Raw genomic sequence first — 57,500 nt, forward strand, 5'->3', positions numbered from 1 at the left:
ATATTAATTTGGTTAAAATGAACAACTTAGAATGTTTTTCAAACACGCTCTAGCTCTCGTAAAAAAATAAACCGTGTAGAACATAAGCGTTCAATTACACGGTTTATTTTTTACTATTCTTCTTAATGACAGCTGTGACTTCCACATCCATGCTCTCCGCATGTATGTCCTTCCCCGTGGCTATGTTCGTGGTGAGAACACTTCACATCCGGATTATACTCAAGTGTTTCATTGAGAAAAGCTTCCACCGCCTTATCCGCATCTCCGGAAACTCCTCCGAAAAGCTTAATGCCTGCTGCCGCTAATGCCGTCTGTGCGCCGCCTCCGATTCCGCCACAGATCAAAACATCTGCATGCAATGCATTAAGAAATCCTGCCAATGCACCGTGTCCGCTTCCATTCGTATCTACTACCTCTGAATGTACTACTTTTCCTTCCTCTACATCATAAATCTTAAATGTCTCCGTGTGTCCAAAGTGCTGAAAAATCTGTCCGTTCTCATAGGTTACTGCTATTCTCATTATACCTTCTCCTTTTTCTACTGCATATTTTTGATAAATCTCCTGCTTGTAACATTCTTCAAAGCTGCAGCTGTTACTTTGACCATCACAGATTCTGAAATCCCCGCCTTTTATTCTAAGTGGATGTCCGTCAATGAGTGCATCTGCTATTTTCTTCCTGGCAATCTCGTAAATTCGTTGAACCGTTGTTCTTGCGATCTGCATAGATACTGCACACTGCTCCTGGCTATAGCCTTTCTTGTCCAGAAGGCGGATTGTCTCATATTCATCTACAGTCAGAACAATAGGTGCTTTTTTCTCAGTATCGTCTGCCGGAAGGAATTCTAAAACATTGGGAAAATGGCATACTTTTCTGCATTTTACTGGTCTTGGCATAAACTGCTCCCTTCTCGCTTTTCTTACATATTAACTCTATTATGGGCATATGTCAATTATATAATTGACGTTTCTCCCTAAAACAAGTATACTATACAAAAGGAGATAACTATTATGAGCTTTGAAAATTATTTTCCGGTATGGAATGAATTAAATGCAGCACAAAAGAAACTAATTTCGAACAGTTTAAGCGCACGACAGGTAAAAAGAGGAACAATTATCCATAACGGCAGCCTGGATTGCACTGGATTATTACTGGTTAAATCCGGACAGCTTCGAACTTATATACTTTCAGATGAAGGACGGGAGATTACACTTTACCGCTTGTTCGATATGGATATGTGTCTCTTATCTGCCTCATGTATCATGCGTTCTATTCAATTTGAAGTGACTATTGAGGCAGAAAAAGATACTGATCTTTGGATAATCCCTGCTGAAATCTATAAAAGTATCATGCAAGAATCTGCTCCAGTTGCAAACTATACCAATGAGTTAATGGCTACCCGTTTTTCTGATGTCATGTGGCTGATTGAACAGATCATGTGGAAAAGCCTGGATAAACGCGTTGCTTCTTTTCTATTAGAAGAAACATCCATCGAGGGAACCAATGAACTAAAAATCACCCATGAAACCATTGCCAACCACCTTGGTTCCCACAGGGAGGTTATCACTCGAATGCTCCGATATTTTCAGGAGGAAGGACTTGTCAAACTATCCCGTGGTAAAATCACAATTCTTGATATAAAAAGACTGGAGGTGCTTCAAAAATCATAAAATAATAAATACTTTCAATTTTTTAATAATCCATTCCACATGCATGGGCTCTTTCAATTAATGCACGATCATTAACCACTGCATCATAGAAGCGAAATCCGCCAGAGAAGTTGTATGTTTCATAGCCGTTCCCTTCCAGAATACGACTGGCAATATAGCTGCGCAGCCCACTCTGGCATATCAGATAAACGGGTTTTCCCTTCTCAATTTCATTGATACGTTCCCTTAGTTCATCTACAGGAATATTTTTGAATCCATCAATATGACCTCTGCTGAATTCAGCTACAGTTCTTACATCCAGTAACACAACACTTTTATCTTCAGGAATGGTGTCTACATCTTCCAAATGCCACTGTTTCAGGGTTCCTGCTGCTATGTTGTCTATCATGAAGCCAGCCATATTTACAGGATCCTTAGCAGATGAGTACGGCGGTGCATATGCAAGATCCAGATCTTTCAGCTGGGTTGCCTTCAGTCCTGCATGGATTGCTGTTGCCAGCACATCAATACGTTTATCGACGCCTTCATATCCAATAATTTGTGCACCAAGCAAACGATAGGTTTCCTTTTCAAAAATCACCTTCATAGTCATCACTTTGCCGCCCGGATAATAACCGGCATGACTCATAGGAGAAAGAATCACTGTATCTACATGTAATCCTGCCCTTTTGGCATTGGTTTCATTAATACCTGTAGTGGCTGCTGTCATATCAAATACTTTGATAACAGAGCTTCCCTGACTGCCTAAGTAACGACTATCGCCTCCGCAAATATTATCAGCAATGATCCTTCCCTGTTTATTGGCAGGTCCTGCCAAAGAGATCAATGCATCATCACCAGTAACATAATGTTTTACCTGAACTGCATCACCTGCAGCATAAATGTCCGGTACAGAAGTTTCCATCCTGTCATTCACTATAATACTTCCCCTGATACCAAGCTCCAGGCCAGCCTCTTTTGCTAATGCTGTGTCCGGTGTAACTCCAATTGCCAGCACTACCATATCCGCATGAAGAGATGGATTATCTTTCAACAGAATCTCTACTCCATTGTCCTTTTCTTTAAATCCTTCTACTGTATAGCCCAGAACCAGTTTTATTCCATGCTTTCTCATTTCACTATGAATCATGGATGCCATATCCGAATCAAAAGGATTCATCAGCTGCTTAGGACGTTGAACAATCGTAACCTCCATGCCAAGCTCCCTCAAGTTTTCTGCCAGTTCTAAGCCAATAAAACCACCGCCAGCCAGTACGGCAGATTTTGGATGATTCTTATTAATATATTCCTTGATTCGGAAAGTATCTTCCACTGTACGAAGTGTAAAAAGTTTATCAATACCTACTCCTTGAAGCTTCGGCTGCGTAGGCTTTGCACCTGGAGAAAGAATAAGCTTATCATAATTTTCTTCAAATATTTCATCATTCTCCAAATTCTTTACTGTAACAGTCTTACGATCCGGATGTATAGAGATAACTTCATGATGAATCTTCATATTGATACGAAATCTTTTAAAGAAATTCTCTGGTGTCTGCAGTGTAAGTTTTTCCGGGTCTGTGATTACATCTCCAATGTAGTATGGAAGTCCACAATTTGCATAAGATACGTATCCGGATCTTTCAAATACAGTAATTTCAGCATGTTCATCCAGTCTTCGTATTCTTGCTGCGGCTGTAGCTCCACCGGCTACGCCTCCTATAATTACAATTTTCATCTTGTTTTTTCACCTTTCCTGAGTAAACAGAAATACCTATTAGAGCATTTCTAAAATTGTATTCTTTGATCTCACGCCTGAAACCCTTTGGACAATTTTTCCGTTCTTCATGACTACTAAAGTCGGGATACTCATAATACCGAACTTATTTGCCAGTTCAGGTTGTTCATCTACATTAATTTTGCCAACTTTGATGTCAACACGTTCACTTGCAATCTCCTCGACGGTAGGAGCTACCATACGACAGGGAGCGCACCAAGGAGCCCAAAAATCAAGCAGTACAGGCTTATCGGAATTCATTACTTCGTTCTGAAAATTATTTTTATTGATATTAATTGCAGACATTTTACAGTCCTCCTTATCTTTTTCTTTTATGGCTTTATTATAATCTGAAGTTCATTTGTTTTCTGTGATAACATCACCATACCATTCCAGCTCGTTTCATCGTAAGCTGGAAATACAAAAACAAAGAGACCGGAAATGCCCTGTTTTCAAGGCTTTCCAGTCTCTAAATGTGCGTATTTTATTATTCAAACTCGGCAAGTCCAAAGATATTCTTAAATACATTTGTTTAGGTTTTGTATCTTTTTTGCCGTTATTTTATCTCTGTTGCATATATTATTTTGGCTTGCTGATTTTCTGTTGCCAATTTGTTGCCAGCTTCATTATAACTGATGCGAAAATGTTGTACAACCTTTATTTTGAGAACACTGCATCATTTCTGGAAAGTAGATACACACAATATTGATTCATGCTGATTCCTTCCCGCTGAGAATGTTCTGCCAGTGATCTGTGCAGACTTCGTGGAATTCTCAATTTAAACTGCCCAGAATAATCTTCCAAACTATCTGGTTCATGAATCTCTACGCCTTCTTCTAATGCAGCTTCAATCCATGCTTTTTTTGCATCCAGTGCATTTGCTACCGCACTCTCCACTGTCTCACCACAAGTAATGCAACCAGGCAAATCCGGATAAGAAACTACAAATCCGCCTTCATCTTTGTCTTCCACAATTTCCATACGATAGGACATTGCCATATAATCATTCAGCGTCTTCATCATTCTTCGCCTCACTTTCTACAATCTGCCTTACCATTTCCACATATACTTTCTTGATTGGTTCGTGCTTTGGTATTGTAATTGGCATACACCCTTGTTTTCTGAAAGTGTAATGACTGCTTCCACTTCTTGGTGCATTCATTTCGTATCCGTAGCTTTCCAATACCTTCCGTAACTCATCAAATCGGAGGTCTTTCGATAAATTGCATATACGTGTTATCAGTTTATCCCACTTTGACATTTGTTATACCTCCTACGTATATTATATGTGGTGTCGTATATGGTGTCAATCTTTTTATGTATTATACATTATTTTTATAAAAATCACTATGAGAATTTTGTCTTTAAATACCTTACAAATTCAAGTGCATCCTCATGCATTTGTTCTATATCAGAAAAAGATTTCCCTCTGATTCTATTACTTGTAAATTCAACAAAGGTCTGGTGAGCAATAAGATTACGAATTGCAAAAATTTCCTGAAATGCCTTTAGTTGTCTTTCTTTCTCTTCGTTACCATTTATTTCATTATATACTTTATCCTGAAATTTCTCTCCAAAAAATTTCAATGGTTCTAACATCCGTTTTACTTCCGGTAACTGTCTGCAATCTCCCGAATCTTCAATTCTTCCAAAAGAAAATTTCTGATATACACTTTTATCTCTTTTGTCATTATCAAACCCATATGGTCTGTCTCCATATCTATCAGACTCTCGCTGTGCATAATTTGTATATGCCTCTTCGGCAACCTCGCGGCCTACATCGGTCAGATGGAGAAAATGATCTTCGTCCATAGTGAGAAAGCCGCCGTCCCGCAAGGTAGCCACTGCATTGCACACGCTGGGTTTTGACACCTCCATGTGCCGGGCTACATCTACGGAGCGCACCATACCGAGTTTCTTTTGGAGAACAAGGATAGTTTCCAGGTAGTCCTCCCCGGACGCATGAAGTTTCATCTGAACCTCCTTTACTGAGCCAGCTTCCAGCCGATGGCCTCCTGTCTGGCCGATACAAAATCGGCATACAGGCCCTTTTGCTGGATCAGCTCCGCATGAGTGCCGCGCTGGACGATATGAGCGTTGTCCAGTACAAGGATCTGATCGGCGTTGCGGACGGTTTTCAGACGGTGGGCAATCATGATGATGGTCTTGTCATGGGTCAATGCCTCGATAGCCCGCTGCAATTCATCCTCATTCTCCGGGTCAACGCTGCTTGTTGCCTCGTCCAAAATGATGATAGGTGCGTCCTTCAGCATGGCGCGGGCGATGGAAATCCGCTGTTTCTCGCCACCGGACAAAGTACCGCCTCCCTCGCTAATCACGGTGTCATAGCCATCCGGCAGGGCAGAAATAAAGTTATGGCAGCAAGCCTTTTTCGCCGCTTCAACCACTTGTTCATGGGTAGCATCCGGGCAGCCAAACTTGATATTGTTCTCAATCGTATCTGCAAATAGGTACACGCTCTGGAACACCATCGAGATATTCTTCATCAGGCTGTCCAGCTTGAAATCTCGTACATCCGTACCGCCTATGGTAATTTTTCCGGCATTCACATCCCAAAAACGGGCAATCAGGTTGCACATCGTTGTCTTTCCTGCCCCGGAAGGGCCGACAATGGCCGTAGTCGTTTTTTCGGTAATGGCAAAGCTGACCTGACTATGCCCAAACGCTGTATGAAAAGAAGCTGCTGACCTATCCGGGAACGGACAGCCAAAGCCCACGTTACGGCTTTGCATGACAGCCGGATTGAAACCGAGGCCCGGCGCATCGTGGATAAGCTGAAAGATCTGTCCGCGCCCAACAGCCCCAACAAGACACATTTTATGGTGGAGATCTCACCGCACTTTGACGCACTGGCTTCCACCAAGAACAATGACCGGCTCTTTGCCATGCTGCCCTATAAGTCCCTGTACTTTACCAGCATAAAAGACCGACACGGGGTATATGCCATGATTAACAAAGATGAGCGCCGTGATGTGAGTATTCGCAAGCCCCGGCCATCTATCCGCAAGCAGCTTGCCGACAGCAAACAGGCCACCAGCCCGAAAAAGGCGGCAGCCAGAACCAAGAAAAATGAATTGGAGGTATGAGGAATGATGCACTTTACCGTGGAAGAAGAAAATTTGATCTGTATGTACCACAACGCAGACCGACGCAGGACGATAGGCAAGATCACCGCAGCCATGCCGGGTATGGACGGGGATAGGATAAAGTATTCGCCAACCTCTGCAAACGTGCGGGAGAAGCCTTGAAACTGGCGGTTATCAGCCCCGAAAGGCGTAGGTTACAGTCATTATTAGCCCCCGAAACAGGTACAGACGCGCAGCGGGTGTATCTGTTTCGGGGGTGTGCAGGTGATAGCCGCAAAGCGGCGTAAGAGGGTGCAGCCCTCTTGATCGTTATTCTTGTTCCAGCGGGAAGCTCGGCAACGCTTCCAGCAGCTTTTCTTGTCCGTCCATCCTGATACCCCCGTCAGATTGATTTTTTCCATGATACCATATCTGGGAGTATGGAGCCAGAGAAACCGACGATTTTCTGCTGGTAAATTCTACGCATTTAGAGCGGCACTATGGCGGGGATAGGATAAAACACTCACATACCCCGCCGACTATGCGGGAAAAACCTTGAAATATAGGGCTTTTTAAGGCCCTAAATGCGTAGGTTGGTGCTTTGTTGCGATATGCTCCACGGTTACGGTGTATTGTTCATATTCTGTTTTCGGGAATCTTTATGAAATCTTCAAAATTGCCCGGTATGCTATCCGTAAAATCAAAGAAAGGACTTGATTATATGGATATGATTTTGAAAACGACTGACCTCTGCAAAAATTTCAAGGGGCAAATGGCAGTAAACAATGTGTCACTGAACATCCGGCGCAACTCGGTTTATGGTCTGCTGGGGCCGAATGGGGCTGGCAAATCCACGATCTTAAAAATGCTCACCGGCATTTTGCGCCCCACATCGGGAAGCATCGAGTTTGACGGCCACCCGTGGAAGCGGAATGATCTGGAGCATATCGGTGCTTTGATTGAGATGCCCCCGCTTTACGAAAATCTGACTGCATACGAAAATCTCAAAGTCAGAACTACATTGCTCGGCCTGGACGATGCACGAATTAACGAGGTATTGCAAATTGTCCAGCTCACGAATACCGGCAAGAAACGGGCCGGGCAGTTTTCTCTTGGTATGAAGCAGCGGCTTGGTATTGCTATTGCATTGCTGAACAGTCCCCAGCTTTTGATTCTGGATGAACCGACTAACGGCCTTGACCCTTTAGGGATTGAGGAACTTCGAGAGTTAATTCGCTCTTTTCCCTGCAAAGGGATTACAGTTATTTTGTCCAGCCATATTCTGTCAGAAGTCCAGCAGATTGTAGATCATGTGGGTATCATTGCTGGCGGCGTCCTTGGATATGAGGGAGAGCTTCGCGCCGGTGAAGATTTGGAACAACTCTTTATGGATGTTATTCGCAGAAATGGTAAGGAGGGATATTAAATGGAGATGGCATATATTCAGGCAGAGAACCTAAAGCATAAGAGAACTTTCACAAAAACGCTGATCGTTCTGGCCCCGTTTGTAACTGCGCTTATGAACTTTTTTGCCCCTCTTTGGTTCCAGCTCAATTCTTATAATTGGTGGTATAACCTGCTTTATCCTGGATTCCTTACGCTCACCTGTGCCTTGATTGAACAGCGGGATAATGGCAAACTAAAATATCGTGCCGTTGCTTCATTGCCTGTTTCGCAGAACAAAGTCTGGAAAGCAAAAATTGGAGTGGCCGGTATTTACTCCTGTGTGGGGAATTTCATTTTCCTGGCGCTAAATCTGTTGGGCGGTTTTGCAATATTAGTTATCAACGAAATTCCCCTGACAATCGGAATTTGGCAGGCAGCGGCCGGAACAGCTTGTATTGTCATTGCAAGCCTATGGGAAGTTCCGCTGTGCTTATGGTTATCAAAAAAAGTTGGTATCTTTGTCACGGTTATTCTTAATGCCGGACTTGGAAGCGTTTTAGGGATTTTCACGGCTACAACCTCTTTGTGGATGATCTGCCCGTATAGCTGGGTGCCGCATCTTATGATTTCCGTGTTAGGTATTTTGCCTAATGGTGAGCCGGTTGCAGATCAGAGTACGGCAATGGCATTTTGGATGATTATACTTGTATTGGTCATTTCACTGGCCTGGTTTGCGGCGCTGTCATTTTTAACTGCAAGATGGTTTGAGAAAAAGGAGGTGGGGTAACTATGGTATCTGTGGTTCGCTGCTGGAAAGCAGAATATCAGAAGTGTAAACATAGCATTTTGCTCTATATGCACAGCATGATTCCGATTATATGTGCGGCGATTTTTGCGGGTTACTATCATATATCCAGATGGGAACTGGCAACCAAAATCAGTGCCTATCTGGAAGTGCTGGCCGTTGCGTTCCCGTTTCTGATCGGCATTATTGTGGGCCTGGTTGTTCAGATTGAAAATCAGGCCGGGCATTATCAGCTTTTGTTGGGAACAATCCCATCTCGCATGGCAACGTATATTGGTAAACTTGGTTTTCTGATGATCTGTGCTTTTGGCGCAACATTTTTAGCGTTAGGAACATTCGCTGCACTATATAGGGATGCTCCGGCAAGCCTTTACCTGAAAGCAGGGATTCTATTGTTGATTACCATGCTTCCCATTTACCTGATTCATTTGTTTGTGGGAATGAGCTTCGGAAAAGGTGCATCTATGGGATTGGGAATTGCAGGGAGTTTAATAGCTGCCCTTATGATAACAGGGCTTGGTGACGCTACATGGAAATATATTCCCTGGGCCTGGGGCGTTCGTGCTATGGATTACACTGTGCTTGCATGGGATAGCCCCCAACTGTATGCACAGGTAAAAACCGATTTTTTCAGCGGTATGATTATTTCTGTATGCTGCACTGTTTGTCTGCTGATTGCCAGTTTGGTTTGGTTTCATGGTTGGGAGGGAGGTAAAAACAGTGAATAAAAAGTGCCTGTTTGCCGTGGTAATTGTGCTTGTAAGTCTTATATGCTTATCGGCCTGCGGTGCGCTCCGCGATACCGCCGATAAAAATAAGGCGTTAAATGAATCTCTGCCGTATTATGAGCTGAACGCCGCAAACTATGATGAAATTTCATATAACGGCCTGACATATACCATAACGGATGAATGTCTTGAAATGTCAGAACTGCAAGAAGAAATCGGGCAGGTATCGAAACGCTTCAAAAATGTGGCGGGGGAAGATTTCAGTTTCGGCTACGTTTACAGTATTGTGGATGTGGATATAAGCAATGCCGTAGCTGTAAATATCAACAATGAATATCGGAAAGCTGACATTAAAAATAATGATGAGTAACCTCGACAATGTGGTATAATGGGGCGGGAGGTGATTTTTTGACCCACTTACTTGTAGTTGACGATGAAGTTTCTATCTTGGAATTGATTAAGAACAGTTTGGGGAAAGATGGATATTTGATAACAGTCTGTCAAAATGCGGATGATGTAGACATCAAAAAGCTGCATTTCTATGACCTCATTCTTTTGGATGTGATGATGCCTGGCACAGACGGGTTTGAGTTTTGCAAACAGATCAGGAATATGGTAGACTGCCCGATTCTCTTTCTGACCGCAAAGACATTAGAGGAAGATATATTGTTTGGATTGGGCATCGGTGCGGATGATTATATTACGAAACCTTTTCGTATTCAGGAGCTTCGCGCCCGTGTCGCGGCACATTTACGCAGAGAAAAAAGGGAGCATCACAGCACACTTTCATTTGAGCCTGATATAAGATTTGACCTTTCCGCAAAGGTACTGTATGTTTCAGAACAGCCGGTTCCCCTTACCAAAAGCGAGTATTCAATCTGTGAATACCTTGCGAAAAACCGGGGACAGGTTTTTACAAAAGAACAAATCTATGAAGCCGTTTTCGGGTTTGATGGAATAGGCGATAACTCTACGATCTCAACGCATATAAAAAATATTCGTGCGAAATTGGAGCATTTCAAAATAAGTCCGATCAGCACCCTATGGGGGATAGGATATAAATGGGAGTGAAAAAGAAACCTACATTGAAAATATTGTTTCGCCAGTTTGCTATCTCCCTCATTGTCATGCTGGTAGCGGCAATTATTGTCCCTTCTGGTTTGGAGGGACTTGCTGTAAATGCTGGATTAGCTACAAGAGCAAATCTAAGTGAATTGCAGGTAAAAGAGATCATTCCAACGCTGACGATTGCCCCGGATATTACAAAGGTTGTGATTCCACAGGGATGCGGCTACTTAATTCTGGACAAGAACTTTAATGAGCTTTACAGCAATATGGACGATGATGAGAAAGAAATTGCCCTGCTGTACGCAAAGGGAGAATATATTGAATATGCTACGGGGAGGCAGTTTGCACTTGTTGTCCGGGAAAACGAATTTTGCGTTTTAAGGTATTATATTGGTTCTCAATTTACAGTATCATGGCTACCGGAATATTTTCCATCTCCTGACACGCTTGCGTTTATCCTGATGGCTGTAAATTCGCTGCTGGTCATTATCATACTGACCACCAGATTTGCTAAGAACCTGCGTACACAACTGACCCCGCTTTTTGAAGCAACTGCGGAGGTTTCAAAGCAAAACCTTGATTTTGAAGTAGGACACGCCAAAATCAAAGAGTTTGAAGATGTCCTTGCATCTTTTTCAGATATGAAAGATAATCTGAAAATTTCGTTAGAACGGCAATGGAAAACCGAACAGACACAGAAAGAGCAAATCGCCGCGCTTGCCCATGATTTGAAAACGCCTCTGACGGTTATTCAAGGAAATGCTGATTTACTCACAGAAACAAATCTTGATGATGAGCAACGATTATACGCTGGTTACGTCGTGGAAAGCTCCGGCCAGATGCAGTCATATATTCAAACCCTGATTGATATATCACGGGCGGCGGTTGGTTATCAGCTCCATATTGAAAGTATAGACTTGCCAGCGTTCATGCAGCACTTGTTCGGTTATATGGAATCACTATGCCGGGCAAAAGAAATCCGGCTGCAAATGAATACTGTTTCACTCCCTCAAATGCTGAAATTTGATAGGGTGCTGATAGAACGTGCTCTTATGAATGTTATCAGTAATGGGCTGGACTACTCCCCGCAAGGCGGAACGCTTTATGTGGATGTTCAGAGTAACAACGGTTTCGTGGAAATTTCAGTCACAGACGAGGGAACGGGGTTTTCTAAAGAGGCATTATGCCACGCACAGGAACGATTCTATATGGGCGATCAAAGCCGCAATTCAAAGTTACACTTTGGTATGGGTCTATATATTACAAATTCGATTATGGAACAACATAATGGTCAGCTTATTTTAGAAAATTCAAAAGAAACCGGCGGCGCAAATGTTACTATGAAACTTCCTTGCTGATTTTCCGATAGTGTAATGGACGTCTTTTATGTCCGTCCATTTTTCAAATCTTTATGGAATCTTCAAAACTTCCTCTTATCATGTATCTAAAGAAAAAACATCTGCCCAGCGGCAGAAAAGAAAAAAACCGCTGCTGGGCAGACCCATTTTCACGCTTAATTTATATTCACTGGTGGCGGTTTTGAGAAATCAAGGCCGCTGCTTTCTTTCTGTCATTCCCAGCAGTTAAAGGCATGGCGGCCCACGGGAGGACGCCGCCATGCTGTTTTACTATCATTATAATCTAATCCACTTCTACCGCTTAAAAAAAGCCTTGCCCCGCCACAGGAATATTCCGGCTATGAGTATGAACTATACCATGTAAGAAAACAACAAAACGCTTCAAATCGTCGCCCGGTAGGTTTACGACCTGCCGGGCGATTTTTGTCGATTTTCGCGGATTGTCATTTCCGGCAAAAAATCAGATGGAAAAGAAGGCGGTCAGCAGACCAGGGCCAGCATAGGCCCCTGACAACGGACAGGATCATCCTGCTCACTCCCCACGGAAAGGGGGTGAGAAGATGAAAGTTACCCCTGATGATTACGGGAGGCGCTGCCAGTTTGACCATTTTTGCAAGCTGGTACTGTACCATGAAGCCGTTGACTACTTCCGGGAAAGGAAGCGTCAGCGTGGCTGGGAAACATCCTTTGAAACGCTGCCGCTTTCGGAACTGGACACGCTATGCACGATAGATCAGTACCCCAGCGACAGTTTTATATTTCCGGCCTATGGCTGTGAGCTTCAGATCAGCGACGGGCTGGTGGCCGCTGCCTTTGCCAGCTTGCCCCAGCCGGGACAAAGCATCTTGATACTGCATTGTGTCCTGGAACTGACGGACAGCGAGATCGGCGCGGTGGTGGGAATGTCCCGCAGCGCCGTCCAGCGGCACAGGACTAAGACGCTGGAAACCATGAGAACAAGACTGACGGGAGGTATTGCAGAATGAAGCAGGCCAGATATAAGGAGCCTTTGCCCCTTGCAGTGATCGAGGCGGCCCGCGCCGGTGACGCCGGGGCCTTGTCCTTAAAGTGCTTGCGGGTCTTGAAATTGATGGTATGCCCTAAATACTCTCGTTTTTTTAAAATGTTCACGATGGTAGATGATCCCCATCCATAGGGGTCTTTGACCGGCTTTGAACGGTTCACACCCTCGTTGAAGCGGGCAAGGTGTACAACAGGAATTTCAATCCGGTCTGTGGATAATTTGCAGGCGATCTGGTAAGGCCCATATCACTCCAGCGTGAGGGAGAATATACGGCGTACCACTTCGGCAGCTTCCTCATCTACCAGCCAATGCTCCCGTTTTTCGTCCCATAAGTAGCCGTAAATCACAGTGCCGGTCAGGTGCTTGCCACTCATGCCTTTTGACTTAAACACAAAGCGGATTTTCCGGCTGGTATCACGGGCGTAAAATTCATTCATAATGTTGCGGAACGGGGTAAAATCGTCATCGCCTTTCAGACTGTCCACACCGTCGTTGATGGCAATCAGACGAACGCCTCGCTGCCGCAAAACCTCCATAACTTGACCGACCTTCAGATAGTCGCGTCCTAATCGGCTCATGTCCTTGATGACGATTGCCTCTACACGCCCTGCCTCCACTTCCTCCATTATCGCCAAAAATCCGGGGCGGGCAAAATCCTCTAACATCTGTTTTTGGTTGGATATGGAGTTGCTCTCGCCCTGTAACTCATCGTCCCGGCTCAGGTGCTCGTACAGTGGGGTAATTTTTTCATTTCTCATGGCTGTACCTCCTGAAACAAAAATGCTCTAAGTGATTGCTTCACTAACCATGACAAAATCATGATTAAGAAGTCACTTAGAGCATATATCACCCGATTTCATGATATCATTTCTAATACAGATTTTACCGTATTTTTCAGATTCAGTCCGTCTTTTAATCCCAACCGATAGAAAAACTCTTCTGTATCTGCTCCACTGCTGAAAATTGCATTACAGTATTCCGTAATCACTTCTTCCTGTTCTGGGGATAACGTTTCCAGTAATTTCTGGTATTTCTTATCAATCTCACTTACTGGCTCTTTATCCTGCTTTAACTTCCATTCTGAATATGCTTTCCCCATATGCTCTGTAATTGTCAGATTCACAAATTCCTGCACTTCCTCTGGTATGGTACTCGTAGATTCCTGTTTATCTTTCTTTTTATCATTTGATTTTTCAAGTGTCGTGTCATCAATATAACGAATGATTTCTCGAATATTTGACTTCATCGACTGCAGATATCCTTTCATCAGCACAGCTACTTTTCTAGCATCCGATTTTTCGGTTTCTTTTTCCAGCATATAAAACTCTTCCAGTTCTTTCAGGATATCGCTGAACCATGGAGTTAATATCATTGAAAAAAGGGTATAAAAAAACAGTCTGCCCTGACGGAAAATATTTCCATCAAAACAAACTGTTCTTCATATTCACACTAATTATATTTTCTGAGCATAGCTACTTTTTGCGAAAATCTCAGATAACTCCGGAAAGAAAACAAAGAAAAAAAATATTTTTTAACTCCATTTGCACTCCACTGGAACATCCAGACAGCCCGCAAAGCCTTTATTTATGGGCTTTTTCGCAATTTAGTTGTCATAGGGCAATCTCTTTCATTCTGTTTCGGGGCAAAGTTTTTATCCTTCAGAGTACATAAAGCATAGAACTTTTCTTCCTTAAATAACAGAAATTGCACCTACCCCTTCTTTTATATTCTTATTGCTTCCGTTTTTAGATGTCCTCATAAAATTAAAATTTTATGTCACTTTCCAGACCTCTAAAATCCCTTAAAATAAGGCTTTTCTCCACTTTTCAAATCCTAGAAAACTGCTGCCAGATAATAAAAAAGACCCTGACAGTCTGGAAACTCCAGACCATCAAGGTCATTCTTTATTCTAAATTGCATTTCATGTTTTCACATGATTTTTGTTATTTCACAGGCTGAATCTTTTGCCCTGAAACTGGATAAAAGCCTTTGCCCTGTGACAAGTCCGCTACTCAAACTCGTCTCACAGGAGTTTTATTCCGATAATTTTAATAGCGCTTTCGCTATTTTGGGTCGCTATATTCGCCATATTCGCAGGCATATTTTTTACTGTCATAAAAATTGTACTCAAAACGTACTCATGCATCAAGCCAATAATTTATTCTGATATACAAAAGTTATCTCTCGTTATTGCATTCGTTCCTGAATTCTTCTATCAACTTCTCAAATCCTTCCACGGACATTTTACTATACATTTTGTACCAATATTTCTTTTGAAACAGCAGCACTTTATGTACTGAAAGTTTACATACTTTTATAACAAGCCAACGATGTCTTCTTTGAATTTTTTTATCTTTTTCTTCCTTAAATGACATCCTGACAAACAACAATTCATATTTCGAATAAAGCTCAAGTATATATTCCAACGGTATAATTAGTATTAAATACACAATGGGAATCATAAAACTAATAAAAGTATTTAATGCATCCAGTTCTTTATATTCATGTATTCCAATCTTTATAGTCTCGTATAGTATCCAAAATCCTGCTACTGCAAGAACGATATCTAACAATTTATGTACTTTCTCATATTCCTCTTTTCGCTTTGCAATTACATTCATCATTACGATCATTGTAGTAATTGGAATAATTGCCAATTCGACCCATATGTTGAAAGTAAATGTGCTAATAATGAATTCCAAAATAGCCGTTAATTTCAAATTGTCTTTTAAAACTTTTCTAATATATTCCTCATCTGCCTCTTGTGAAACAGCATTCATGCAATATATCAAACCAGAAAAGAGAAACCAAACTATAATATCTTTAATATAAACGTTATCCCAAAACGGTAAATGATAAAATATTAGAGTTATACCCAAAACATAAAGCAAAATAATACCCCAAAGTATTCTTAACTTCTTACCAAAGAATATTTTTACAACTTTCCAAAACGCCTCTCTAATCTGTCTATGCACCATTGCATACACAAAGAAAATAAAGGCCCAGATTACAGTTGCCCACTCCCTAGTTGATAAAATTCCCATATAGATTTTATTCCCCAATCTGAAGTCTATTCTATTGTTGTTTAACATCAATATTAGTAAGCATCATACATAGTTTAACTGCCATAATACTTACACTCACTTTAATTTGCTGTTGCAGTCAATCTTGCCGACTGCTATAATCAGAACATGGGTGCTACCATACAACGGTAGGCGGTTAGTCCTTCAACAGAGGGACTGTGACCCTCTGATTACATAGAAACCCTTACGGGAATCCACTGGAAAGGAGGGCTAAGCCAATGAGTATTGTAGATTTTATCGCAGTAGTGGGCTTCGGCTTAACCTGCTTTAGTATCGGATACACATTCGGTAAGGATAATCATAAACCACAAAAATAGCCGCCCCAGTCTGGTAAACTAAGCGGCAATTTTTGTCTAACTTTATATCGGACTAACCGTCTATCGGTAGCACTCTTTTTCTATAATCATATTATCACGCTTCAATAGAAATGTCAAAATTTTTCTGATCCCTGAGAATCATCTGCAGCTTCGATAATCTGCAATGCCCTTTTCACTTCATCAGTTTCCACCAATACATCCATACCGTACATACCAAATCCTGATGCGCCATGCATAGAGACACTTGCACCTGCTTCCTGTGAAAAAGCAGCAATTCCATGTTCTTTTAATAGTTCTACAATTCTTCCCGCTTCTACTATGTCTTTGGCATTGTAGATTTTTGTACAACCCAGCTTTGACGTTGGAATATCTCTTTGCTCCCCATTAACCGAAATCCGTCGCCTCTTCCTGTTAAAATATGATAATACCCTGAGAACAATAAATGCCACGATTGTGATTCCACCCAGAAAAAGTAAGGACAAATATATCGTTTGCTTCTCAGTTGCCCCCATTCTTCCCAAGCATATACCATAAAGCACTGAGAAAATTCCTGCACAGATCACACTGGTGAGAAAATCTCTCCATAGTGCCTCTCTCTGAGACAGACCTTTATCCCAGATACCATTATGTACCATAAGAAACGCATATACAATTCCTCCCACCAGAGCAATTAACGTTTCTCCCAGCACCAGACGAAGTTTTACTGCCAATAGGAGCTGTATGATAATAGCTCCTACACTGATCAGGAACATCGATGCAAAAGCAAGATTTCCGGCTTTTAAGGCTTTTTGCTTTACCCACTCTTCATAATCAGCTACTTTGTTTAATGTTTCTTTCATCTCTTTGTTCATGGTCGAACTCCTTTCTCCATCTAGGAGCTCTTTTATTTCAATGTCATAATAATCAGCAAGCTCGATCAGTATACTAATATCTGGCATATTTGATCCGTTCTCCCTTAATTAAAGATATTGTTGGGTAAAAAAGAAAGGTCAGTCGATTTTGCCGATGAAGCGGTAGTAGATTTCTACTTCCTGTTCACGGCTTCCGTCCTCGCCCTTGACAGCTTCGTGGACGGTTATTTTTTCAATTAGAGTGTTCAGAAGTTCGGCGGTCAGCTCCACAGGGTTGACATACTGTTTCATTAGGGCAATCCACTTTTCAGCATCCGCTGCGGTCTGTACGGCGGCTTCCATCGTTTCGTGAAGCTGTCTTATTTTTGCTTCAAGCTCCTTTTGCTCGTTCTGGTACTTCTCGGACAGCATATTGAAGTTATACTCGGTTATGCGTCCGGCAGACCAGTCCTCATACATTTTAGCAAACAGCCCGTCAACCTCGGCTTTACGCTTCTCTGCCTTTTTCAGCTCCGCAGCCTGCTTTTTCTTTGCAGAGTTTCTTTCCCTGTCGCTGGCATTGAGCAGGCGTTTCAGTAGCTTGTCCTCGTCTTTCTGTGCCAGCATAGACCAGTATTGCAGTCTTGCAAGTACATAGGCATACAGTACATCATAGCGGATATAGTGCATGGAACACTGGCGTAATCCCTGTCCGTTTTTGCTGCAATGGTAGTACCCGTATGGGTTTTTGTTCTGCTTGTTTTCCCCATAGGCTAAAGACCATCCGCAGTCTGCACATTTTATCAATCCTGCGAAAATCTGTGTCGTACCGTTTCTGCGTTTCCTGCGTCTGCTTGCAATCAGCTCCTGAACTTTTTGGAACACTTCTTCGGAAATGATGGCTTCGTGGGTATTTTCCACACGATACCATTCTTCCTGCGGCTTCCGCACCTTTTTCTTGTTCTTGAATGAAATGTTGCTCTGCTTGTTGTGAACGCTGTGACCGATGTAGGTTTCCTCTTTCAAAATGCTCTTGACCTGTGCAATCGTCCACGCATAGGCTTTTTCTGCGGGCGCACCGGCGTAGATATTAGCGAAAGTCCCGTATCTTTCATAGTTCAGCCAGCCGGGGGTAGGTACTTTTTCTTCCACCAGAATCCGTGTAATGCTGGCGGCACCCCTCCCGTGTACTGCAAGGTCAAAAATCTTCTCTACAATCCAGCGTGTTTCCGGGTCGATCAGAAGATGACCTTTTTTGTCTGGGTCTTTTACATACCCCAGCGGTGCATAGGCTCCATAGTGTGCGCCATTGGCAAATCTTGTGCGCATGGCAGCCTTGACCTTTTTGCTGGTCTGTCGGGCATGCATTTCATTCAGGATGTTTAAGAAGGGGGCAAGCTCGCTTTCTCCGTTGATGGTGTCCACATTGTCATTGATGGCAATGTAGCGTACTCCCTTGCTGGGGAAATAGATTTCCGTGTACTGACCGGTCAGGATATAGTTTCTTCCCAGACGGGATAAGTCCTTTGTGACAACGCAGTTGATTTTCCCGTCCTCGATGTCATCAATCATCCTTTGGAAACTTGGACGCTCGAAATTTGTCCCGCTCCATCCGTCGTCAATGTACTCGTCTACAACAGTCAGCCCATGCTCTGCGGCATACTGCCTAAGCATCATGCGCTGGGTCTGGATACTGCCGCTTTCCCCCTGTAATTCATCGTCACGGCTCAATCTCAAATATAGTGCAGTGTTATAAATCGTTGTATTGTATGGTTGTTTCACGGTTAAAAATCCTCCTTCTAAAAGAAACAACCCACGCTTATACAATACTCGCTGGTACAAGTATATCATAAGCGTGGGCTGATTGACAGTCGTTATTCCGTATTTTTTCAGGAAGCGGCGGCAGCGTGCTGGATCACATCTTCCAGTAGGCTGTCAAGCGGCTTCCCATCCTGTGCGAAATGCTCCGATACCTTGATACGGACTTTCCCCATGACAAAATACTGGGTGCCGTCTTTTTCGGTAAGCAGGGTGCCGCTGTTTTCGTTGTTGCTCTCGTTTTTGTTTTTTGCCATAGGCAGTTACCTCCATAAATGAAATATGCCCGACAAGGGAATGTCAGGCAGGTGTACAGCCGCAGACTGTCTCCGTGTCAACCAAACCGTGTCAACCGGCAGAAAAGACTTTGAAAACAATCCATAGGCACTCTATTATTACTTTTTACTTTTTCTTTGATTTCTTGGTTGACATGGTTGACAAAGGAGAGAAATGCCCCAAATATCAGGCTTTTCTCCGTCAACTGGCTGTCAACCAAAGCGTCAACCAAACTGTCAACCGGTGGCTTTTCAGAATGGCAGTTCCATTTGCCAGGCTTCTTCTTCCGTGATTTCCTGAAAACCGTCCCCCTCCGGCGGGTCTTGGTTGACACGCTCCCAGCCTTTTTGAGAACCGTATTTCTTATACCGCTTCGGGCTTTTGTAGGCTGCCCAGCCCTGTATGATGCCGCCCGCAATGCCGGTATTCATAATCTCGCAGATTGCCCGTGTCTCCCAGTCTGCCGGGGAATTTAAGTTCCCCAGCGCTTCCTCATAAAGCTGCTTGGAGCATACCCTGTCACCGGTGTAGTCCTCCAAATAGGCGTAGATCATGCCAGCCTGTGTGTCCTCCTGCATGAAGTCCTGCTGATGGGCGTTCAGGTATCGGTTCATTTCTATGCTGAATGACAGCTTATACTTCCCACTGCGGTAAACCGTCATGGCTTCCGCCCACATCTGTTCGATATACGCCCTCGCCGCCGCTTCATCGTCCAGTATGTGAACCTCCGCCCGTTCCGGGTACACCGTCACGGGGAGAAAGCGCCGGTTGCCGGTGCGGTCACGGGGCAAAAAGTCCTGCCGGTTGGTCGTCCCTCCAAATACACATTGCCGCAGCCGGTCTGCCGGATGTGTCTCATACGGCACTTTGTAGGTTTCTTTCTGGCGGCTTAAGAATGACTTGATTTCCTCAATACTCTTGGCGTTGGCTGTGGCGATCATCTCCGACATCTCGATAATCCAATGCCCTTGAAGCTTGCGGTACACATTTTCATCGTCCAGCTTCTTCAAATCGTCTGAAAACCATTCGTCCCTGCCTGCCAGCAGCCGGAAAAAGGTAGATTTCCCGGCTCCCTGACCACCAACCAGACAGAGCATGACCTCAAACTTGCTCCCCGGTCTGAATACCCGCCGGATGGCTCCCATCAGGAACAGTTTCAAGGCTTCATAAGTGTATTCGTCCGTATCGGCTCCCAGAAAGTGATGCAGGGCGTAACGGATGCGCTCTGTGCCGTCCCATTGCAGGTTGTTCAGGTAATCCCTGACCGGATGGTAGCGGTTTTCATTGGCAACAATCTTGATGGCGCTCTGCACCTTTTTCTCGCTGATAAGCCCGTAATTTTCTTCCAGATACAAAAGCAGGTAGTTCATGTCCATGTCGGTCAGCGTGGTACTGGTGCGCTCCCAGCCCAGCGGCTTCACAATGTCAATCTGCTCCGTCAAAAGGTTCAGACGCAGCGCCCCACGAAACAGCGGGTCACGCTGGAACACCGTCAGGCAGTTTCGGATGCTGTTCTTCACGCCGCCTTTCTGCGTCCCCTCTAACGTCTCCCGGATTTCTTCCGGTGTCTGCGCCGGTTCCATTGTGTCCATCGTCCTTTTGACCGCTTCCTGCGTTTCCGGCGGCAAGCTCTGAAATTCGCTGTTCAAGCCGCAGCACCTCCTTTCCCTGTGCGGCGATCAATGCCGCTTTTTCTTCTATTTCTCCGTATAACAAAATATCCAAAAGGTATTCTGTGTAGCTTATCCTCTGCAACGCTTCCACAAAAAGAGGATGCCAGATGGCATCCTGCGGCTGTGGGGCGTATGCTGTTTTCCAATGCTCCAGCAGGCGCTGATAATCGCATAGCACCCGGAAACAATACCGTTCCGTTTCCTGAAATCTCTGCTCCGCTGATTTTTGCCGGGGCTGTGACCTGTTGTGACGCTTCCTATCTGGCGGCGCATTGCCGGATTTCTCATAGGAAACGCCGAAGTCCTCCGCAAGCCTGACCGCAGCTTCCCGTTTCCCCAATCCATGCAGCAAAGCGGCAAAGTCGATCACATCCCCGGAAGCCCCGCAGCCGAAGCAGTAAAAGCGGCTGTCCACTTTCATGCTGGGCGTGCGGTCATTGTGGAATGGACAGCAGACCATGCCGTTTCTCCCCACCCGGATTCCATAGAATGAAGCAGCCTGCCGTGTGGTAACAGACTGTTTCACCGCTTCAAATACATTCAAATGCTCCCTCCGTAAAAATACCGATAGCGGTAAAGCTGCCGGTTATATCATAGCTCCATCTCATGTTTCTTTCTCTGTACTTCCTGTGGCTGCTCCCTCCGGCGCAGTGCGGTATCTACGGCGTTCTGCACCTGCCGCAGCCGTATGACTTCCTCCCGGAGTGGCTTGTGCTGCGGAGACAGTTCGGCATACTCTGTTTTTAACTGTGCGTATTCCTGTTTCCATGCTTTCAGGGCAATGGGTTTTCCGTCCAGTTTTTCTTTCAGAATACGGCGGGCGGCATAAAACAGCCGTAACTCCGCATCGTGGGATGTTTCAAATTTCTCCCTCTGTTTCTTAAACTTGATATTGTTCAATTCCGTATGGACAGGTTTTAGCCGCTGGTAATTCTCGCCCTCCCGTATCAATTCCTGCAATTCCTTTATCCTGGCAGATTTCTTTTTCATGGAGCCGCTTAATGCTTCAAATTCTTCACTGACAGAGGAAAGACGCTCCTGCAAATCCTCTAATGTGAGCAGCTTGTTTTCCGTCAGATAATTGACGGCTTCGGCAAACTGCTTTAAGTTTCCGGTTCTGGCTTTATTGCTCCATGCCCCTGCGTTGCGCTGGTTGTAATAAGCGATCAGCAGGTCGGCAAGGTTCGGTGTCTGTGGTTTGGAAAGTTCTTCTTTTACCTCTGCCATCCAGACAAACAGGGCTTTGATCTTCTTCCTCACATCCTGCATGAGCCGGTTGGTGGCTTTAATCCAGCGGTTCAGTTCCCCTTTCTCGGTGCGGATGCCCTTTGCTTCCATCTGCCGGACATTAGCTCCCTCGTGGACAGTAGGTATCAGGTCAAGCCCCTGCCGCACATAGGAACGGTGGTCGATACGCACACCCAGTCCTTTTTCCTCAAATTTTGTATTAACGGCAGCCGCCCACTGCTCCCGCCAGTGTTCCAGTGTTTCCGGCTCGTGCCAGTCTGTTGTGTGGACAGCATTAAACATATAATCGCCATTTTTATCCCGGATTCGGTTTCCATCTTCATCAAGAAGATATTCCCGCCGCTGTTTTTGTCCCCATGTGCCATCCGGGTTCAAAGGGCGCATTGTTGTCATCACATGGAAATGCGGGTTTGGGATACCGCCGTCCTCTTTCTCCGGACTGTGAAAAGCAAGATCGGCAATCATGCCTTTTGCCACAAACTGCTCCTGCACGAACTTCCTCGCCAGCTCCATGTTTTCTTCCAGCGTCAATTCATTCTGCATGGCAATATCAAAGGAATAGGCAAGCTGTGCTTTTGGATGTTTCTCGCAGTTCTCCACAGCATTCCAGAGGGTCGCCCGGTCAAGATATATTTCCGGCGCATGGGGTGGCAGCATGATTTCCGAAGCGATCACGCCGCCCTTTTTGGTGTAATCGCTGACTTCTCCATAGTAGCTACTGTAAAGACGCTCCCCGGCTCGGTAGGCTGCGCTGGCAATGGCGCTCTGACCGGCGCTGCGCTTTATCTGTGCGATTGAAAAATGATAAAGTGTTATCCTTAGTCACCGCCTTTCTCCTGCCCGGAAATACAGGCGTGGTTCTCTGCGGCAGACCGGATGAAATGCTCCGCCTGCGGCAGATTCAAAATGCTTTCCATGAGGGAATAAAATTCCGTTTCGGTCAGCTCCTTTGTCTGTGGCGCAATGCTCTCAACGGCTGCCCCACGGGTAATCAACCGGTGCGTCCTCTGTTTTCGGGAACCACTTTCCAGATACGCCTGCCGGTTTTTCAAACGCTGCATTTTCCGTTTTTCCCGTTCCAGCAGGACAGTGGTTTTTTCATATTCCTGTTTCAACTGTTCCAAAGATTTTTCCATGTTCTCACATCCTTTACTTATAAGATAAAGAAAGACCATCCGCAGACAGTCCGTGTGTCAGTGCTTCTATAAAACCCGATGAAAAGGGAAAACCGCAGAGCGGATTTCTCTTTTCGGAGGGTACACAGGGGATAGCCGCCTTAGCGGCGCAAGGGGGTGTAGCCACCTTGTCGGAGCGAAGCGAACGCAGACCTCGGATTGCTGATTTTATCAGCGACAGAGGTAAGCTCCACAGGACGCACGATACATGGTCTTTAGACTATGTATAGAAGTGCGCCCTTAGTTCCTAAGGGATTTTGCCGTTTCCGGCAGTTTTGTCCTTTTTCTTGGAACGCTTGGAAAGATACTTCGGGCAGTCAACCACAACCGCCCGGAAGCTCTGTTTGCATTCGTGCTGGCATTTCCGGCACAGTTCGTTGTAAGTGATACGGCTGCGGTCATTTAAGAAGAAAGACCATTCCAGCCGTCGCTTGTTGCTCATTCTTGCCATAACCGGCTCCTTTCTCCGTTTCTATCTGATGTACGCAGATAGGCTGTTTTAGTGTAGCGTTTCGGTATCATTTTTAAGGTTTTTTCCCTCTGTATGCCCCTTTGGAAAGTGCGGCAGTATTGCAGTCAGGGGATAATACCTCACGCTTTTTTGTCGCTTCTCGGTACGGTTTCGGAGCCTTTTGCCATCCATTCAAAGAAAGCAGTTTTGCTGACCTTGATAAGCCTGCCACTGCGGAACGCCGGAAAGCCGGGGGTGTGTACCAGCTCATAGGCGCTCGCTCTTGAAATTCCCATAATCTGCTGGATGTCCGCCACATCCAGAACCAGCGGTAAATCCTCGTAGCTGTTCAATCTCTTTTTATTGCTCATTCTGTTCCTCCCATAAATCAAATAGGTTAAAATGCTTCCTGCTGCCGTTCTCCCCAAAAGCCGTTTTCCTGCCCCATTCCTACGGTGTTTCCCTGCATTGGTGCGCTGGATGCGTCACTTCTCCTGCCGGTCATATCCCTTTTGGACGGTCATTCACTTGTCAAGGTACTGTATGGTACGAAATTACCAACTGCAATCATCATAGCGGACTATCCTTGACAAAACAATACTTCTGCGATACCATGAGTGTAACGGATATAACTGAATTATATAATTACCATAAGAAAAGGCAAGGGATAGGGATGGAGAATCAGTTTATACGGCATGAGCCATGTTTTGAGAGGATTTTGTTTGTCCTGACGCTGGACAGGAAGAAAATGAAAGAGCGGATTTTGATTGGGGAAGAACAGCAGATCCGCTTCCGTCTGAACGGGAGCCAAAACACAGAGGTGCTTTGTGATATGACACGCCCACTGGGAACTTTTTTGATAAACTTTGAGCGTGACACGGACAGAGATTGGAACTTATACGGGCTTTCTCCACTGCGGCAAGCCCTCCACTCCAACCGATGGAAACAGCCGGAGCTGGAGCAGGCGGCAAGCGAATTTCTCTGGGGAAAATATCTTAGCAATGACCCTCTGAAAATGTATGTGGCGTTCCGTATTTGGAACAGCTATCTGCTTGCCAGAGAACCCCGTGACCGTAACGCTGCCTGTGACCGCTTCATGGATAAAATGAGCAGCCTGACCGGGGTATTCCATAACGAAGCCATGAGCTTTGACAGGGAGACAGGAAAACCGAAACATTTTCAAGCTGGCAGCCTTTATTTCAAAGGCGCACCGTCAGAAGATACCCGGCTTGACCTCTGGTTCCCGGACAACCGGCGCACAGAAGAATGTGTGTCTGCCTATGCGTCCCTCTACCCGTTGATTACCTATTATCTGAACAGGCTGAATGACTGGGGGCTTTGCTTCCGACAGTGCAAGGTCTGTGGGAAATATTTTCTGGCAAAGAGCCAGCGGTATGAGCTGTGCAGCGATAAGTGCCGCAAAGCACAGGCGCTTCAAAACAAGCGGGAATTTGACGAGAGGGCAAGAGAAAATAACTATGACCTGCTTTATAAAAATGAATGCCAGAACTGGCGCAACAAAATAAACCGGGTAAAAAATACCGCAGGCTTTCCGGCTGACCGTCTGGAAAAAATACAGGCTGCCTTTGCCGACTTTAAGAAAGAAGCATTACAGAGAAAAAAGGCTGTAAAAACAGGAACAGCCAGCCCGAAAGAATTTACGGACTGGCTGTATCAACAGAGTGATATTATTTTGAAATTAACTACCTTTTAAGTGATGTCTATACAAAAGATCATTCCTCCCTTATGGCAGACAAGATGCTTGTTTTCTTCAACTCGGATTTTGCGTATGCAGTGAAAATCAAATATATAACTGCTAAAACAACGACTAACGCCAGTAGAAACAGCCACGGCAATACCAACGTAATGCAATGGTTTACCGCATCCAATCGTCTACAAACAATTACACTTAAAATGCTTCCAAATACAAGAGCTATTACCAACGAACCTCCGAGGTAAATTCCCATCTCCCTATCCAGCATTGCTTTCAACTGTTGCCGTGTTGTTCCAACAGCTTCAAGCAAACCGAATTCACGCTTTCTATTCTGAAAATCAACCATAAGCATATTCGTAAGGCTGATACTTCCAAAGACGAACAGAATAGCAGAAGTCATATATAGAGCATTTATAGATGCACTGTATCGATACTGAATATTTTTAATCGTTTGTTCAATCGTATTTACTTCTATTTTTCCATTTTTATCCGCAATCTTCTGAACTGCGGTCAAAACTTCATCAAAACATCCCTCTGAATTTTTAATCGCCAGAATCCCCGTCTGTTCCGTTATCCCTGTCAGTTTCTTTGCTGTGTCATAAGTCATAATGAAGTAGGGGCTTCCAGGAACAACCGGGCTATCCTCCATTAAATCAGATCTATTGTATGTGCCTACAACAACGGCTTCCACATCAAAGGTTCTACCATCAAAAGCTCTGCCCTCAATCTTCAAAGTATCGCCAACTTGTGCTATATCTTCTGCAACCAATATTCCATTTTTCTCAACCATATCATCGTAATCTGCTGTTCCAGAGGATAACGCCGCCTGCTTTTCTTCTGTCTGTTCCCGATTTAAGGTTGGAAAGAAGTCTGAAATGCTCGTGATAGAACCACTTTCGCCCGAAAAAGTAGCTGTCATATAAACGCTGTCAAATGCGGTAATCTTTTCTATCCCATCTACCTTTTCTAATTCCTGCATCAATGCCTGATCTTCAAGTGGATTTTCTTCCAGTTGCAATTTTGCACTTCCGTATGGCTCCGCTTCGTTATCGAAAGAGCTGCCAACTGTATTTCTTATTTGTATAAGAATGTTACCGGCAGGATAATATTTGAAACTTGCCTGTTTTGCCGGATCAATAGAACCAGCAACCGTAGAAGTAACCAGTAAAAGAGCTCCGCTTACTCCAAGCATTAAAAGCGTCAGAACTGCTTTTTGTTTGTTTCTTTGTATATTTATTTTCGCCAGATTAAACGGCGTAAGTTTCCGATGCAGTTTTGAGCTGCTTTTTGCCTTTCCAGCATACGCAAGGTATTTAGCACCCTCTACCGGGGAAGTATTCATTGCTACTCGGACAGGCTTAAAAATGGCAATATTCACTGTTACAAAGGCTACTGCGGCAATCAGTACAGCATAAATAACTGTTGTTTTTAGCCGGAATCCATCAGGACAGCCAATAAATCCAATCAGTACACCAATGACAAGCCCCAAAGGAATACCAGCTAAGGCATATAAACGTCCCTCTTTACTTGCCATCCGTTTAATCTGTCTTTTTGTCATGCCAACTGTCCGCAGTTGCCCAAACATCTGAACATTTTTTACAATCTTTGTGTAAAAAACACCATAGACAATCGTTGCCGCCAAAATAGCCGTCAACGCCGCCAGTAGTGGTACTGGAATCGGAATACCCGATGTTATCACACCCGACATAACAGCAGAATACTCTGTAAGCATTACCTGTTCCTCGACAATGCCTGTATTTTGTATTGCTTTGCCGGCAAAATTAAGAATAGCCGTGGAACTTATGGCGTCTGTATTCAACCGCGTATATGCTGTAACCTGAAAAGAATCTTTTGCCAAATCTTGGGCAAGCTCTTTACTAACATAAATAAAATATCCGTTGCTTTCTTTCGTATTATTCAAAACACCTGAAAGTGTATATTCTGCTTTCTGTCCTGTTCCAGTCAGGTCAATAGAAATTGTATCGCCAGTCTGATAGGATTTTCCTAAAAAATCAAGGTAGTTCTGGGGGAGCATAATCTCATCCGCTTTCTGCGGCACACTTCCCTGAAAAGTTTTTTCTTCCTGATGTAAAAAATAATCTTCATTTCCATAAGCAACAGTGATTGTTTTATTTTCAACATAAAACACACCTATAGCGGAATATTCGCCAACCCATGTAATATTTTCGTTTTGATGCAGCTGAGCCGTTTGTTCGTCTGTAACTCCCAAAATGCCAATCTGCGCTTTATTCCTCTGTGTGTTCTTGAATTTCTCTTGTGTACCTGTTGATATTAGGAGAATCGAAAAAACCATACAGACAGAGATGGCGATTGTCAAAAGCAGAAATGCCTTGTTTCTCTTATCCGCTTGCATACTCCTACCTGCCAATTTTTTTACAATGGCACTTGTATCATTTTCAAAAGGCCATGTCATAGTCTGCCACCTCCTTACTCCACAATCTTGCCATCCTCAATGCAGACAATCCGATCTGCAAGACGGGCTATGTCGTCATTGTGGGTAATCATCACAACAGTTTGCCGGAACTCCGCGCTGGTGCGCTTGATAAGTCCCAGCACCTCGGCGCTGGTCTTGCTGTCAAGGTTGCCGGTCGGCTCGTCGGCCAGCACAATAGCCGGTTTGGTAATCAGGGCGCGGGCAATCGCCACACGCTGCTGCTGGCCGCCGGAAAGATTGTTCGGCATATTTTTCAGTTTATCTTCCAGCCCCAGCAGGTGAACGATTTCGTCCAAAAACTTCTGATCCACCGTGTCCCCGTCCAGTTCCACCGGCAGGACGATGTTCTCATACACATTCAGGATAGGAACAAGGTTATAGTTCTGGAAGATAAAGCCGATGTTGCGGCGGCGGAAGATGGTGAGCTGTTCGTCGTTCATTTTCGACAGCTCTTTGTCCCGGACAATCACGGTTCCGCTGGTGGGAGTGTCCAGCCCGCCCATCATGTGAAGCAGGGTGGACTTGCCGCTGCCGGAGGTTCCCACAACGGCCACAAACTCACCGTCATTTACGGAGAAGTTCACGCCGTCAAGGGCGCGGGTGATATTCGGCTTTGTGCCGTAATACTTTTTCAGGTCGATAGTCTGTAAAATGCTCATACTCAAAACTCCTTTCAAGGCTTTCTGCCTGCTGATAAGGGTATTGTAAAACCCAAATGTCCGCGAAATGTTACAGCGGCCCAAAAATTTCATTGAAAATCGGAGTGAAATGTTACAGCGCTCGGACATTTCAAAAATTTTTTGAGAAATGGCGAAAAAAGCGGGGCAGCACACGCCGCCCCGCCGATCCCATACGGTTATTCCATCGCCCGCATTTGTTCAATCAGGGATTGCTTTTTCTGTCTGCGGATTGTCCATACAGACAAGATCAGTTCCATTCCGAACAATACCAGAATGAACAGTCCCATTTCCAAAACCGGGAATTTGTAAGGCACTACATTTCCGGCAAAAGCTCCTATACTCATTTTTCTGCAAGCAAAGATGGAAGCCGGAAGCCCAACGATCAGCGTCGCCAATGTTGCAAAGAGCGCATAGCACAGCCCCTCACAGATGTTCATTTTACATAGCTGTTTTTGTGTTAGGCCGATAGAACGCAGAATACTGTTTTCCTGCTTTCGGGCTATCTGGTTAGAGAGTGTCGTATTGATAAGGTTGATAACGCCAAAGAGAAATACCAACCATGAAAGTATCTCCATACTGCCAAACGCAAAAGAATTTGTCATTTCTTCATATTCAATCACTGTATTGATTTCATCTAAGGCAATATTACTATGGCTGGCAACAATATTTTTCAATTCAGCTCCCACATAGTCCGTTTTTTTAGCGTCATTTACAATGCTCCATGAATAGTCAAAAGAGGTGATTTCCGGGTGCAGTTCGTGGAACAACGCTTCTGGTGCAAAAAGAGTTGCCCCATCTAAGTGCATCCTGCCATGTCCTGAATATACCTTTGCAGGAGCGTATAACCCCGATATGGTAACAGAAACGGATGGCTGTTCTTCTCCCAAAGAAATCTCAACCGTTGAACCAACACCCATATCCTCATTCTGCTTTAGCACATTATAGTCAATTACAATACTACGGGAATCTGTTGGCATGGTTCCCTCTGTCAGAGCCGCTTCAACTGCCGCATAATTCTGGTCGGTCAGCATATCGCACATACCACCAGCTTGATGAATCTCTGTTTTATAAGTTGCATGGAGAGATTGCCTGCTTGGAATTATATCTGTAACGCCATCAATAGATAAGATTTCCTGCTTTAATTCCTCATTCAATGGATTTCCCGCTGCCATAACCTTTTCTTCTGTCATTTCAGAATCCAAATAAATTTTATAGTCGCCGTCTGGGAAAAACTGTCTTGCAAGTGCCTCTGGTGAGCGCAGCAAAACAATGGAGGATACCACAAGCAGGATAATTCCGCCCAAACTCAATGAAGCTACAATAGCAACGGTCTTTTTTCGGTCACGCTTAAAATTCGCAATTCCCATTGAAACAGGATTGAGCTTGATGTTCTTTTTCCGGCTGCGGATGTCCTTTTGCGCCGGGGTAAAACGGATGGCTTCAATCGGGGAAATCCCTGCCGCAATTTTTACTGGCTTACGGATGGAAACAGATACCATGATCCAACTACTTATGAGTGTCAAAATAACCGTTTCCACATAGGAAACAGCGTTAAATCCCTTGGGAAATAGAAGAAAACCGCCGCATACACCCAGCACTGTACCAATCAAAATTCCGATACTGCCGAGTTTGCGTCCCTCCCGCTTTACAATCCGCTTGATTTGCTTTGGCGTTGCACCAATCGTCCGAAGCTGCCCGTAGCTCTTGATTTTGTCATTGATGGAGATACGGAAGATACTCTGGATCACAATATAGCCGCCGATCAGAACAATGGCAATCACGCCAGCCATCAGTGCAAAATCAAAGGATTTAGAAGCATAGGCAAAATACTTGCTGTTCATTTTGGGCATAGGAAGCTGATATTCCTCCGCAATCTCCCTGCAATAAGAGGTCATCAGTTCTTCGCCCAACTGGTCGCTGTTTTTGAAATGGGCATAGGCACGATACCCAGCCGGGTCAAATCCATCCCATTCTGTCAGGGCAGCTTTGGAAAGAATGATAGCGCAGGTATTCGCTTCTTTTTCATTTACGCTGTCCATAATTCCGGTAACGACATAATCACCATGAAAACTCTCGGTATCTAAGGTCACAGTGTCCCCAATCTTGGCATTGTTTCCATAGGTGGAAAGAAAGTATTCGCTTACGACAACTTCATTTGCTTTTTCAGGAACCCGGCCCTCTAACAACTTCATCTGCGCCTTGGTAATCTCCATCATTTGCGCGTCGCAATACACATAGGACGCATGATAGCCCTGTTCCGAAAGTTCCTCACCCAGTATATAGTAGCTGCCTACGCGCTCAAACTCCGGCACTCCTTTCAGGGTTTCAATGTCGTTTTCCTCCACGCCCAGCCAGACCGCCTCATAAGTATCGACAACCTGATTGCGCTGCATTTGTGTCAGGGAGGTAGACACAATTCCCGTAAAGCAGATCAGAAACGCCGCCAGCGCAACGGCGATCACTACCATCAGATTCCGGCGCTTCTCGCTTTGCAAACTTTTCTTTGCCAGCTTCTTTGTAATGGCGCTGGTATCATTCTCAAAAGGCCATGTCATAGCCTGCCACCTCCTTACTCTACAATCTTTCCGTCCTCAATGCGGACGATCCGATCTGCAAGGCGGGCAATGTCGTTGTTGTGGGTAATCATCACGACAGTTTGCCGAAACTCCGCACTGGTACGCTTGATAAGCCCCAGCACCTCGGCGCTGGTCTTGCTGTCAAGGTTGCCGGTTGGTTCGTCGGCCAGCACGATTGCCGGTTTGGTAATCAGGGCGCGGGCAATCGCCACACGCTGCTGCTGGCCGCCTGAAAGATTGTTCGGCATATTTTTCAGTTTATCTTCCAGCCCCAGTAGGTGAACGATTTCGTCCAAAAACTTCTGATCCACCGTGTCCCCGTCCAGTTCCACCGGCAGGACGATGTTCTCATACACATTCAGGATAGGAACAAGGTTATAGTTCTGGAAGATAAAGCCGATGTTGCGGCGGCGGAAGATGGTGAGCTGTTCGTCGTTCATTTTCGACAGCTCTTTGTCCCGGACAATCACGGTTCCGCTGGTGGGAGTGTCCAGCCCGCCCATCATGTGAAGCAGGGTAGACTTGCCGCTGCCGGAGGTTCCCACAACGGCCACAAACTCGCCGTCCTCCACGGAGAAGTTCACACCGTCAAGGGCGCGGGTAATGTTCGGCTTTGTGCCATAATACTTTTTCAGGTCAATAGTCTGTAAAACGCTCATATTCAAAACTCCTTTCAAGGCTTCTTGCCTGTTGATAAAGGTATTATAAAACCCAAATGTCCGCGAAATGTTACAGCGGCCAAAAAATTTCATTGAAAATCGGGGTGAAATGTTACAACGCTCGGACATTTCAAAAAAATTTACGGCGGGCAGCCGGGAATGGCCGTCCGCCGCGTTCTATTTTGTAGGCAGCATAATGGAAAATTCCGATCCCTTGCCCGGCTCCGAAACCACTTTGATATAGCCGCCCTGTCGCGTTACGATCTCGCGGGCCAGATACAGGCCAATGCCCACGCCCTGCTGTTCGTGTACTTCTTCCTCACGATAGAAGCGCCGGAAGATGGCAGCCTGATTGCTTTCGGAAATGCCCTTGCCGGTGTCGGTCACTTTGATCTCCACATACATTTCCCACAGCACCACCGACACAGCGATTTTCCCTCCCGCCGGGGTGTACTTCACCGCATTGTCCAGCAGGTTAAAGAGGGCTTCGGATGTCCACTTGCTGTCATGGGAAACGGTCAAATCCTCCGGGCAGTCCACAGACACGGCGATTTCCTTTTTCTCCGCTGCATACACGATCCCACTCATGGCCTGCGCCACGGTATCAAAGAGGCGACCCGGTTTCTTGTCCAACTGGATCACGCCTGTTTCCAGACGGGAGGTTTTCACAAGGGCCTGAAAGAGAAAGTCCAGCTTATCCGTCTGGCTGCGGATTCCCCGGATAAAGTCGGTGCGCTCCGCCTCGGTCATAGGCTTTTCCAGCAGGGTGTCCGTCGCCATTTTCAGATTGCTTACCGGCGTTTTCACTTGATGGGAAATATCCGATACAAGGGTCTGCAACTCCTGCCGTTCCTCGTCCACCCGGCGGCGGTTCTCCTGCATGATCTGGTAAAGCCTTGCCAACCGGTGTCCGATTCTGGCAAGCTGGGTTTCGCTGTCCTCTGGCCGCTGGGGTGCTTCATTTCCGGCGATCATGTGGTCTAAAGTCTGGCACAGGTTAGCGGTAAACTGCGACAGCCGCTTTCCAAACGCCTGCGTCAGTACAAAAATCCCCACAAGGGCGCACAGTAGCAGCGCCCCGCCAGTCAGCAGCACCGCCGTCTGTTTTGTCACAAGAAACAGGGCTATGGTGATCCCGGACATGGAAAGGACAAGTCCTATTGCCACCCGGCTAAACAGCCGCTTTACCGATAGGTTTTGAAACTTCATTTTGCCTCGCCTCCCGTCCATTGATAACCCATGCCGTAAACGGTCTTGATGTAGGGCGCGCCGCCGTCGGATTCGATCTTGCTGCGAATTCGGCTAATGGAGGTTGTCAGGGTGTGTTCGTCTACAAACCTTTCGTCTATATCCCACAGCTTTTCCAAAAGCTGCCCACGGGTCAGCACTTGCCGGGGATTTTTACGGAACAGATTCAGCATTTTATATTCCATCAGGGATAGGGTCAGGGGCTTGCCGTTTAAGGAAGCCGTCTGCTCCGAGAAGTCCAGAAACAGCCGCCCGTCGTCGTAAATGTCCTTGGCCGGTTTGTGATGTTCCAGCATGGCGAACATGGCTTTGATTTTCCGCTGCAAGGCCCCGATCACAAAGGGCTTTGTGATGTAGTCCACCGCGCCCACCTCATAGCCCCGTATCTGGTCACTCTCCTGATCGTTGGCGGTCAGGAAAATTACGATGGTGTCCGGGTACTGGGGCTTTATCAGCTTGCACAGCTCAAACCCATTCCCGTCCGGCAGGTTGATGTCCAGCAGCACCAGATCAAATTCCCGCTGGCGGATGGCGTCGGCTGCGGTTCTGGCATTTAGGGCAGAAGTCACGCCGTAGCCGTCTGCGGTCAGGTTATAGGCCAACATCTTATTCAAAAAACTGTCGTCCTCGACAATTAAAATCTGCTTCATATCCTCACTTCCTTTTCTTTTTGCAAATAGTATAACAGGCAAATGTCCGAGAATTGTTACAAGGACAAATATATTTATCATTTTACAGCTTTTTTCTGTGTACTGCAATTTTATAAAAGAAAGGACAGCAGTATCAAATTGCTGTCCTTGCGGTTTATTATAGCTGGTAGTGTATAAGCGTGGGTTCATCATATTTGGTGTGGTATCTTTAACTATGGGAAACTCCTGTCTCCCATCTGGAAACGGTTCTTGCCGATACACCAAACTTTTCTGCAAGCTGTTCTTGTGTAAGATTATTTTCCTTACGGCATTGTTTCAAAAAAGCTCCTATCTTTTTTGTGTCCACGTTTCTACCTCTCTTTCACTTACAGCTTACCAATTATTTCAGAAAACCCCACGACATAAACCGAGAATCACCTGATTTTCGACCGGACATTGCGTGTCTGGCACAGATTAATCCATTTCAAACAGAAAATCTTCGTAATCTTTAACGTAATACCTGATACTTTTTCGCCCTTTTTGAATGATAATATGACCCTCTGCTTCCAGTTTTTCTTTTTGTTTCCGGGTACCGCCTGGATACTTTTCATTCAATTCACCATTTGCTTTCAGTGTTCTCCAGTAAGGCGTTTTATCTTCCAATCTCTGATGGCTTGCCCATGCAGCAATAGATACAAAAATTCCGGCAGTTATAGGTTCCGTAAAATCTGCACCATTCTCTTTCGCAAAAAATTCTCTTATCTTTCCAACTGTAATCACTTTGCCATATGGAATTTTTTTCATCACTTCATCATAAGCAATGGGTGGTGCAAAATACATCCTGTTTCCACCATATTTCTCAATGCTCTTTTCATCCGTAATTATCTGGAACTTTGGCATATCTTTATTATCATGCAACATTGCATTAAAATCCTTCTTATCTTCATTAGCCATATCCGCCACCTCCTGATCTAAGGATATACATTTTTCCTATTCTATGCAATGAGACACTTTTATAAATTTCTTATCATAACCAGCATTTATAACTCTTTTTTATGATTTAAGTGAATGCCGATATGCCCTACCCCCAGTATTATTGCAGCCACAAATAAAATTGGATTCCGTCCATATATAGCAATCAAACCGCACGCAACAAACGGAAGAGTAGCACCTGCAACAGGAATACCCATTAAACTGCTGTAAAAATCTTTCATCGTCTTTTCACTTTTAAAATACCGTACCCAGTATAATTCATACATAATCATCAACACAAATGCCGTAATCAGCCAAATCATCCATGCAGAAATGCCTTGAATGTTAAAATCTTTGAAAATCAGCAACAAACAAGTCACTAAAACTTCGCCAACTCTCTCAAATAACAGCAAGATTTTGCTTTCATTATGTACATATTTTTCATAGTCTTTGGGCTGATTCTTCGTCCAAAACAGATTCGGAACTATTAACATGATAAGAAACATCAAGCCAATATAGGAAAATCCAAAATGCATAAATTCACCTCATAATTCCCAATTTTCTATCTGAGCAATTCGGGTTAAAATTCTCTTGTGATGAATCACAATAGATGGCAATCATATGATCACCGTTAATCCGAAATCGATATTTATCATCTAAAAACTCCATCTTCATTGTTTCCGGATAATGGAACATATTAACCATTCTATAAAACCCATCAGTGATAGATTCCCTATCACCATATGGCATTGCAGTACATATCACATTGTCATTTTTCACTTTCCATAAAGCACCATGATCCAGAAGGGGTTGATAAAAATCCTGCATTTGAATCGATAATTCATCATTCTCTTTGTTTTTACCTCTTCCATATCCACGTGCCTTTGCTGATGAACCCTCCTGAAGTACTCTCAAAAAATTAGATGCACTGATGGTTGTAGGTTGTAACCATCTAACACCTACAATGTTAAATTCATCTATAAATCTGTAAAACTTATCTGGAAAATCGATATATCCAAACGATTCTTGCGCACGAATCTTAGGTATGTATTCAAATTTCATAGAACTCCATCCCCAAAAAAATCTTTCTATCACTATTCCATAAAGTTACAATAATTACCAATTGATTTCTTTCTTATTTTATCACACTCCCATTCCAAACACCATTCTTATATTCACCACCAAAATAACCCGAAAATAACTTTCCACAGAATTCTATACTCATTGTGTACAATTTTTTGATAAGAACCAAACCACTCAAATAATAATTTCTATGCAACATGTAACTTAATCCGTCATTCCCATAATACAAATATTTCTTCATATTCTCACAACTCCATTCCTCTGCGTTTAGTTTTATTTTTCTTCTGCTGCATATTGTACTTCCGGCTTCTTTCTCTGTCCCATTGCAGCCTGTCACTCAGTTTTCTCGGTATCTGCTCTTTCCGTTTTTGTTCTTCCAATGCTTTTTCCCTCTGAATATCATGCCAGATTGCCGACTCTATAGTATCCCTCCCAAATATCCGCAGTGCTCTATTATATTTATCTGATATTACTTCCAGCTTATCTACATCATCACACAACTGATTGCACAGATCCGCCACCTTATCAGCATCCTTTTCCAGATCATCATAATCTTTCTTCAACTGCTGATATTTATCTCTCCATTTTTCTGCTTCTCTGGAAAGTTCTATCACCTTTGCAGCTAATCCTGCAATATAATGCTTCATCTTAGCGAACAGAGGTTTAATCTTTTTATTGCGGTATGTAGACGCCAGTTCCAGTGCCCCGACTTCTGGCAACACTAATTTAATTTGCCCGGAATTCTTTAATTCCTTATCAATACTATTTATGATGGGCTGCAACTGATTCCGTTGCTTCTCCATATGCTTCAGCTCTTTTTCCACCTGTTCTTTGCTTTCCCTGACTTGATCTCTGGCTTTTTTTGCATCAGCTTTTTCCTGTTTAAGCGCCTTTATATCTGATTCTGCCGCTTCTACATCTGCTGTCAAATTTTCTATTTTCTGTTCCAGTTCCTTTACTTCTTTTGCACGTTCCTTCTTCTTAAAATTATACACATCCAGATGTTCTTCATGAGTTCCTTTCTGCTCCCATTCGATTTCATGCCGCTCCATAATCTCTGCCAAAACTTCTTTTTCATGATTAATCCATTGATTCAATTCTGTATCATGCTTGGCACCACCTTGAAATCCAAGGCTTTTTAATGCCTGTTTCAGCGAAACTCTTGTATCCATTCCTTTTCCCTTCCACCCGGTCACATAAGGCACAAAATCAATATGTAGATGTGGGGTAGCTTCGTCCTGATGCAGATAACAGCAAAATACCCGGAGTGTTGGATTTCGTCTCTGAAAATCCTGCATATATTCATCTAATACTTTCACCGCACGATCTCCGTCTGGTGTCCCTGCAGCCATATCTTTATTATTTCCAATCTGGAAAATCACCTCATGGAACAACTTCTCCTGCTTTCCATGCTGGATCTTATCATAATAATTCGTAATCTTCCGGTCATTTCTTTTCCCGACATTATATCGTTCTACCGATTCATCAAACAGTTCTTTGTAAACATCCTTTAGGTTTTCATCCCGGTAACAGATGTTCAGATATACTCTATTCGGATTAACATTTTCTGCAATAAAATCCCGTCTGTTATGAGCAAGAGAACCTGTTCCAGTCATACCGCTGATTGTTCTTTTCATCATCCTATTTTTCACCTCACATTCTCTAAACAGTGCCGGATACGGCACATAAAATGTATTCGTGCCCGTCAGGGTGGTTTTGTTACTTTTGTCAAAAGTAACGCAAAAGCACTTTCGACAGCCGTACCGTCCATCAAAAGTACCCTTGCGCCCTGCGGTGCTATTCCTCCCTGCGGTCGGTGTACTTCCGTCCTCATATCTGCAACTTTTCCTTGTCTGCCATTTATACAGGAGCGTGCCACGCCCCTGTCATATGGCATTCAAAGAAGAATTACCATCGAAAGTCAGCCTGTATTCCCCGCCTGTCCAGATACTCCTGTCGGGCTTTTTCCCGTTCTTCCTCTGTTGGAGCGGTTTTTGATTTCGTATATAATTCACGTTCCACCATAGTTTTCATTTTCTGCTCCAATCCTTTTTTCACATCTTCAGTACAACTATCATCATCAAGCAGATGATATCGGAGCAGTTTCATAAATAATTCCTGTGGTATTTGTACATTTTTCATCCATAGCTCCTTTCAAGATAGCAAGATTCCCTGTTCTTAAAGAGATGGTAATCTTGCCATCTTCCCAATATTATTCAGGCAACATCCAGAACCACTGGTTACCAATTTTTACAGAATCAATTTCCAGTTCCTTCTTCGCATTCCATAGTGTTTTCTTTTTAATTCCCCTGCTTTCCGCCTCTTCTGCCACCTTTGTCTGTGCTACAGAACCAGATGCCAGGACTTCCTTCAGAAATTCCTTTGCTGCATGAATTTTCTGTCCCCGGTTGTCTCCGCTCAACAAATCATCTGCACTGATGTCATATTCCCCAATCCATTCAAATCCAGTATCTTTGTCTAAACGAAATGCAATGGATTTTCCTTCCGGTGCAAGGGAGCTTTTCACATGACACACAACACGTATTTCCGGTTCATTCTTGATCCTTCCGACAATCAGCACGCTTCTGGCTGCTGCTTGAAAATCAATAGAGCCAAGTCCACGGTATGACGATTTCCCATTACTGTTTTTGTTCATGTGACCGATTAAAATAATCGCACAATGATATTTTTCAGCAAGCACAGCCACACGCTTCATCAAGGGGCGGATTTCATTTGCCCTGTGCATATCTACATCAGTCCCCAGAAACCCCTGTATCGGGTCTAAAACTACAAGGCGTGCTTTTGTCTGTATGATGGCTTCTTCTAATCTGGCATCCATCATAGTCAGCGCCTGATCGTTATCATCAATCACCATCACTCTGGAACAGTCTGCACCTGCGGAAAGAAGTCGAGGCTTAATGGTATCTCCCAATCCATCCTCTGCAGTCTGATAAATTACATTTACCGGCTCCAGATCCATTGTTTTTTCCTCCAAGGCTGGTTCATCACTGCCCGATGGTAATACTGCCTCACCTTTTGTCAGCTTTGCAATAATCTGCAACACCATTGTGGTCTTGCCCTCACCGGGATCTCCCTGCACGATCGTAACTTTCCCAAAGGGAATAAAGGGATAAAGCAGCCAGCCTATTTTTTCTATCTCTATTTGTTCCATATTTATTAGTTTTAAATTCGGTTCGTTTCTTCTGTTATCCAAAATTACCTCCATTTTCTGTTGAAAGATGGTGGAGACTTTGGTAGAATAACCTCAGTGATTGATTTGGATTTTCTACCAAGTCTCCGCCTTTAGGTGTTTGCCGATACTTAAAGGCTTTTATTTTTCATCTTCCAATATCTCTGTTTTAAAATCACTTGCTGTCCAAGCTGCTAAACAACCATTACCAGTGATTTCAATTACCTGTTTCATTAGTGCCCGGCAGTCTGCCAGTACCTCATATAAATCCTCTGTTTCCAGATAATCCAAACGCTCCCACAGCCGCCGTATTTCAAGGCTTAACCGATCACTTTGATATTTACCGACCGCAATCTTTACTTCCTGATGGAGTACAGACTGAATGAAATAGTTTCCTTTCGGCAGTCCACTCACTATAATGCGCGCTTCTAATTCTCTGCGTTCCTCAGGTGTCATCCGGAAACAAACTGTCTGATTGCGTTTTCTATCTTTATCTAATCCACTCATTACAAATCCTCCCTGTATTCACTGTCCAGCCGTTCAGCCAGTTTTGTCTGTTTGTTTGGATAAAGATGCGCGCAGGTATTCAGCGTAGTTTCCACTTTTTCATGTCCAAGCCGATTCGCAATCTCCAACGGTGAAAATCCCAGTTCAATCAACATACTTGCATGGGAATGCCTCAAATCGTGTACCCTTATCCGCTTTACTCCACTTTCTTTAATTCCTCTCTGCATTTCATGCTCCAGATAATATTTTGTAATGGGAAACAACCTGTCGTTCTCCTGCAACTCATATAAGCTGTCCATATAATCTTTGATATCTGCAGCCAGAAACTCTGGAATGGTAATCACTCTCTTGCTTTTCGGTGTCTTTGGTGGAGTGATCACATCTTTCTTGCCAAGACGTTGATATGATTTTGTGATAGAAATTGTTCTCTTTTCAAGATCTACATCTTTCGGATTCAGAGCCAGAAGCTCTCCCATACGCATCCCCGTCCAGTACAAGGTCATAAATGCCATATAAGAAAGTCTTTTGTTCATGACACTGTCGATAAACTTCCTAAATTCCTCTCCTGTCCAGAAATCCATTTCTTCTGCCTTGCTCTTACCCATACTTCCGGCTTTTGCACAGGGATTACTTTTCAAATCGTAATATCGAACCGCATAATTAAAGATTGCGCTCAACTGATTATTGATTGTTTTCAGATAAGTGGGTGAATAGCCCATTTTAATCAATTCATTCTGCCATTGACGGATGTCAGCTGCAGTAATGTCATTTACCCGCTTATTCCCGAAATACGGGAGAATTTTCAGCTCCACGATATACTTTTTCGTTCTCATGGTATGCTCCCGCAGGCGAGTCTCCATATCTGCACAGTACATCTTCCAAAAATCCTCAAACTTCATATCAAAGTCCGCTTTTTGCGTAATAAGGAAATTTCGAAGCCATTCCTCCGCCTCTCTTTTGGTCGCAAAACCTCTTTTAGTGGATTTCCGGCGTTTTCCCTGCCAATCCGTATAACGATACTGAATCAACCATTTCCCGGTTTTCTTATCTTTTTCCGCTTTCATTCGACCACCTCCTATGCACTGAACCCATACCAGCGTTTTTCAAAATAGCGTCTGGGAACTTTGCCCGCAATCACCAAAAATCCTTCTTTTTCCAGTTCCTGATTCAGCTTACGGATCAGCTTGTAAGCATGACCTACAGAAACACCCAGCATTTCTGCGAGTTCATTTGCAGTAATATAAATCTTGTTGTTTTCTGCCATATATGCATCCTCCTTTTCTTTTTATAGCGTTGTCGCTACATTTTATATCCCCATTATATGTAGCGACTTCGCTATTGTCAAGTATTTTGAAATGCTAGTAGAAAAATTTTTTAAAACATGGTATAATGTAGCCATCTCGATACATGGAGGGCGATAAGAATGACCATAGGAGAAAAAATCAAATACTGCAGAAAGCAAATCGGAATCACGCAAGATAAACTGGCTGAGCTGACCGGTATCCATCCGGTTTCTATCCGAAAATACGAAACCAATAAAATGCAGCCACAACCTCCTCAGTTAGAGAAAATTGCAGCTGCACTCGGTGTCAGTTATAATGCTTTGAATGGCAGTGATACTGCCGGGCTTCGTCTGGAAACAGTCGGTGATCTGATGGGTGTACTTATGGTTCTTTGCAATTCCGGCATCCTCCAGATCAGCGGAGATCGTGGAGAAGACAAGATGTTAAAAGATGATACCGTATCCATCCAACTGAATCCGGTGCTTTCTTCTTATCTTGAAATCGAATATACGGCCAGAGGGAAAGCACATACCTTGTCCTTGCAGGACGCATTGCTGAAAATCAGAAGTTATAAGGTATTTAATGACTTATTGAAATGGGAAAAAATGAATTACATCTACCAGAGTGCATTGAAATCCGCTGGTGATAATCCAAATGAAGCTACACAGGCAACTATAGATGAAATAGCAGAGACGAAAGAAAAAGTGGAATTAGAGTTGCAACGAGCATTATTGCCACTTTAAATAATTAAAAAAAAGGAGACGTTATGGCATCATTAATGATAAAAGATATGTATTTGGGAAAAATTGATGGATACAATGAATTCCTTGAATACGGTCAAGATACTTGCAAAGGACTATTTTTTGAATTTCCAAATGTACCTATTGATAAAATACTTGATGGAACAACCTATTATATATTCGGAAATAAAGGTACTGGAAAAACAATGTTACTCAAATATATAGAAAGTAAAATTCTCGAAAATCCAGAAACTAATTTCACAGAATTTATTCGATTTAAAAAAGATGTAGATACAGAACAAAGAAATCAATTAAAAAGAACTGCAGTACCTTCAAACAGTTTTGAAGAAGTGATTGAAAGCGATATTCCTACAGATATTTCTTTGAATTGTACACTTGCGTGGCAAGTTTATTTAATTAAAGTTATCATAAATAGATTATCTCAGACTGAATATGGAGTTTTTGATCGAACTGATGATACTTGGATAAAGTTATGCTCTTTAATCAAAGCTGTATACGGAGAAAACAATGCTGCTGACCAAATAAAAAAGATTCTACCTAAAATGAAACGTGGAAATCTGGAACTTAATCTTAGCGATTTTGGTAAAATTAACTTTGACTTTGAATGGACAGATTCATCTAAAACTACTGCATCTTTTTCCTCTGTCGCCAAACAAATTATATTTTTATATACTAATTTGAAACCAGTTGAAAATACTATATACATATTAGTAGATGAACTTGAATTATCTCTAAAGAAAAATAAAGATTACCAACGCGATATCACGCTAATTAGAGATTTAATTTTTGCAATTGAATCTCTTAACGAAATTAATCGTACTCAAAACTATAATGTTCATTTGATCGCAACAATCAGAAATGAAGTTTACAAAAATATCATTTCTAAAGGAATGGAGATTAATAAAGTCATTTTAGATTTTGGTGTAACTATTTCATGGGAGCAGAAAGGCGGAAATATCCGTAATCATCCCCTACTAAAGATGTTAGAAAAAAGAATTCATTACAGCGAAAAATTAGCTGGATTGCAAGAATCTACTGATATTTGGAATACCTATTTTGTTCCTACAATAGGGGAAAGCAAACTTCCTATAGAAAATTACTTATTAGATCAAACATGGTATAAACCACGTGACATCATTCGTCTTTTTTCTATAATACAAAAACAACACGGGCAAAAATCATTTTTCGATCAAGAAATATTTGATTCAGTACGAAAAACATATGCGGAAGAGTCTTGGATAGAATTTGAAGAAGTATTAACTGCAAAGTATTCTGATGCAGAAGTTGAAGGAATCAAGAAATCATTAACCAGTTTAGCCTTGCCTTTTGAAATAAAAAATTTCCAAAATAACATTGATAGTAATAGGGACTTTTTTGAAGAAGTTGAAACCTTAGCTAAAAACAGAAAAACTCCACATATTCTTAAAGATTTATATGAAATTGGTGTTATTGGAAATTATGGCTCTAACCCTCGGTTTTCATTTAAAGGAGATACTGATTTGAGTCCTACAATGCCTATGACTATCCACTATCCTCTAATCCGATTTTTTAAAGCTTCACTTCCCAAAAGAAGAAAACGTTAAGTTTTTGTACTCAATCTGTACTCAACCACATAGTAAGAGCCCGGAAACCCGCATAAACACTGGATTTCCGAGCTCCATTTTTTTATTCAAACTCGACAATCACTAATCAATTTTGTTTAGAGATTATTTGTTGCCGTGTTCGCTTTTCTTTTAATTATTTGATTTATCCATATTATCCTGCCTATACAGGCTAATGTTATCATTTTGTTATCGGCATTGATAACACACGCCCTGTAACTGTGGATAATAGCAATATGTACCGACTCAAATTATAAGCGGTTTTGCTTAGAAAATCAATAATCTTATTGTTAAAAAAACATCTGCCATACTCTCATAGATAACAATGACAAAATATAAAACGGAAGTATATATAGTAACCTTTGCAGTCGGTTCTTTGCTGTATATATTATAATACTCTGAATCGGTATCCATATCCAAAGGATAATACTAAATAATTCAATTTTATACGCTATCCAATAACAGAGCATTGGAAGTAACAACAAGAACATTCCAATAACTGACTTACATTGTAATTTTTCTTTTAAAGAATATCTGAGCGGAAATCCTTTTCTAACTAAACGTAATTCATTTTGCACATTATAGCTGACAACATTCTGTCCTAATATCAATATAGAAAACAATAATACATACTCAATATATTTTCCGTCTATCTGCGATAATAACATTGTGATTAAAACAATCGCAAAATACTGATACATAATCTGTTTCTTTCTTCTGACAATACTAACCACCTCATAAACCATCAAAAAACGATAGCGGCTGCCATAATATTTCTTCATCAGTCCTTTCATTTCTTTCTGATTATTTTGGAAGAACACTTCATCCTGCGTTTGCAAAACTGTATCATATTCTCTATTCAAAAATCCATATAACATCTGATTATATTGTTGAAAGAACGGGATAATTGCTTGATAGCTAAAATAAGGATATAAAATAAAATATAATCCGTAAATGATCAATAATATACTGGTAACAAATACACTTCCATAAAAAAAACAAATCATTACTACTGCCAACATACATATATTCATAATATCCCGATATTTATATTGTGTTGATAAAACCGTATGCATATTGACAATTGGGTTACAAAGCATAGCCACAATAAACTGTCTTAAGACCATTCCCTCCATTTGAAAAGCCCAAAATAAAATCAACGCAACACTCAACGTCAGTACCATGCTTTTTCCTATCTTCTTCACTCTCCAAATATATGTTTTTTCTATTTTCCAAATATAAGTTTCAGGAGAAATACGCATTCTTGGTATTGTTCCAAACAAATTCATAAACAAGAAACAGAGAATACCATATGGTATAAAAACAGCAATATCCATTCCATAGTTTTTCTGAATCATAGATTGCAATATAAGAATACATGGCACAATAGCAATCAGTATAAGATAAGCACCTATATTTCGTTTGACCATTCTAACTGCAAATTTGAATCTCTGTTTCAAAAGCAACTGATACATACTTACTCCCCTTCAGATAAAATTTTTGCTATTTCCTCTCTGTCAACTTTCTCCATATTGATTTCTCTAATTTGTCCGTTATGTAACAAAAGACACTTGTCACAAACATTTTGTAAACACTCTATATCATGGCTTGAAATAATGTAAATTCCTTTTTCTTTCTTGTGAAACTCCACTATTACATTTTCTAAAAGTTTCATTTGGACAGGATCAAGTCCTGAAAATGGTTCATCAAAAATAGTAATTTTTTCTTCTTGTATCATTGCACAAGCATTATTTAACCGTTGCATTGTACCTTTTGAAAGTTCTAACGGAGAATAGTTCTCATACTTTTTTAATCCCAACCCATCTAAAATCCTCTCGATTTTATCAAATGCCTCTTGTTTTTTTATCTTTCTGCTTGAAGCAATCAAAAGAAGATTTTCATATATCGTCAGCTCATTAAAAAAACTTGGTTGATCCATTGCATAGGCGACCGGCATATCAAGATAATCAACCTTATTCATCTTTTTTCTGTCGATAGAGATTACTCCTGTATAATTTTTGTCATAATTCGAAAGTATATTTAAAAGAGTAGTCTTTCCAGCTCCATTTCTTCCAACAAGTCCATAAATACAAGCATTTTCAAATGTATAGTTTAAGTCCGAAAAAACAACCGTTTCACCATATTTTTTACTTAAATTTGAAATCTGAATCATAAAATTTCTTTTCCTCTCAAATCCATTTTCGTCAGCCCAACGACTAACAATCCAATAAAAACTACTGTGTCCACAAATAACAGTACAACAATATTTTTTACCACTCCGAAAGTAAAAAGTATGGAGAAAATTTCTACCGACAACACAATAAAACACATATAATTTGTCAAATACTCTGTTATAATATCTCCATAATAATTGTTCATCTGTAATTTGGCATAAATAAAAGGTTTTAATAAATAACGGATTATAATACAGATAACGGGACAAATAAAAATCCAGTTTTTATTCACCAAAGATGTTGCCACACCTTTACTCCATTGTACCGGAATCTTTACTGGCAGCTTAGAATAAGACAACGCCCCAATAATCAAGCATAATACGGTAATCGTTATCCAAGTAAGCATACTTCCCCATATATACAAAAAGCTGACTGAATCCAATTTGAAAACAGTTTGATTATCTTTCCAATAATCCTGCAACTCTGTTACATATTGTTCTACCTGTAATTTTTCATAACTAATACTTTCTTCATCCAGCATTTTTTCGCACATGAGTTTCGCCTTATTCAAATCAGTAATCTGACTTTTTAATACTTCATTCTGCTTCTCAAGCGTTTCCTGCAAAGTTACTTTCCCAGATATAATACTTCGTATATCCTCAATAGAAATTCCCAATGTACGCAGATATGCTATCTTCTTTATATTTTCCACATCATTTTCAGAATAATCTCTATAACCATTACTTTCATTTCTTGAAGGCTCAACGAGTTTTTCCTTTTCATAAAAACGGACATTAGAACGGGATAAACCTGTTCGTTCTTCTACATCTTTTATTGTCATGTTATGCACTCCTTTCAAGCAACTCTATTTTATCTTAAGAATAAGCTATAAACAAGGTTTACAGTCAAGCATTTATCCAAAATCTCTTTTCTTTTAGTTATAAATCAATTCGGCGTTCACAACCTCTCTTGCACACGCCTGTATATTGTTCATTCTCGATACCCATTCCATCTGATTTTCTGCCTTTAACTGTTCTGTAATGCCCTGCTCCTGTTTCATCTGCTCTATAATCCTTTCAAAGCGTTCTTGTGCCTGTTCTTCTATATCTGCAAGATAACTATTCAGCCTGCCACTTGTAAGTAAATTCAAATATACACTTCTACGATATTCTTTCAGATAGCGTAAATGTCTTTGTCCCCATACGCCGATAAATCTCTGTTCTTCCTCCGTCAAGGTAAGACAGGGGATAAAATAATCCCCGTGTCTGATATAAGTGCCGCCCATTTCTTCAAAAATTGTTTTCTTCATAATCATTTCCACCTTTCTTATCGTTCTCTATCCATAGATTTCTTTTTAACTGACCGTTTCGGCTGCTGTCTGCTTTCCTGCTGATAGCGGTGCAATTTTTCCCGTATGCTTGCCTTTTTCGGCGGTTCTGATGACGGCTCTTTCTTCTGCTCTGTCTGATTTTCCCATGCTCGCAGCTCCTCATTATATTCCCTGACCAGTTTTTCCGATTTCTGATACGTCTTTGCAAAGGACTGAACATCTGGATATCCTGCCTGTGTTACCATCTGTTCCATATCTGTATGAATACGTTTTTCCTGTTTCTCTGCCTGTTCAATTTTGCCCTCTAAGGATTTCCGTACTTTTCCTTTGAAAAATCCTGTTGTCTCGGAAAGCTGTTTCTTCAACAAGGAAAGCTCCTGTTGCGTGGACTTCATCGCCTGTGACTGCTTCTGAAGTTTCTCCATCAGCTTCCGCATATCATTCCATTCCTGTAAATCAATCTTCGGTACTGGCTTTGGCGGCAGCTTAAATTTGAAAATCATTTCCTGTAAGAAGTCTTTCGCACCACGGATAATCTGCTGAAACATATCCGGCAGCCAACCATGTGTCCTTATTGATTGCAGCGTTTTGTCAGTGATTTTTTCCCGCTTGACCGTTAAAATATCTTCTTCGGGAACGCCCTCGACTAATGCCACATCAACCGTCCGATTCCATTCCTGCCTTGCCGCATTATCTGCCCGTATTTCTGCTTCTTTCGGATTATTCTTCCCGATTTTCTTCGTTGCCAGATACACACCGCCCTGCTGAAATACAGACAGCTTTTCGGATTCTTCTTTCACATGACTGTTGATGATTTCCGTAAACATTTCCTTCACTTCTCTGGTAAAAGCATCGTTCTTAAACCATTCATCTTTCTTCGTAAAAATATGGCTCTCATAAACTTCCCCTTTGGGAATAATGCTGCATCCTACCCGAAGATTTCCCTGCTCATCTAAAATCTCTTTCTTCGTGCGTCTGTGCTTTCCCTGCTCATCATAAAACATATTTCTGATGGCAATTTTCACTTCGGGATGTTCCAGCATTTTCCGTTCGCTGAATACAAGATGGATATGGTAATTGGTCATTCTTTTGTTATGGTGAAGTGCCGCACTACATTCTACACCATACCTTTTATGAAAGCAGTCCGTGAAAAGCCTTACTACATCATCTGCCTTGTACTCAACAAAACTTTCTGGAAGTGCAATGATAAACTCTCGTCCTTCAATACATTTCCCTGCTGTTTCGCTTGCCTTAAAATCCAACTGATTCTCTCTGGCAAGATTTTTCCAGAACTCTGATGTTGCTCCTTCCGTCTGATAGGTAGCATAGAGATGTTCCTGTCTTTTCGGATTGGAAATATAGTCAATTCTTCCTGCCACATCAGACAGCTTGTTTTGTCTGATAAATGAATGTCTGCCTATAAGCATTCTCCTTTCCGGCTCTCGCCTGCTTTGCTGTGAGTAGGTGCATAGGCACCTGTTTACGAACTATCCGCCTGTCGGCGGTTGCCCCCTGCAAGGGCGAAATACACAGAGCATAAACGAAGTTTGTGCGATGGGTGTATTTCGCTCTCAAACGCCGAGGGCTTTATAAGGTGCTATCTTCCTCTGTCATGTTCCGGCTTGGACTTTTTATTTTGGGCGTATCCGCCCTTTTTATTTGCCCGTATCCGGGCTTATTTTTTATCCCTGACACCAAACCGATTCTTTACTTTTCTGTCTGATTTATTCCGGTATCCTTGCCCGTACATACTCCAGATCACCGCAATAGGGCGTTCCCACCAGATACCATTCCCTCGCCAGATTCATTTCCATCCTGGTCTTTACCCACTGATCATCTACCAGAACTTCCATACACTCTCCGCAGTGAAATCCCGTATCAATCCATAAGTCCATTGACAGCAATCCATATCTTCCATTTTCACAGTTATAACCTAATCTTCCTTCTCTCATTGCATGATTCTCCTTTCCAGATTTCTCCTTGTCTATGCTTAACAGGGGCGTGCCACGCTCCTGTTCTTATCACCAAGGAAGAATTACCATCGGAAACTCTCCGGCACTCCACGTCTGTCCAGATACTCTTTTCTCGCCCGTTCCCGTTCTTCCTCTGTCGGAGCAGTTTTAAATTTTCCATACAGGTCACGCATGACCATTCTGTCCAGTTTTTTCTCCAATCCCTGCTTGATTTCTTTCTCACAGCTCCCATCTTCAACCAAGTGAAAGCGGAGCAACTGCATAAATAATTCCTGTGATATTTGCACATTTCCCATCTTATCCATCCTTTCCGTGACGGTATGTGACAGTCGTGACGGTTATTTTGATACCGCCCCGCTGTCAAAAATACCGTCACAACCGTCACGTACTGTCACGCATTCTCTGTATTGTCTTTCCAGAGCCTTAGTTTCCGTCCCTCATGGACACGCTCACTCCGAAAGAGAATCCCATGCTCTGCATACAACCTTCCTGCAAGAACATTCAGCTTTCTTGTAATAACATGAGGTTGAATGTCCACATTTATCAGTGCAACAAGTGCCGTTGGAGAACCCTCCCAATAAGGATTGTCTTTCATAACAAGCTCCGCAATCTCATCCAGTAACGGCTCTGGCGGTTCTTTCCATAATTCCGTTTCTGCCTTTTGCAAATCCCACAACAATGTTTCTGTATTGCGGATAAGATACAGCTTCTGGTCTTGCTGATCTCTGCCCGATACTTCCAGTGTTGCGGCATTGCCTGTCCGTTTTTCTTTCTGAAGAAGAAACGCTCCGTCTGCCGCCCCAAGCAGTCCGCTTGTCCCGGAAATCATGTCAAACTTATCATCCGCATTCTGCTTTCTCGTGTGGTGTACGAGCAGTAAGCAAAGTCCGTGAGCATCCGCAAAACTTTTCAGTCTTGCCATAATCTGATAATCATTTGCATAACTGTAATTATCGCCGCCAACCTCACGCACTTTCTGAAGCGTATCAATGATAATCAGCTTCGTGTCCTTATACTCTGCCACAAATCTTGCAAGCTGTTCACCCAGTCCATTTCCAAGCTGGCTGGCAGAAACAGAGAAGTAAAGATTATCGGTACTTTCTGTCCCGAACATCCGGTACAGACGCTCCTGCAAGCGGCGGTAATCGTCCTCAAGTGCCAGATACAGCACCGTTCCTTTTCGGGTGGTATAATTCCAAAGCGGTGTACCTGTGCTGACATGGTAGGCAAGCTGTGCCATCAGAAAGCTCTTCCCCAGTTTGGGCGAACCTGCAAAGATATAAGTGCCGGGGTAGAGCAGACCGTCAATCAACGGCTGCTTACTCCGATACTGTGTGTCAAACAGTTCATTCATGGAGATTGTCTGGAGATAGGACGGGTCTGATCGCAACTGCATTTCTCTCTGCAATTCCTCAAAACTCTTGATATTTCCACCATTCTCGGATATACTACTTGTAGTGTTTTTACGAATTGGCTGCTCCGTATCTGCGCCAACAGATACATCCGGGGCAGTCTTTTCTTTTTTATTTTCCATCCTCGTCCTCTCCTTTCAGACCGCCCATAATAACAGCGATCAGTTCAATGACATTCAGCAGTTCTTCATCCACACCGTTTCCTGCTTCAATCCGCTTTAATTCTGTGAGCACAGTGGCAAGTTCCGTTTTAAGTGCCTTGAATATTCTGGGATTGCCCTGTACCACTACATCCTGATTCAGACAGCGGCGGTAACAGTATTCCTGCTTTGGCAGTCCCGATAAGGCAACTGCCTTGTTAATGAGTTCATTTTCTTCGGGCGATACCCGAAACCCTACTGTGATGTTTCTCCAACGGTTTTTGTTATCTCTGTTCTTAGCTGACATTTTCAATCTCTCCTTTCCCTAAATCGTCTAATCTATCTGCCATTTCCGTTTGCTTTGACGGGAACAGATGAGCGTACTGGTAAGTGATGTCAATGCTTTCATGCCCTACACGGTCTGCAATCGCCACCGCTGAAAATCCCATATCAATCAACAGGCTGATGTGGCTGTGCCGTAAATCATGGATACGGATTCGTTTTACGCCTGCGGCTTTCGCACCTCTGTCCATCTCGTGATGAAGATAACTTTTTGTGACTGTAAAGATTCGGTCTTTCTTCTTCAATCCGTAAAGCATCTGCAAATATTCCTGCATTTCTTCACATAGGAACTTCGGCATTTTGATGATGCGGTTACTTTTCTTTGTTTTCGGTGTGGTAATCACATCTTCGCCGTGTAATCGCTGATAGGACTTATTGATTCTGACCGTTTCTTTCTCAAAATCGAAATCAGCGGCGGTCAGTGCCAGCAGTTCTCCTTCACGGATGCCGCACCAGTAGAGCATTTCAAAAGCGTAAAAGGAAACAGGCTTGTCCATCATCTCAAATGAGAATTTCTTGTATTCTTCTTTCGTCCAGAACAGCATTTCCTTGTGTTCCTCACTTCCCATATTTCCCGCTTTAGCGGCTGGATTGGAACGCAGCTCATAATACCGCACCGCATGATTGAAGATAGCGGACAACTGATTGTGCAGCGTTTTCAGATAGGTCTGTGAGTATGGCTTTTTCTTTTCGTCCCGATAGGCAAGCATCTCATTCTGCCATGCGATAACCTCTTTTGTAGAAATCTCGCTGATTTTCAACTTGCCGAAATAAGGTAAAATCTTTGTGCGGATGATATGCTCCTTTGTCAGCCATGTATTCTCCTTCAGACGGCTTTTCATATCCCGGATATACAGTTCGGTAAAAGCTTCAAAACTCATATCCATATCAGAGGAGTTCTGCAACTGAAACATTCGCTCCCATTCCTGTGCTTCTTTCTTGGTAGAAAATCCACGCTTGCATTTCTGCTTACGCTCGCCTTTCCAGTTGACATATCTCGCCATCACATACCATGTTCCATTGCTCTCGTTTTTGAATACCGGCATTATTCATCCTCCTTTCCTGCTCCGTAGAGCCTTTCATAGAAATACTGGCGGTTTACCCGTCCTGAAATAGTAATAAAGCCTTTTTCTTTCAGTTCCTCATTCAACTGACGGATTAGCTTGTAAGCATACGGCTTTGATACGCTTAGTTCCTGTGCCACTTCTTCGGCACAAATAAATCTGTTTTTCATATAATCAGTCCTTTCTTTCGTTTTTGATTGCCGTTCTATCCGAATGAAGTTCCAGCAGGTATTCCCTGTTCGGCACTGTGCTGTCCCGATATACCGTAATAGATCAGGCGCTCGCTTGCCGTCTGGCAAGGTCTTGGCGGTTTATACTGTTCGGACGGTCATTTTGTTTTTATTAAACTTATTTGTTTAATTCAAACTTATTATACTAAGCATATTTGCTTGTGTCAAGTGGCTTTTCGGAAAATATTAAACTTTTTTGTTTTGTATTATCTTGACTTCTCCTAAACATATCTGCTATACTCATTGTAAAATACATACAAGGAGTGGACACGTTATGGCGATTGGAGAGAGAATCCATTTTTTCCGCATTCTGCGTGGGATGACACAAAAATATCTTGGTACGATTGTCGGCTTTCCTGAGCGAAGTGCCGATGTACGTTTAGCACAATATGAAACAGGAACAAGAAAACCGAAAGCGGAACTTACTGCTGCACTGGCACAGGCTCTGGATGTTTCCCCTCATGCCCTTGATGTGCCGGACATTGACAGCTATATCGGACTGATGCACACTTTGTTTACCCTTGAAGATTTGTACGGTCTGACTGTCAGTGAATCAGAAGACGGAGAAATCTGTCTGAAAGTCGATACTTCCAAAGGCAAAGACGCTCACGAACTCCGGAAATTGCTGTATGCCTGGAAAGAACAGGCTGACAAGCTATCTTCTGAAGAAATCAGTAAAGACAAATACGATGAGTGGCGTTACCACTACCCGGAGTTTGATACCACTCAAACATGGGCAAAAGTCCCATCACAGGCACTTAGCGACACTCTGGTCGAAATGTTCCAAGACAAACTCAAACCAGATAAATAAATACGACAAAAAAGCCCTTAGCCATGAGTTTTTACCCACAGCTAAGGGCTTTCTAAATAATATGGATTTATTAGTTGCACAACCACCTGTCAATCATTCTCTAACCTTAAAACCACCGGATTATAAGAATAATGGCTCTCATGCAACTGTTATCAATTTGTTATCAAAAGACTTTTAAAAGTGCTGCAAACCCGCATAAACGCCGGTTTTACTAAGCATTTTTGTTTATTCAAACTCAATCGTACCCGGTGGCTTACTCGTCAGATCATAGAATACGCGGTTTACACCTTTTACTTCATTTATAATACGGTTCATTACCCTGTTCAGCACCTCATACGGAACCTCTGATGCTTCTGCAGTCATGAAGTCGATGGTCTTTACGGCACGAAGTGCTACTGCATAATCGTAGGTTCTGAAATCACCCATAACGCCTACGCTTCGCATATTGGTAAGGGCTGCGAAGTACTGGTTGGGCATCCAGGATGGTTCTTTGCCAGTCTCGGCCTTGTAGGCTTCGGCGGCTTTGTCGATTTCTTCGCGGTAGATAAAATCTGCGTCCTGTACGATTCGTACTTTCTCGGCGGTAACTTCGCCGATGATACGGATTCCAAGTCCCGGGCCTGGGAATGGCTGACGGAATACCAGCTTCTCCGGGATTCCAAGCTCTAATCCTGCCTTGCGGACCTCATCCTTGAAAAGATCGCGAAGGGGCTCGATGATTTCTTTGAAATCTACGAAATCCGGAAGTCCTCCTACGTTGTGGTGAGACTTGATCACTGCGGATTCTCCGCCAAGACCGCTCTCTACAACGTCCGGATAAATGGTTCCCTGTGCAAGGAAATCAACGGCTCCGATTTTCTTCGCTTCTTCCTCGAAAATACGGATAAATTCCTCACCGATGATCTTACGCTTTGCTTCCGGCTCAGTAACTCCGGCAAGCTTATCGTAGTATCTCTGCTGTGCATTAACGCGGATAAAATTCAGGTCGAACTGTCCATTTGGTCCAAATACGCCCTCTACCTCATCACCCTCGTCTTTACGAAGAAGACCGTGATCTACGAATACGCAGGTCAGCTGCTTTCCGATTGCTCTGGAAAGAAGTCCTGCTGCCACAGAGGAATCCACGCCGCCTGACAGTGCAAGAAGAACCTTGCCGTCTCCTACTTTCTCGCGGATCTCTTTGATGGTATGCTCCACAAAAGCATCCATTTTCCAGTCTCCGGCACATTCACATACGCCCAGTACGAAGTTGGAAAGCATGGTCTTTCCCTCTACTGTGTGAAGAACCTCCGGATGGAACTGAATGGCATACAGCTTCTGCGCCTCATTTTCAGCTACGGCTACTGGACAATCCGCTGTATGTGCAGCAATCTCAAATCCCGGTGCCTGTTTGGAAATATAGTCTGTATGGCTCATCCATACAATTGTTTTCTCTGATACGCCTTTGAAAATTCTGGATTCTTTTTTATCAACCAGAAGCTCTGTCTTGCCATACTCGCTGACATCTGCTTTCTCAACCTTGCCGCCAAGCACATGCATCATAAGCTGTGCGCCGTAGCAAAGTCCAAGTACCGGAATGCCAAGCTCAAACAGTTCTCTCTGGTAAGTAGGTGAATCAGCCTTGTAGCAGCTGTTCGGTCCGCCGGTGAGAATGATTCCCTTTGGATTCATTGCTTTGATCTTCGCAAGATCGGTCTTGTAGGAATAGATCTCGCAATATACATTGCACTCCCTGACACGTCTTGCAACCAGCTGATTGTACTGACCGCCAAAATCAATGACAATAACTAATTCTTTCTTCAAGGTCTTCCTCCTGTTTTCCTTATAAAGTCTCTTTGGAATCGTTACTGCTCACTATGCAAACAGTAACCTTGAATCTTCTTCCCATTATAAATGAGTACGGCAACTTTTACAACGGCTAATTTATTTTGCCATACAAATTTTTCGCCCTTTCTTTCCTGATCATAATTCTCCACTAATTTCATTGCTAAAAGGAGCCATTATGTTGTTATGTAGTTGAAACCATTGTTAGTTTATTCTAATATTTCAATGGGATTGCCAGCAGTGAGCTGATGAACCAGATTTCCTACGTTTTTCAGGACAGCAGGCTTCTGAAAATGTCCATTCTGGACAATGTCCGGATTGGAAAACCAGACGCCACAGACCAGGAAGTCCTGCAGGCTTTGAAGGATGCGCCTATTATTCTTATGTATGAAGCCACTGCTTCCCTGGATGTTGACAACGAATCTTTGATCCAGGAAGCCCTTTCCAAACTAATCCAAAATAAGACCGTTATGATCATTGCACATCGAATGAGAACGGTTGATGGCGTAGATAAAATCGTAGTTTTAAAGGACGGCGTGGTTGCGGAAAGCGGTACGCCAGAGGAACTGAAAGCTCAGAATGGTATCTATAAACATATGATCAATCTGCAGCTTCAGGCAGAAAACTGGAAGTATAAAGGGGCTCAATGAGCCCCTTTCTTTTCATCCCAATATACACAGTCGTTTCTTCCAACTACGCTGGAATCAAACGGAGTGCCGTCATTTTTCTTATAATGCTTCGTCGCCTTGAATACACATTTCGCACCAACGAAAACAATAGGAACGTTGAAATATACGATCAAAATATTTCCCAGATCAGAGAACGCCCACAGGTTTCCAAGCTCCAGTCCGGCAAGGTTGCAGAGGATTCCAAATGCCGCAACAAACAGAGCAATACAGCGGACAATATTAATGCAAACTGCATCTTTGCGGATTCGGTTGGCTGCAATTTCGGAGAAGCTGATCATACCCAGAAGACAGGTAAATGCAAACAATCCGAAGCACAATGTTACCAAAAATGTCATGATCGCATTCATGGATGTTCCCGGTGTCAGCACTGCAATGGACTCTGTAAATTTCGGAAGTTTATCAAGTGCCGCCCATGCCTCAGCGCCTTCTCCAGTCCAGCAATGAGCCATAACAACCACAAATCCGGTAAGGGTACAGATCACTATAGTATCCAGGAAAACGCCCAGAGAAGCCAGAATTCCCTGCTCACATGGGTGCTTCGCATCCGCTGCTGCAGCAGACATGGTGATGGTTCCCTGTCCTGCCTCGTTCGACATCAGGCCACGCTTTACGCCCTGTGCCAGAACCGTTCCCATTGCACCGCCAAAGAATGCCTGTGGTTTAAACGCACCGCCGAATACTGAAGTAAAGAAATATGGGATCTGTCCAATGTTCAAAATGATCAAAACAAATACCACGAGGATATACAAAACTGCCATTACCGGAACCATCATATCCGTCCATTTGGAGACTTTTTTGATTCCGCCAAATGCGATTACCGCTGTGAGAATGATGATTGCCGCACCAGCTATATAGTAGAATAAAGAGTCCACGGCAATGGTTTTTCCTGTGAGAATTTCCGCCATTCTGCCCACGGAAGAAACTACATTAAAGCCCTGTGCCGGCAGGCAGCAAAGCGCATAAAGGATATAAAGGATGGACAAAAATACGCCGATGCCAACGCTGTTTCCAAGGAGCTTTCTGCCGTAGAACGGAAGGCCGCCTACAAATTCATCGTCCTTTTTCTCTTTAAAAATCTGCGCCAGAACTGCTTCCATATAAGCCACCGCCATTCCGAAAAATGCGGAGATCCACATCCAGAAAAGAGCTCCCGGGCCGCCTACTGCAATGGCGCCTGTAACACCGATAATGTTTCCCGGGCCTACTCGCATAGCTGCACTTAGCAGAAACGCTGCCAGCGGCGTAATTCCCGTTTGAACGGAACGCTTTTCTGTGAGAAGACGGATTCCCTTTTTGAAATGTGTCACCTGGATAAATCCAAGCTTAATGGTGAAAAAGATGCCGGATCCCAGAAGTACAATAATTGCCAGGGATATATTTCCCAGAATGGGAATATTCCGATACCATTCAAAGTTGGTGGGAAAGTCCCACAGCAGATCCGACAGCGGACCTATGAAACCAAATACTCCATTGATTGCCTCAAAAACAGCCTGCATACTCATACCTCCCCTTGTTATAACTGCAATTTCTCCCATGAAGATTTCCGGCTAATATTATGTTGTCAGGTCATACATTTTAATTTTCTGACATCAGTTATAAATCTTCTGGCGATTTGCATTATTACTTTCTATTATACAGAAATTATCGCCATAGTCTATTGTATTTTATGGGAAATATATTGCAAAAAGTGATATTTTGTATCTCGGGCTGTTATTTTGAGAGCTTCCAGTTTATAAGTTCTTTAGATTTTAATCATACTTTTTTCAATTCCTTCTCACAGATTCATCACAAATTCCGGGTATATTAATAAACAAATAAAGCGAAAGCTTTTTTACATAGATTAACAATTAACTTTTTCTTTTTCATACTTGCCGGACCAATTGGTCCGGCCCTCCTTCTTTTTAGGGGGATTTTTTTATGTCCAAAATCTGCAAAATAAAAGCCATATTCCCCAGTAAGTGTTCGCATCTCACTTCAAGGAATATGGCTTTTCAATTATTTCATTTATAAAATTTTATTCTGTTTATACCTGTTTGCCTTTACTTTGCAGCAACTCTCACTACTATTTTCCTGATTTTAAAGCTGGTCTGGTTTCTCTACTGTATAAGCGCTCTGATCCTGGATTGATGTTGCGCCGGACAGATCTACAGAATCACTGTAGGAGCCTGTTGTGATTGTGTACTCGCTGTCGCCCTGTACATAAACAGTTCCGTCTGTACCCTGAATGGTTACAGTTTTTCCTTCGCTGTCAACGATTGTGCCCTCATTTTCCAGGGAAGAAACTGTGCTGTCACCAGTTACAGTCCAGGTGGAATCGGAGCTTACATAGACGTTGCAGTATCCGTCTCCGCCTTCGCCAGCGTATGTCTCATCATCTACAACAGCGCCTGTCAGGCTGCTGCCC

General features: G+C 43.1%; 57 protein-coding genes and 7 pseudogenes (1 of these 64 running past the window's edge). 15 read left to right on the plus strand and 49 right to left on the minus strand.

Annotated elements, in window-relative coordinates; all coding sequences use genetic code 11:
- Positions 1–122 precede the first annotated feature (122 nt).
- Positions 123–896 carry a DUF134 domain-containing protein gene (locus tag DWZ38_RS05965; protein WP_117850935.1) on the minus strand — a complete coding sequence of 258 codons (774 nt, stop codon included), beginning with the start codon at positions 894–896 and terminating at the stop codon, positions 123–125.
- Positions 897–1,010: 114 nt separating this feature from the next.
- Here DWZ38_RS05965 and DWZ38_RS05970 point away from each other — a divergent pair, with 114 nt between their 5' ends.
- Positions 1,011–1,670: a Crp/Fnr family transcriptional regulator gene (locus DWZ38_RS05970; RefSeq protein WP_117850937.1), complete on the plus strand. Its 660-nt coding sequence runs from the start codon at positions 1,011–1,013 to the stop codon at positions 1,668–1,670.
- A 22-nt stretch (positions 1,671–1,692) separates the two neighbouring features.
- Here DWZ38_RS05970 and DWZ38_RS05975 read toward each other — a convergent pair whose 3' ends face one another.
- From DWZ38_RS05975 to DWZ38_RS06000, 6 genes and pseudogenes are all read right to left on the minus strand, one after another.
- Positions 1,693–3,384 (minus strand): FAD-dependent oxidoreductase, encoded by a 1,692-nt coding sequence (locus DWZ38_RS05975; protein WP_117850940.1) that lies wholly within the window; start codon positions 3,382–3,384, stop codon positions 1,693–1,695.
- Positions 3,385–3,423: 39 nt separating this feature from the next.
- Complete coding sequence (trxA, locus tag DWZ38_RS05980; RefSeq protein WP_117850942.1) at positions 3,424–3,729, minus strand: thioredoxin; 306 nt, start codon at positions 3,727–3,729, stop codon at positions 3,424–3,426.
- Between the two features lie 351 nt (positions 3,730–4,080).
- Positions 4,081–4,443, minus strand: a complete 363-nt coding sequence (locus DWZ38_RS05985) for a type II toxin-antitoxin system HicB family antitoxin (RefSeq protein ID WP_117567313.1) — start codon at positions 4,441–4,443, stop codon at positions 4,081–4,083.
- Positions 4,444–4,770: 327 nt separating this feature from the next.
- Positions 4,771–5,103, minus strand: a pseudogene (locus DWZ38_RS23335) (HEPN domain-containing protein); the annotation flags it as partial.
- A gap of 75 nt (positions 5,104–5,178) precedes the next feature.
- A pseudogene (locus tag DWZ38_RS22710) lies at positions 5,179–5,397 on the minus strand (metal-dependent transcriptional regulator); the annotation flags it as partial.
- Between the two features lie 11 nt (positions 5,398–5,408).
- A pseudogene (locus DWZ38_RS06000) lies at positions 5,409–6,092 on the minus strand (ATP-binding cassette domain-containing protein); the annotation flags it as partial.
- Positions 6,093–6,152: 60 nt separating this feature from the next.
- Between DWZ38_RS06000 and DWZ38_RS06005 the strand changes: the two are divergent.
- The 9 genes and pseudogenes from DWZ38_RS06005 to DWZ38_RS06055 all read left to right on the plus strand — a co-directional run.
- Positions 6,153–6,530, plus strand: a pseudogene (locus DWZ38_RS06005) (hypothetical protein); the annotation flags it as partial.
- Between the two features lie 6 nt (positions 6,531–6,536).
- Positions 6,537–6,644 (plus strand): annotated as a pseudogene (locus tag DWZ38_RS06010) (transposon-transfer assisting family protein); the annotation flags it as partial.
- Between the two features lie 586 nt (positions 6,645–7,230).
- A complete protein-coding gene (locus tag DWZ38_RS06020) occupies positions 7,231–7,935 on the plus strand; it encodes a lantibiotic protection ABC transporter ATP-binding protein (protein WP_173722862.1) in 705 nt (234 codons plus the stop codon).
- The gene (locus DWZ38_RS06025; RefSeq protein ID WP_025580191.1) at positions 7,936–8,682 is read left to right on the plus strand and encodes a lantibiotic immunity ABC transporter MutE/EpiE family permease subunit; all 747 of its coding nucleotides are present in this window, start codon (positions 7,936–7,938) and stop codon (positions 8,680–8,682) included.
- A 2-nt stretch (positions 8,683–8,684) separates the two neighbouring features.
- Entirely contained in the window at positions 8,685–9,428 is a 744-nt protein-coding gene (locus DWZ38_RS06030) for a lantibiotic immunity ABC transporter MutG family permease subunit (RefSeq protein ID WP_025580193.1), read from the plus strand.
- A complete protein-coding gene (locus tag DWZ38_RS06035; RefSeq protein ID WP_025580194.1) occupies positions 9,421–9,798 on the plus strand; it encodes a NisI/SpaI family lantibiotic immunity lipoprotein in 378 nt (125 codons plus the stop codon). The genes DWZ38_RS06030 and DWZ38_RS06035 overlap by 8 nt, the downstream gene beginning before the upstream one ends.
- Before the next feature lie 38 nt (positions 9,799–9,836).
- Positions 9,837–10,499, plus strand: coding sequence for a response regulator transcription factor (locus tag DWZ38_RS06040; protein ID WP_173701353.1), 663 nt, complete (start codon positions 9,837–9,839; stop codon positions 10,497–10,499).
- Positions 10,490–11,854: a HAMP domain-containing sensor histidine kinase gene (locus DWZ38_RS06045; RefSeq protein WP_117850948.1), complete on the plus strand. Its 1,365-nt coding sequence runs from the start codon at positions 10,490–10,492 to the stop codon at positions 11,852–11,854. The genes DWZ38_RS06040 and DWZ38_RS06045 overlap by 10 nt, the downstream gene beginning before the upstream one ends.
- A gap of 560 nt (positions 11,855–12,414) precedes the next feature.
- The gene (locus DWZ38_RS06055) at positions 12,415–12,840 is read left to right on the plus strand and encodes a sigma-70 family RNA polymerase sigma factor (protein ID WP_117850953.1); all 426 of its coding nucleotides are present in this window, start codon (positions 12,415–12,417) and stop codon (positions 12,838–12,840) included.
- Between the two features lie 70 nt (positions 12,841–12,910).
- Here the strand turns inward: DWZ38_RS06055 and DWZ38_RS06065 are convergent.
- From DWZ38_RS06065 to DWZ38_RS06125, 12 genes and pseudogenes are all read right to left on the minus strand, one after another.
- A pseudogene (locus DWZ38_RS06065) lies at positions 12,911–13,636 on the minus strand (recombinase family protein); the annotation flags it as partial.
- Between the two features lie 98 nt (positions 13,637–13,734).
- Positions 13,735–14,250, minus strand: coding sequence for a hypothetical protein (locus tag DWZ38_RS22715; RefSeq protein WP_243000168.1), 516 nt, complete (start codon positions 14,248–14,250; stop codon positions 13,735–13,737).
- An 805-nt stretch (positions 14,251–15,055) separates the two neighbouring features.
- The gene (locus DWZ38_RS06080) at positions 15,056–15,970 is read right to left on the minus strand and encodes a hypothetical protein (RefSeq protein WP_117850957.1); all 915 of its coding nucleotides are present in this window, start codon (positions 15,968–15,970) and stop codon (positions 15,056–15,058) included.
- Positions 15,971–16,391: 421 nt separating this feature from the next.
- Positions 16,392–17,216 (minus strand): DUF2007 domain-containing protein, encoded by an 825-nt coding sequence (locus DWZ38_RS06085; protein WP_117850959.1) that lies wholly within the window; start codon positions 17,214–17,216, stop codon positions 16,392–16,394.
- A 51-nt stretch (positions 17,217–17,267) separates the two neighbouring features.
- A complete protein-coding gene (locus tag DWZ38_RS06090; protein ID WP_064786799.1) occupies positions 17,268–18,890 on the minus strand; it encodes a recombinase family protein in 1,623 nt (540 codons plus the stop codon).
- Positions 18,891–18,997: 107 nt separating this feature from the next.
- Positions 18,998–19,183, minus strand: coding sequence for a hypothetical protein (locus DWZ38_RS06095; protein ID WP_015540918.1), 186 nt, complete (start codon positions 19,181–19,183; stop codon positions 18,998–19,000).
- A 270-nt stretch (positions 19,184–19,453) separates the two neighbouring features.
- Positions 19,454–20,794 carry a virulence-associated E family protein gene (locus DWZ38_RS06100; RefSeq protein WP_117457313.1) on the minus strand — a complete coding sequence of 447 codons (1,341 nt, stop codon included), beginning with the start codon at positions 20,792–20,794 and terminating at the stop codon, positions 19,454–19,456.
- Positions 20,679–21,419: a CHC2 zinc finger domain-containing protein gene (locus DWZ38_RS06105; RefSeq protein ID WP_055059557.1), complete on the minus strand. Its 741-nt coding sequence runs from the start codon at positions 21,417–21,419 to the stop codon at positions 20,679–20,681. Before DWZ38_RS06105 ends, DWZ38_RS06100 begins: the two co-directional genes overlap by 116 nt.
- 47 nt (positions 21,420–21,466) lie before the next feature.
- On the minus strand, positions 21,467–22,939 hold the full coding sequence (gene mobQ, locus DWZ38_RS06110; protein ID WP_117850962.1) for a MobQ family relaxase: 1,473 nt from the start codon (positions 22,937–22,939) through the stop codon (positions 21,467–21,469).
- Between the two features lie 2 nt (positions 22,940–22,941).
- On the minus strand, positions 22,942–23,259 hold the full coding sequence (locus DWZ38_RS06115; RefSeq protein WP_173705778.1) for a DUF3847 domain-containing protein: 318 nt from the start codon (positions 23,257–23,259) through the stop codon (positions 22,942–22,944).
- 286 nt (positions 23,260–23,545) lie between these two features.
- The gene (locus DWZ38_RS06120; RefSeq protein ID WP_004614949.1) at positions 23,546–23,749 is read right to left on the minus strand and encodes a hypothetical protein; all 204 of its coding nucleotides are present in this window, start codon (positions 23,747–23,749) and stop codon (positions 23,546–23,548) included.
- A gap of 140 nt (positions 23,750–23,889) precedes the next feature.
- Positions 23,890–24,120 carry a helix-turn-helix domain-containing protein gene (locus tag DWZ38_RS06125; protein WP_064786802.1) on the minus strand — a complete coding sequence of 77 codons (231 nt, stop codon included), beginning with the start codon at positions 24,118–24,120 and terminating at the stop codon, positions 23,890–23,892.
- Between the two features lie 302 nt (positions 24,121–24,422).
- On the opposite strand from DWZ38_RS06125, the gene DWZ38_RS06130 reads away from it, so the two are divergent.
- On the plus strand, positions 24,423–25,463 hold the full coding sequence (locus tag DWZ38_RS06130; protein WP_117457311.1) for a DUF6076 domain-containing protein: 1,041 nt from the start codon (positions 24,423–24,425) through the stop codon (positions 25,461–25,463).
- 19 nt (positions 25,464–25,482) lie between these two features.
- On the opposite strand, the gene DWZ38_RS06135 is transcribed toward DWZ38_RS06130, so the two are convergent.
- The 16 genes from DWZ38_RS06135 to DWZ38_RS06215 form a co-directional block, all read right to left on the minus strand.
- Complete coding sequence (locus DWZ38_RS06135) at positions 25,483–27,897, minus strand: FtsX-like permease family protein (protein WP_015540914.1); 2,415 nt, start codon at positions 27,895–27,897, stop codon at positions 25,483–25,485.
- Positions 27,898–27,911: 14 nt separating this feature from the next.
- Positions 27,912–28,577: an ABC transporter ATP-binding protein gene (locus tag DWZ38_RS06140; protein WP_117850965.1), complete on the minus strand. Its 666-nt coding sequence runs from the start codon at positions 28,575–28,577 to the stop codon at positions 27,912–27,914.
- A 197-nt stretch (positions 28,578–28,774) separates the two neighbouring features.
- On the minus strand, positions 28,775–31,153 hold the full coding sequence (locus tag DWZ38_RS06145; RefSeq protein ID WP_015540913.1) for an FtsX-like permease family protein: 2,379 nt from the start codon (positions 31,151–31,153) through the stop codon (positions 28,775–28,777).
- A gap of 14 nt (positions 31,154–31,167) precedes the next feature.
- A complete protein-coding gene (locus tag DWZ38_RS06150; protein WP_117850968.1) occupies positions 31,168–31,833 on the minus strand; it encodes an ABC transporter ATP-binding protein in 666 nt (221 codons plus the stop codon).
- Between the two features lie 177 nt (positions 31,834–32,010).
- Positions 32,011–33,042: a HAMP domain-containing sensor histidine kinase gene (locus DWZ38_RS06155; RefSeq protein ID WP_116704912.1), complete on the minus strand. Its 1,032-nt coding sequence runs from the start codon at positions 33,040–33,042 to the stop codon at positions 32,011–32,013.
- On the minus strand, positions 33,039–33,731 hold the full coding sequence (locus DWZ38_RS06160) for a response regulator transcription factor (RefSeq protein ID WP_064786815.1): 693 nt from the start codon (positions 33,729–33,731) through the stop codon (positions 33,039–33,041). The genes DWZ38_RS06155 and DWZ38_RS06160 overlap by 4 nt, the downstream gene beginning before the upstream one ends.
- A gap of 208 nt (positions 33,732–33,939) precedes the next feature.
- Positions 33,940–34,077, minus strand: a complete 138-nt coding sequence (locus DWZ38_RS06165) for a helix-turn-helix transcriptional regulator (RefSeq protein WP_243000169.1) — start codon at positions 34,075–34,077, stop codon at positions 33,940–33,942.
- A 107-nt stretch (positions 34,078–34,184) separates the two neighbouring features.
- Positions 34,185–34,664, minus strand: a complete 480-nt coding sequence (locus DWZ38_RS06170) for an MGMT family protein (protein WP_117850971.1) — start codon at positions 34,662–34,664, stop codon at positions 34,185–34,187.
- Positions 34,665–34,750: 86 nt separating this feature from the next.
- Entirely contained in the window at positions 34,751–35,218 is a 468-nt protein-coding gene (locus tag DWZ38_RS06175; RefSeq protein ID WP_117850973.1) for a hypothetical protein, read from the minus strand.
- 4 nt (positions 35,219–35,222) lie between these two features.
- Positions 35,223–35,744, minus strand: a complete 522-nt coding sequence (locus tag DWZ38_RS06180) for a hypothetical protein (RefSeq protein WP_117850975.1) — start codon at positions 35,742–35,744, stop codon at positions 35,223–35,225.
- A gap of 266 nt (positions 35,745–36,010) precedes the next feature.
- A complete protein-coding gene (locus tag DWZ38_RS06190; protein ID WP_117850980.1) occupies positions 36,011–37,405 on the minus strand; it encodes a plasmid recombination protein in 1,395 nt (464 codons plus the stop codon).
- 268 nt (positions 37,406–37,673) lie between these two features.
- Positions 37,674–37,907 carry a complexin-2 gene (locus DWZ38_RS06195; RefSeq protein ID WP_117850982.1) on the minus strand — a complete coding sequence of 78 codons (234 nt, stop codon included), beginning with the start codon at positions 37,905–37,907 and terminating at the stop codon, positions 37,674–37,676.
- A 70-nt stretch (positions 37,908–37,977) separates the two neighbouring features.
- Positions 37,978–38,937: an AAA family ATPase gene (locus tag DWZ38_RS06200; RefSeq protein ID WP_347518975.1), complete on the minus strand. Its 960-nt coding sequence runs from the start codon at positions 38,935–38,937 to the stop codon at positions 37,978–37,980.
- A gap of 159 nt (positions 38,938–39,096) precedes the next feature.
- Positions 39,097–39,462, minus strand: a complete 366-nt coding sequence (locus DWZ38_RS06205; protein ID WP_117850986.1) for a hypothetical protein — start codon at positions 39,460–39,462, stop codon at positions 39,097–39,099.
- Positions 39,462–40,526 (minus strand): site-specific integrase, encoded by a 1,065-nt coding sequence (locus tag DWZ38_RS06210; RefSeq protein ID WP_117850988.1) that lies wholly within the window; start codon positions 40,524–40,526, stop codon positions 39,462–39,464. The genes DWZ38_RS06205 and DWZ38_RS06210 overlap by 1 nt, the downstream gene beginning before the upstream one ends.
- Positions 40,527–40,537: 11 nt before the next feature.
- Positions 40,538–40,726: an HTH domain-containing protein gene (locus DWZ38_RS06215; protein ID WP_117449617.1), complete on the minus strand. Its 189-nt coding sequence runs from the start codon at positions 40,724–40,726 to the stop codon at positions 40,538–40,540.
- Positions 40,727–40,885: 159 nt separating this feature from the next.
- Here DWZ38_RS06215 and DWZ38_RS06220 point away from each other — a divergent pair, with 159 nt between their 5' ends.
- Together DWZ38_RS06220 and DWZ38_RS06225 are read left to right on the plus strand one after the other, a co-directional pair.
- Positions 40,886–41,488, plus strand: coding sequence for a helix-turn-helix transcriptional regulator (locus DWZ38_RS06220; protein WP_117850990.1), 603 nt, complete (start codon positions 40,886–40,888; stop codon positions 41,486–41,488).
- A gap of 23 nt (positions 41,489–41,511) precedes the next feature.
- Positions 41,512–43,089 (plus strand): hypothetical protein, encoded by a 1,578-nt coding sequence (locus DWZ38_RS06225; RefSeq protein ID WP_117850992.1) that lies wholly within the window; start codon positions 41,512–41,514, stop codon positions 43,087–43,089.
- A 308-nt stretch (positions 43,090–43,397) separates the two neighbouring features.
- Here DWZ38_RS06225 and DWZ38_RS22720 read toward each other — a convergent pair whose 3' ends face one another.
- The 11 genes from DWZ38_RS22720 to DWZ38_RS06280 form a co-directional block, all read right to left on the minus strand.
- Positions 43,398–44,582, minus strand: a complete 1,185-nt coding sequence (locus tag DWZ38_RS22720; protein WP_243000170.1) for a hypothetical protein — start codon at positions 44,580–44,582, stop codon at positions 43,398–43,400.
- Positions 44,583–44,584: 2 nt separating this feature from the next.
- Positions 44,585–45,280 carry an ABC transporter ATP-binding protein gene (locus DWZ38_RS06235; RefSeq protein WP_117850994.1) on the minus strand — a complete coding sequence of 232 codons (696 nt, stop codon included), beginning with the start codon at positions 45,278–45,280 and terminating at the stop codon, positions 44,585–44,587.
- Positions 45,277–46,122, minus strand: coding sequence for a MerR family transcriptional regulator (locus DWZ38_RS06240; protein ID WP_015540721.1), 846 nt, complete (start codon positions 46,120–46,122; stop codon positions 45,277–45,279). The genes DWZ38_RS06235 and DWZ38_RS06240 overlap by 4 nt, the downstream gene beginning before the upstream one ends.
- Before the next feature lie 93 nt (positions 46,123–46,215).
- Positions 46,216–46,590 (minus strand): TnpV protein, encoded by a 375-nt coding sequence (locus DWZ38_RS06245; RefSeq protein WP_015540720.1) that lies wholly within the window; start codon positions 46,588–46,590, stop codon positions 46,216–46,218.
- A 17-nt stretch (positions 46,591–46,607) separates the two neighbouring features.
- On the minus strand, positions 46,608–48,038 hold the full coding sequence (locus DWZ38_RS06250) for a MobA/MobL family protein (protein WP_117850996.1): 1,431 nt from the start codon (positions 48,036–48,038) through the stop codon (positions 46,608–46,610).
- A gap of 297 nt (positions 48,039–48,335) precedes the next feature.
- Positions 48,336–48,563: a DUF5348 domain-containing protein gene (locus DWZ38_RS06255; RefSeq protein ID WP_015540718.1), complete on the minus strand. Its 228-nt coding sequence runs from the start codon at positions 48,561–48,563 to the stop codon at positions 48,336–48,338.
- An 83-nt stretch (positions 48,564–48,646) separates the two neighbouring features.
- Positions 48,647–48,880 carry a hypothetical protein gene (locus tag DWZ38_RS06260; RefSeq protein WP_015540717.1) on the minus strand — a complete coding sequence of 78 codons (234 nt, stop codon included), beginning with the start codon at positions 48,878–48,880 and terminating at the stop codon, positions 48,647–48,649.
- A gap of 95 nt (positions 48,881–48,975) precedes the next feature.
- The gene (locus DWZ38_RS06265; RefSeq protein WP_117850998.1) at positions 48,976–50,118 is read right to left on the minus strand and encodes a helicase RepA family protein; all 1,143 of its coding nucleotides are present in this window, start codon (positions 50,116–50,118) and stop codon (positions 48,976–48,978) included.
- The gene (locus tag DWZ38_RS06270; RefSeq protein ID WP_015540715.1) at positions 50,108–50,443 is read right to left on the minus strand and encodes a hypothetical protein; all 336 of its coding nucleotides are present in this window, start codon (positions 50,441–50,443) and stop codon (positions 50,108–50,110) included. Before DWZ38_RS06270 ends, DWZ38_RS06265 begins: the two co-directional genes overlap by 11 nt.
- Positions 50,433–51,524: a site-specific integrase gene (locus DWZ38_RS06275; RefSeq protein WP_117739262.1), complete on the minus strand. Its 1,092-nt coding sequence runs from the start codon at positions 51,522–51,524 to the stop codon at positions 50,433–50,435. Before DWZ38_RS06275 ends, DWZ38_RS06270 begins: the two co-directional genes overlap by 11 nt.
- The gene (locus DWZ38_RS06280; RefSeq protein ID WP_015540713.1) at positions 51,524–51,712 is read right to left on the minus strand and encodes a hypothetical protein; all 189 of its coding nucleotides are present in this window, start codon (positions 51,710–51,712) and stop codon (positions 51,524–51,526) included. The genes DWZ38_RS06275 and DWZ38_RS06280 overlap by 1 nt, the downstream gene beginning before the upstream one ends.
- A gap of 334 nt (positions 51,713–52,046) precedes the next feature.
- Here DWZ38_RS06280 and DWZ38_RS06285 point away from each other — a divergent pair, with 334 nt between their 5' ends.
- Positions 52,047–52,583: a helix-turn-helix transcriptional regulator gene (locus tag DWZ38_RS06285; RefSeq protein WP_015540712.1), complete on the plus strand. Its 537-nt coding sequence runs from the start codon at positions 52,047–52,049 to the stop codon at positions 52,581–52,583.
- 225 nt (positions 52,584–52,808) lie between these two features.
- On the opposite strand, the gene guaA is transcribed toward DWZ38_RS06285, so the two are convergent.
- Positions 52,809–54,386: a glutamine-hydrolyzing GMP synthase gene (gene guaA, locus DWZ38_RS06290; RefSeq protein WP_021925064.1), complete on the minus strand. Its 1,578-nt coding sequence runs from the start codon at positions 54,384–54,386 to the stop codon at positions 52,809–52,811.
- Positions 54,387–54,667: 281 nt separating this feature from the next.
- On the opposite strand from guaA, the pseudogene DWZ38_RS06295 reads away from it, so the two are divergent.
- A pseudogene (locus DWZ38_RS06295) lies at positions 54,668–55,057 on the plus strand (ABC transporter); the annotation flags it as partial.
- Here DWZ38_RS06295 and DWZ38_RS06300 read toward each other — a convergent pair.
- Both DWZ38_RS06300 and DWZ38_RS06305 read right to left on the minus strand, forming a co-directional pair.
- A complete protein-coding gene (locus tag DWZ38_RS06300; RefSeq protein WP_021925066.1) occupies positions 55,051–56,592 on the minus strand; it encodes an amino acid carrier protein in 1,542 nt (513 codons plus the stop codon). The pseudogene DWZ38_RS06295 and the gene DWZ38_RS06300 sit on opposite strands and share 7 nt — an antisense overlap.
- 580 nt (positions 56,593–57,172) lie before the next feature.
- Positions 57,173–57,500 carry the 3' end of a hypothetical protein gene (locus tag DWZ38_RS06305; protein WP_117851001.1) on the minus strand. It continues 1,511 nt past the right edge of the window, so the window shows 328 of its 1,839 coding nt (coding positions 1,512–1,839); its start codon lies off the right edge, out of view; its stop codon occupies positions 57,173–57,175.

It is taken from the genome of Ruminococcus sp. AF31-8BH (assembly GCF_003460605.1).
Lineage (GTDB): Bacteria > Bacillota > Clostridia > Lachnospirales > Lachnospiraceae > Blautia_A > Blautia_A acetigignens.

What these genes read in the sequence shown, in the direction of transcription:
- DWZ38_RS05970 (WP_117850937.1), top strand. Translation starts at nt 1,011, where the DNA reads ATGAGCTTTGAAAATTATTTTCCGGTATGGAATGAATTAAATGCAGCA.
- DWZ38_RS06255 (WP_015540718.1), bottom strand. Translation starts at nt 48,563, where the DNA reads ATGAGAGAAGGAAGATTAGGTTATAACTGTGAAAATGGAAGATATGGA.
- DWZ38_RS06215 (WP_117449617.1), bottom strand. Translation starts at nt 40,726, where the DNA reads ATGGCAGAAAACAACAAGATTTATATTACTGCAAATGAACTCGCAGAA.
- DWZ38_RS06120 (WP_004614949.1), bottom strand. Translation starts at nt 23,749, where the DNA reads ATGGCAAGAATGAGCAACAAGCGACGGCTGGAATGGTCTTTCTTCTTA.
- DWZ38_RS06100 (WP_117457313.1), bottom strand. Translation starts at nt 20,794, where the DNA reads ATGGACACAATGGAACCGGCGCAGACACCGGAAGAAATCCGGGAGACG.
- DWZ38_RS06135 (WP_015540914.1), bottom strand. Translation starts at nt 27,897, where the DNA reads ATGACATGGCCTTTTGAAAATGATACAAGTGCCATTGTAAAAAAATTG.
- DWZ38_RS06265 (WP_117850998.1), bottom strand. Translation starts at nt 50,118, where the DNA reads ATGGAAAATAAAAAAGAAAAGACTGCCCCGGATGTATCTGTTGGCGCA.
- DWZ38_RS06240 (WP_015540721.1), bottom strand. Translation starts at nt 46,122, where the DNA reads ATGACAATAAAAGATGTAGAAGAACGAACAGGTTTATCCCGTTCTAAT.
- DWZ38_RS06145 (WP_015540913.1), bottom strand. Translation starts at nt 31,153, where the DNA reads ATGACATGGCCTTTTGAGAATGATACCAGCGCCATTACAAAGAAGCTG.
- DWZ38_RS06080 (WP_117850957.1), bottom strand. Translation starts at nt 15,970, where the DNA reads ATGTTAAACAACAATAGAATAGACTTCAGATTGGGGAATAAAATCTAT.
- DWZ38_RS06280 (WP_015540713.1), bottom strand. Translation starts at nt 51,712, where the DNA reads ATGAAAAACAGATTTATTTGTGCCGAAGAAGTGGCACAGGAACTAAGC.
- DWZ38_RS06300 (WP_021925066.1), bottom strand. Translation starts at nt 56,592, where the DNA reads ATGCAGGCTGTTTTTGAGGCAATCAATGGAGTATTTGGTTTCATAGGT.
- DWZ38_RS06140 (WP_117850965.1), bottom strand. Translation starts at nt 28,577, where the DNA reads ATGAGCATTTTACAGACTATCGACCTGAAAAAGTATTACGGCACAAAG.
- DWZ38_RS06220 (WP_117850990.1), top strand. Translation starts at nt 40,886, where the DNA reads ATGACCATAGGAGAAAAAATCAAATACTGCAGAAAGCAAATCGGAATC.
- DWZ38_RS06190 (WP_117850980.1), bottom strand. Translation starts at nt 37,405, where the DNA reads ATGATGAAAAGAACAATCAGCGGTATGACTGGAACAGGTTCTCTTGCT.
- DWZ38_RS06210 (WP_117850988.1), bottom strand. Translation starts at nt 40,526, where the DNA reads ATGAAAGCGGAAAAAGATAAGAAAACCGGGAAATGGTTGATTCAGTAT.
- DWZ38_RS06245 (WP_015540720.1), bottom strand. Translation starts at nt 46,590, where the DNA reads ATGAAGAAAACAATTTTTGAAGAAATGGGCGGCACTTATATCAGACAC.
- DWZ38_RS06045 (WP_117850948.1), top strand. Translation starts at nt 10,490, where the DNA reads ATGGGAGTGAAAAAGAAACCTACATTGAAAATATTGTTTCGCCAGTTT.
- DWZ38_RS06205 (WP_117850986.1), bottom strand. Translation starts at nt 39,462, where the DNA reads ATGAGTGGATTAGATAAAGATAGAAAACGCAATCAGACAGTTTGTTTC.
- DWZ38_RS06025 (WP_025580191.1), top strand. Translation starts at nt 7,936, where the DNA reads ATGGAGATGGCATATATTCAGGCAGAGAACCTAAAGCATAAGAGAACT.
- DWZ38_RS06030 (WP_025580193.1), top strand. Translation starts at nt 8,685, where the DNA reads ATGGTATCTGTGGTTCGCTGCTGGAAAGCAGAATATCAGAAGTGTAAA.
- DWZ38_RS06155 (WP_116704912.1), bottom strand. Translation starts at nt 33,042, where the DNA reads ATGAAGTTTCAAAACCTATCGGTAAAGCGGCTGTTTAGCCGGGTGGCA.
- DWZ38_RS06270 (WP_015540715.1), bottom strand. Translation starts at nt 50,443, where the DNA reads ATGTCAGCTAAGAACAGAGATAACAAAAACCGTTGGAGAAACATCACA.
- DWZ38_RS06285 (WP_015540712.1), top strand. Translation starts at nt 52,047, where the DNA reads ATGGCGATTGGAGAGAGAATCCATTTTTTCCGCATTCTGCGTGGGATG.
- DWZ38_RS06095 (WP_015540918.1), bottom strand. Translation starts at nt 19,183, where the DNA reads ATGGCAAAAAACAAAAACGAGAGCAACAACGAAAACAGCGGCACCCTG.
- DWZ38_RS06175 (WP_117850973.1), bottom strand. Translation starts at nt 35,218, where the DNA reads ATGCATTTTGGATTTTCCTATATTGGCTTGATGTTTCTTATCATGTTA.
- DWZ38_RS05965 (WP_117850935.1), bottom strand. Translation starts at nt 896, where the DNA reads ATGCCAAGACCAGTAAAATGCAGAAAAGTATGCCATTTTCCCAATGTT.
- DWZ38_RS06085 (WP_117850959.1), bottom strand. Translation starts at nt 17,216, where the DNA reads ATGCCAGATATTAGTATACTGATCGAGCTTGCTGATTATTATGACATT.
- DWZ38_RS06125 (WP_064786802.1), bottom strand. Translation starts at nt 24,120, where the DNA reads ATGAGCAATAAAAAGAGATTGAACAGCTACGAGGATTTACCGCTGGTT.
- DWZ38_RS06200 (WP_347518975.1), bottom strand. Translation starts at nt 38,937, where the DNA reads ATGGAACAAATAGAGATAGAAAAAATAGGCTGGCTGCTTTATCCCTTT.
- DWZ38_RS06180 (WP_117850975.1), bottom strand. Translation starts at nt 35,744, where the DNA reads ATGAAATTTGAATACATACCTAAGATTCGTGCGCAAGAATCGTTTGGA.
- DWZ38_RS06195 (WP_117850982.1), bottom strand. Translation starts at nt 37,907, where the DNA reads ATGAAAAATGTACAAATACCACAGGAATTATTTATGAAACTGCTCCGA.
- DWZ38_RS06055 (WP_117850953.1), top strand. Translation starts at nt 12,415, where the DNA reads ATGAAAGTTACCCCTGATGATTACGGGAGGCGCTGCCAGTTTGACCAT.
- DWZ38_RS06260 (WP_015540717.1), bottom strand. Translation starts at nt 48,880, where the DNA reads ATGGGAAATGTGCAAATATCACAGGAATTATTTATGCAGTTGCTCCGC.
- DWZ38_RS05975 (WP_117850940.1), bottom strand. Translation starts at nt 3,384, where the DNA reads ATGAAAATTGTAATTATAGGAGGCGTAGCCGGTGGAGCTACAGCCGCA.
- DWZ38_RS22720 (WP_243000170.1), bottom strand. Translation starts at nt 44,582, where the DNA reads ATGTATCAGTTGCTTTTGAAACAGAGATTCAAATTTGCAGTTAGAATG.
- trxA (WP_117850942.1), bottom strand. Translation starts at nt 3,729, where the DNA reads ATGTCTGCAATTAATATCAATAAAAATAATTTTCAGAACGAAGTAATG.
- DWZ38_RS06225 (WP_117850992.1), top strand. Translation starts at nt 41,512, where the DNA reads ATGGCATCATTAATGATAAAAGATATGTATTTGGGAAAAATTGATGGA.
- DWZ38_RS06130 (WP_117457311.1), top strand. Translation starts at nt 24,423, where the DNA reads ATGGAGAATCAGTTTATACGGCATGAGCCATGTTTTGAGAGGATTTTG.
- DWZ38_RS06235 (WP_117850994.1), bottom strand. Translation starts at nt 45,280, where the DNA reads ATGATTCAGATTTCAAATTTAAGTAAAAAATATGGTGAAACGGTTGTT.
- DWZ38_RS06170 (WP_117850971.1), bottom strand. Translation starts at nt 34,664, where the DNA reads ATGGCTAATGAAGATAAGAAGGATTTTAATGCAATGTTGCATGATAAT.
- DWZ38_RS06275 (WP_117739262.1), bottom strand. Translation starts at nt 51,524, where the DNA reads ATGCCGGTATTCAAAAACGAGAGCAATGGAACATGGTATGTGATGGCG.
- DWZ38_RS06250 (WP_117850996.1), bottom strand. Translation starts at nt 48,038, where the DNA reads ATGCTTATAGGCAGACATTCATTTATCAGACAAAACAAGCTGTCTGAT.
- DWZ38_RS06160 (WP_064786815.1), bottom strand. Translation starts at nt 33,731, where the DNA reads ATGAAGCAGATTTTAATTGTCGAGGACGACAGTTTTTTGAATAAGATG.
- DWZ38_RS06150 (WP_117850968.1), bottom strand. Translation starts at nt 31,833, where the DNA reads ATGAGCGTTTTACAGACTATTGACCTGAAAAAGTATTATGGCACAAAG.
- DWZ38_RS06115 (WP_173705778.1), bottom strand. Translation starts at nt 23,259, where the DNA reads ATGGAAAAATCTTTGGAACAGTTGAAACAGGAATATGAAAAAACCACT.
- DWZ38_RS22715 (WP_243000168.1), bottom strand. Translation starts at nt 14,250, where the DNA reads ATGATATTAACTCCATGGTTCAGCGATATCCTGAAAGAACTGGAAGAG.
- DWZ38_RS05985 (WP_117567313.1), bottom strand. Translation starts at nt 4,443, where the DNA reads ATGAAGACGCTGAATGATTATATGGCAATGTCCTATCGTATGGAAATT.
- DWZ38_RS06020 (WP_173722862.1), top strand. Translation starts at nt 7,231, where the DNA reads ATGGATATGATTTTGAAAACGACTGACCTCTGCAAAAATTTCAAGGGG.